Source organism: Pseudomaricurvus alkylphenolicus, from assembly GCF_011683955.1.
Classification (GTDB): Bacteria; Pseudomonadota; Gammaproteobacteria; order Pseudomonadales; family Cellvibrionaceae; genus Pseudomaricurvus; species Pseudomaricurvus alkylphenolicus.
In genome coordinates this window covers 115,343-173,013 of the sequence record NZ_JAAQPI010000011.1, presented here as the reverse complement: position 1 = coordinate 173,013, position 57,671 = coordinate 115,343, and the positions used below count along the sequence as shown (strand labels likewise).

The 57,671-nt window shown below is 55.6% G+C and carries 54 protein-coding genes and 1 pseudogene (2 of these 55 running past the window's edge); 12 read left to right on the top strand and 43 right to left on the bottom strand.

Translation table 11 applies throughout. The features are described 5' to 3' along the window. The 23 genes and pseudogenes from HBA55_RS24760 to HBA55_RS24650 all read right to left on the bottom strand — a co-directional run. Window positions 1-219, bottom strand: partial view of a hypothetical protein gene (locus HBA55_RS24760; RefSeq protein WP_166996941.1) — the 5' portion only. 48 nt of this gene lie to the left of the window's left edge; 219 of the gene's 267 nt are visible here — the first part of the coding sequence; it begins with the start codon at window positions 217-219; the stop codon falls past the left edge of the window. A gap of 42 nt (window positions 220-261) precedes the next feature. After that, window positions 262-624: a nuclear transport factor 2 family protein gene (locus HBA55_RS24755; RefSeq protein ID WP_166996939.1), complete on the bottom strand. Its 363-nt coding sequence runs from the start codon at window positions 622-624 to the stop codon at window positions 262-264. 349 nt (window positions 625-973) lie between these two features. Continuing rightward, complete coding sequence (locus HBA55_RS24750) at window positions 974-1,210, bottom strand: hypothetical protein (protein ID WP_166996937.1); 237 nt, start codon at window positions 1,208-1,210, stop codon at window positions 974-976. Window positions 1,211-1,397: 187 nt separating this feature from the next. Continuing rightward, on the bottom strand, window positions 1,398-1,583 hold the full coding sequence (locus tag HBA55_RS24745; RefSeq protein ID WP_166996935.1) for a hypothetical protein: 186 nt from the start codon (window positions 1,581-1,583) through the stop codon (window positions 1,398-1,400). Between the two features lie 98 nt (window positions 1,584-1,681). Continuing rightward, a complete protein-coding gene (ureG, locus tag HBA55_RS24740; RefSeq protein WP_166996933.1) occupies window positions 1,682-2,335 on the bottom strand; it encodes an urease accessory protein UreG in 654 nt (217 codons plus the stop codon). Window positions 2,336-2,360: 25 nt separating this feature from the next. Beyond that, window positions 2,361-3,029: an urease accessory protein UreF gene (locus tag HBA55_RS24735; RefSeq protein WP_166996931.1), complete on the bottom strand. Its 669-nt coding sequence runs from the start codon at window positions 3,027-3,029 to the stop codon at window positions 2,361-2,363. Beyond that, window positions 3,010-3,450: an urease accessory protein UreE gene (gene ureE / locus HBA55_RS24730; RefSeq protein ID WP_166996930.1), complete on the bottom strand. Its 441-nt coding sequence runs from the start codon at window positions 3,448-3,450 to the stop codon at window positions 3,010-3,012. Before ureE ends, HBA55_RS24735 begins: the two co-directional genes overlap by 20 nt. Window positions 3,451-3,477: 27 nt before the next feature. Then, a complete protein-coding gene (ureC, locus tag HBA55_RS24725; protein ID WP_166996928.1) occupies window positions 3,478-5,190 on the bottom strand; it encodes an urease subunit alpha in 1,713 nt (570 codons plus the stop codon). After that, window positions 5,187-5,510, bottom strand: coding sequence for an urease subunit beta (locus HBA55_RS24720; protein WP_166996925.1), 324 nt, complete (start codon window positions 5,508-5,510; stop codon window positions 5,187-5,189). Before HBA55_RS24720 ends, ureC begins: the two co-directional genes overlap by 4 nt. Window positions 5,511-5,522: 12 nt before the next feature. Then, the gene (locus tag HBA55_RS24715; protein ID WP_166996912.1) at window positions 5,523-5,825 is read right to left on the bottom strand and encodes an urease subunit gamma; all 303 of its coding nucleotides are present in this window, start codon (window positions 5,823-5,825) and stop codon (window positions 5,523-5,525) included. 27 nt (window positions 5,826-5,852) lie between these two features. Beyond that, on the bottom strand, window positions 5,853-6,770 hold the full coding sequence (locus HBA55_RS24710) for an urease accessory protein UreD (protein WP_206019959.1): 918 nt from the start codon (window positions 6,768-6,770) through the stop codon (window positions 5,853-5,855). A 2-nt stretch (window positions 6,771-6,772) separates the two neighbouring features. Next, a complete protein-coding gene (gene urtE, locus HBA55_RS24705; RefSeq protein WP_166996910.1) occupies window positions 6,773-7,468 on the bottom strand; it encodes an urea ABC transporter ATP-binding subunit UrtE in 696 nt (231 codons plus the stop codon). Continuing rightward, window positions 7,465-8,238 carry an urea ABC transporter ATP-binding protein UrtD gene (urtD, locus tag HBA55_RS24700; protein WP_206019966.1) on the bottom strand — a complete coding sequence of 258 codons (774 nt, stop codon included), beginning with the start codon at window positions 8,236-8,238 and terminating at the stop codon, window positions 7,465-7,467. Before urtD ends, urtE begins: the two co-directional genes overlap by 4 nt. Window positions 8,239-8,294: 56 nt before the next feature. After that, the gene (urtC, locus tag HBA55_RS24695; RefSeq protein ID WP_166996906.1) at window positions 8,295-9,455 is read right to left on the bottom strand and encodes an urea ABC transporter permease subunit UrtC; all 1,161 of its coding nucleotides are present in this window, start codon (window positions 9,453-9,455) and stop codon (window positions 8,295-8,297) included. Further along, on the bottom strand, window positions 9,452-11,095 hold the full coding sequence (urtB, locus tag HBA55_RS24690) for an urea ABC transporter permease subunit UrtB (protein ID WP_338109454.1): 1,644 nt from the start codon (window positions 11,093-11,095) through the stop codon (window positions 9,452-9,454). Before urtB ends, urtC begins: the two co-directional genes overlap by 4 nt. Before the next feature lie 96 nt (window positions 11,096-11,191). Beyond that, window positions 11,192-12,451, bottom strand: a pseudogene (gene urtA, locus HBA55_RS24685) (urea ABC transporter substrate-binding protein). A 49-nt stretch (window positions 12,452-12,500) separates the two neighbouring features. After that, the gene (locus HBA55_RS24680; RefSeq protein ID WP_166996903.1) at window positions 12,501-13,667 is read right to left on the bottom strand and encodes a porin; all 1,167 of its coding nucleotides are present in this window, start codon (window positions 13,665-13,667) and stop codon (window positions 12,501-12,503) included. Between the two features lie 178 nt (window positions 13,668-13,845). Next, entirely contained in the window at window positions 13,846-14,187 is a 342-nt protein-coding gene (locus HBA55_RS24675; protein WP_166996901.1) for a hypothetical protein, read from the bottom strand. A gap of 195 nt (window positions 14,188-14,382) precedes the next feature. Next, window positions 14,383-15,369, bottom strand: coding sequence for an AraC-like ligand-binding domain-containing protein (locus tag HBA55_RS24670; RefSeq protein ID WP_166996900.1), 987 nt, complete (start codon window positions 15,367-15,369; stop codon window positions 14,383-14,385). Between the two features lie 200 nt (window positions 15,370-15,569). Continuing rightward, window positions 15,570-16,583 (bottom strand): phenylacetaldoxime dehydratase family protein, encoded by a 1,014-nt coding sequence (locus HBA55_RS24665; protein ID WP_166996897.1) that lies wholly within the window; start codon window positions 16,581-16,583, stop codon window positions 15,570-15,572. Between the two features lie 52 nt (window positions 16,584-16,635). Then, a complete protein-coding gene (locus HBA55_RS24660; protein ID WP_166996895.1) occupies window positions 16,636-17,664 on the bottom strand; it encodes a carbon-nitrogen hydrolase family protein in 1,029 nt (342 codons plus the stop codon). Between the two features lie 125 nt (window positions 17,665-17,789). Beyond that, window positions 17,790-18,329, bottom strand: coding sequence for a hypothetical protein (locus tag HBA55_RS24655; RefSeq protein WP_166996893.1), 540 nt, complete (start codon window positions 18,327-18,329; stop codon window positions 17,790-17,792). After that, window positions 18,307-19,707: an aminotransferase family protein gene (locus HBA55_RS24650; RefSeq protein ID WP_277345698.1), complete on the bottom strand. Its 1,401-nt coding sequence runs from the start codon at window positions 19,705-19,707 to the stop codon at window positions 18,307-18,309. Before HBA55_RS24650 ends, HBA55_RS24655 begins: the two co-directional genes overlap by 23 nt. Window positions 19,708-19,878: 171 nt before the next feature. Here HBA55_RS24650 and argE point away from each other — a divergent pair, with 171 nt between their 5' ends. The 5 genes from argE to HBA55_RS24625 all read left to right on the top strand — a co-directional run bounded on the left by argE (window position 19,879) and on the right by HBA55_RS24625 (window position 26,525). Next, window positions 19,879-21,027, top strand: a complete 1,149-nt coding sequence (argE, locus tag HBA55_RS24645; RefSeq protein WP_166996891.1) for an acetylornithine deacetylase — start codon at window positions 19,879-19,881, stop codon at window positions 21,025-21,027. A 53-nt stretch (window positions 21,028-21,080) separates the two neighbouring features. Then, complete coding sequence (gene argA / locus HBA55_RS24640) at window positions 21,081-22,454, top strand: amino-acid N-acetyltransferase (protein ID WP_338109452.1); 1,374 nt, start codon at window positions 21,081-21,083, stop codon at window positions 22,452-22,454. A 167-nt stretch (window positions 22,455-22,621) separates the two neighbouring features. Then, complete coding sequence (locus tag HBA55_RS24635; RefSeq protein WP_166996889.1) at window positions 22,622-23,659, top strand: AraC family transcriptional regulator; 1,038 nt, start codon at window positions 22,622-22,624, stop codon at window positions 23,657-23,659. Between the two features lie 61 nt (window positions 23,660-23,720). Further along, window positions 23,721-25,556 (top strand): dihydroxy-acid dehydratase, encoded by a 1,836-nt coding sequence (gene ilvD / locus HBA55_RS24630; protein ID WP_166996887.1) that lies wholly within the window; start codon window positions 23,721-23,723, stop codon window positions 25,554-25,556. Between the two features lie 225 nt (window positions 25,557-25,781). Continuing rightward, the gene (locus HBA55_RS24625; protein ID WP_166996885.1) at window positions 25,782-26,525 is read left to right on the top strand and encodes a Crp/Fnr family transcriptional regulator; all 744 of its coding nucleotides are present in this window, start codon (window positions 25,782-25,784) and stop codon (window positions 26,523-26,525) included. Between the two features lie 162 nt (window positions 26,526-26,687). Here HBA55_RS24625 and HBA55_RS24620 read toward each other — a convergent pair whose 3' ends face one another. The 10 genes from HBA55_RS24620 to HBA55_RS24575 form a co-directional block, all read right to left on the bottom strand. Further along, window positions 26,688-28,031: a tetratricopeptide repeat protein gene (locus HBA55_RS24620; protein ID WP_240946272.1), complete on the bottom strand. Its 1,344-nt coding sequence runs from the start codon at window positions 28,029-28,031 to the stop codon at window positions 26,688-26,690. Window positions 28,032-28,046: 15 nt separating this feature from the next. After that, complete coding sequence (locus HBA55_RS24615; protein ID WP_166996881.1) at window positions 28,047-28,655, bottom strand: energy transducer TonB; 609 nt, start codon at window positions 28,653-28,655, stop codon at window positions 28,047-28,049. Window positions 28,656-28,661: 6 nt separating this feature from the next. After that, window positions 28,662-29,066 carry an ExbD/TolR family protein gene (locus HBA55_RS24610; protein WP_166996879.1) on the bottom strand — a complete coding sequence of 135 codons (405 nt, stop codon included), beginning with the start codon at window positions 29,064-29,066 and terminating at the stop codon, window positions 28,662-28,664. Window positions 29,067-29,106: 40 nt separating this feature from the next. Further along, on the bottom strand, window positions 29,107-29,634 hold the full coding sequence (locus tag HBA55_RS24605) for a MotA/TolQ/ExbB proton channel family protein (protein ID WP_166996877.1): 528 nt from the start codon (window positions 29,632-29,634) through the stop codon (window positions 29,107-29,109). Between the two features lie 11 nt (window positions 29,635-29,645). After that, a complete protein-coding gene (locus HBA55_RS24600) occupies window positions 29,646-31,022 on the bottom strand; it encodes a MotA/TolQ/ExbB proton channel family protein (protein ID WP_166996875.1) in 1,377 nt (458 codons plus the stop codon). Beyond that, window positions 31,019-31,804: a DUF3450 domain-containing protein gene (locus HBA55_RS24595; RefSeq protein ID WP_166996873.1), complete on the bottom strand. Its 786-nt coding sequence runs from the start codon at window positions 31,802-31,804 to the stop codon at window positions 31,019-31,021. Before HBA55_RS24595 ends, HBA55_RS24600 begins: the two co-directional genes overlap by 4 nt. Window positions 31,805-32,256: 452 nt before the next feature. Continuing rightward, window positions 32,257-32,784, bottom strand: coding sequence for a dihydrofolate reductase (locus tag HBA55_RS24590; protein ID WP_166996867.1), 528 nt, complete (start codon window positions 32,782-32,784; stop codon window positions 32,257-32,259). A 57-nt stretch (window positions 32,785-32,841) separates the two neighbouring features. Next, window positions 32,842-33,693, bottom strand: a complete 852-nt coding sequence (locus HBA55_RS24585; protein ID WP_166996865.1) for a thymidylate synthase — start codon at window positions 33,691-33,693, stop codon at window positions 32,842-32,844. An 88-nt stretch (window positions 33,694-33,781) separates the two neighbouring features. Next, the gene (gene lgt, locus HBA55_RS24580; protein ID WP_166997230.1) at window positions 33,782-34,699 is read right to left on the bottom strand and encodes a prolipoprotein diacylglyceryl transferase; all 918 of its coding nucleotides are present in this window, start codon (window positions 34,697-34,699) and stop codon (window positions 33,782-33,784) included. A gap of 25 nt (window positions 34,700-34,724) precedes the next feature. Beyond that, on the bottom strand, window positions 34,725-35,531 hold the full coding sequence (locus HBA55_RS24575) for a sulfite exporter TauE/SafE family protein (protein WP_166996863.1): 807 nt from the start codon (window positions 35,529-35,531) through the stop codon (window positions 34,725-34,727). Window positions 35,532-35,628: 97 nt separating this feature from the next. Between HBA55_RS24575 and HBA55_RS24570 the strand changes: the two genes are divergently transcribed. Next, window positions 35,629-36,423 carry an NRDE family protein gene (locus HBA55_RS24570; protein ID WP_166996861.1) on the top strand — a complete coding sequence of 265 codons (795 nt, stop codon included), beginning with the start codon at window positions 35,629-35,631 and terminating at the stop codon, window positions 36,421-36,423. On the opposite strand, the gene ptsP is transcribed toward HBA55_RS24570, so the two are convergent. Both ptsP and rppH read right to left on the bottom strand, forming a co-directional pair. Then, window positions 36,420-38,696 (bottom strand): phosphoenolpyruvate--protein phosphotransferase, encoded by a 2,277-nt coding sequence (gene ptsP / locus HBA55_RS24565; RefSeq protein ID WP_166996859.1) that lies wholly within the window; start codon window positions 38,694-38,696, stop codon window positions 36,420-36,422. The two genes, HBA55_RS24570 and ptsP, sit on opposite strands and share 4 nt — an antisense overlap. A 9-nt stretch (window positions 38,697-38,705) precedes the next feature. After that, window positions 38,706-39,254, bottom strand: a complete 549-nt coding sequence (gene rppH, locus HBA55_RS24560; protein ID WP_166996857.1) for an RNA pyrophosphohydrolase — start codon at window positions 39,252-39,254, stop codon at window positions 38,706-38,708. A 241-nt stretch (window positions 39,255-39,495) separates the two neighbouring features. Here rppH and HBA55_RS24555 point away from each other — a divergent pair, with 241 nt between their 5' ends. Beyond that, on the top strand, window positions 39,496-40,164 hold the full coding sequence (locus HBA55_RS24555; RefSeq protein ID WP_166996855.1) for a histidinol-phosphatase: 669 nt from the start codon (window positions 39,496-39,498) through the stop codon (window positions 40,162-40,164). Between the two features lie 45 nt (window positions 40,165-40,209). Beyond that, complete coding sequence (locus HBA55_RS24550) at window positions 40,210-41,235, top strand: imelysin family protein (RefSeq protein ID WP_166996853.1); 1,026 nt, start codon at window positions 40,210-40,212, stop codon at window positions 41,233-41,235. A 305-nt stretch (window positions 41,236-41,540) separates the two neighbouring features. Here the strand turns inward: HBA55_RS24550 and HBA55_RS24545 are convergent, their stop codons facing one another. Next, window positions 41,541-42,746 carry a class I SAM-dependent rRNA methyltransferase gene (locus HBA55_RS24545; RefSeq protein ID WP_166996851.1) on the bottom strand — a complete coding sequence of 402 codons (1,206 nt, stop codon included), beginning with the start codon at window positions 42,744-42,746 and terminating at the stop codon, window positions 41,541-41,543. Between the two features lie 192 nt (window positions 42,747-42,938). Here HBA55_RS24545 and HBA55_RS24540 point away from each other — a divergent pair, with 192 nt between their 5' ends. After that, window positions 42,939-43,811, top strand: coding sequence for an HDOD domain-containing protein (locus tag HBA55_RS24540; RefSeq protein WP_206019957.1), 873 nt, complete (start codon window positions 42,939-42,941; stop codon window positions 43,809-43,811). Between the two features lie 37 nt (window positions 43,812-43,848). Here HBA55_RS24540 and HBA55_RS24535 read toward each other — a convergent pair whose 3' ends face one another. The 6 genes from HBA55_RS24535 to HBA55_RS24510 all read right to left on the bottom strand — a co-directional run bounded on the left by HBA55_RS24535 (window position 43,849) and on the right by HBA55_RS24510 (window position 50,379). Further along, a complete protein-coding gene (locus tag HBA55_RS24535; RefSeq protein WP_166996849.1) occupies window positions 43,849-44,478 on the bottom strand; it encodes an ACP phosphodiesterase in 630 nt (209 codons plus the stop codon). Window positions 44,479-44,487: 9 nt separating this feature from the next. Next, window positions 44,488-46,074, bottom strand: coding sequence for a glutamate--cysteine ligase (gene gshA, locus HBA55_RS24530; protein WP_166996847.1), 1,587 nt, complete (start codon window positions 46,072-46,074; stop codon window positions 44,488-44,490). Between the two features lie 107 nt (window positions 46,075-46,181). Next, entirely contained in the window at window positions 46,182-46,562 is a 381-nt protein-coding gene (locus HBA55_RS24525) for a hypothetical protein (protein WP_166996845.1), read from the bottom strand. An 86-nt stretch (window positions 46,563-46,648) separates the two neighbouring features. Continuing rightward, complete coding sequence (gene pdxR / locus HBA55_RS24520) at window positions 46,649-48,130, bottom strand: MocR-like pyridoxine biosynthesis transcription factor PdxR (protein WP_166996843.1); 1,482 nt, start codon at window positions 48,128-48,130, stop codon at window positions 46,649-46,651. A 103-nt stretch (window positions 48,131-48,233) separates the two neighbouring features. Next, window positions 48,234-49,598 carry a sulfoacetaldehyde dehydrogenase SafD gene (safD, locus tag HBA55_RS24515; RefSeq protein ID WP_166996841.1) on the bottom strand — a complete coding sequence of 455 codons (1,365 nt, stop codon included), beginning with the start codon at window positions 49,596-49,598 and terminating at the stop codon, window positions 48,234-48,236. Between the two features lie 31 nt (window positions 49,599-49,629). Next, window positions 49,630-50,379 (bottom strand): sulfite exporter TauE/SafE family protein, encoded by a 750-nt coding sequence (locus tag HBA55_RS24510; RefSeq protein WP_166996839.1) that lies wholly within the window; start codon window positions 50,377-50,379, stop codon window positions 49,630-49,632. Between the two features lie 160 nt (window positions 50,380-50,539). Between HBA55_RS24510 and HBA55_RS24505 the strand changes: the two genes are divergently transcribed. Continuing rightward, window positions 50,540-52,099: an alanine/glycine:cation symporter family protein gene (locus HBA55_RS24505; RefSeq protein ID WP_240946271.1), complete on the top strand. Its 1,560-nt coding sequence runs from the start codon at window positions 50,540-50,542 to the stop codon at window positions 52,097-52,099. 26 nt (window positions 52,100-52,125) lie between these two features. Here HBA55_RS24505 and HBA55_RS24500 read toward each other — a convergent pair whose 3' ends face one another. After that, on the bottom strand, window positions 52,126-54,519 hold the full coding sequence (locus HBA55_RS24500; protein WP_166996837.1) for a Tex family protein: 2,394 nt from the start codon (window positions 54,517-54,519) through the stop codon (window positions 52,126-52,128). A gap of 318 nt (window positions 54,520-54,837) precedes the next feature. Here HBA55_RS24500 and HBA55_RS24495 point away from each other — a divergent pair, with 318 nt between their 5' ends. Both HBA55_RS24495 and HBA55_RS24490 read left to right on the top strand, forming a co-directional pair. Then, on the top strand, window positions 54,838-56,022 hold the full coding sequence (locus HBA55_RS24495) for an efflux RND transporter periplasmic adaptor subunit (RefSeq protein WP_166996835.1): 1,185 nt from the start codon (window positions 54,838-54,840) through the stop codon (window positions 56,020-56,022). Then, on the top strand, window positions 56,019-57,671 hold the 5' portion of the coding sequence (locus HBA55_RS24490; protein ID WP_166996833.1) for an efflux RND transporter permease subunit. 1,467 nt of this gene lie beyond the right edge of the window; 1,653 of the gene's 3,120 nt are visible here — the first part of the coding sequence; it begins with the start codon at window positions 56,019-56,021; the stop codon falls past the right edge of the window. The genes HBA55_RS24495 and HBA55_RS24490 overlap by 4 nt, the downstream gene beginning before the upstream one ends.

Below are 57,671 nucleotides of genomic sequence, written 5' to 3'. Positions count from 1 at the left end.
GCTGTGATAGGTAATCTCTCCCACATACTCTGCCTCACCAATATCAACCTCTTCCTGATCGGCATAGTGGATGCAATGGAGCTGCCAGTTGTCCTGCGCTTGATCCCGGCTGGAAATGCAGTGAACCAGACGATCTGACTTCGGATATTGGTTTTCCGCACAACGATGCTCTTTGTCATACTCGCAGTCTGTGTTTTCTCCTAGCTCTTGAAGATTCATGATTTTGCAATACCTTACGAAACTCTGAGCCTTTGACGGCTGTTACACACGGTTCTTGATATATGACCGCTTCGACTTAATCTTTCCCCGCTCAAAAGTAAACAGATCACAGCCATCGATCTCAATTTTTGTGCCATCTTGCCTTGTCCCGATAAAAGTCCACTCCGAACAACCATGGTCATCCTGCACAAAATGCAAACCGTTGACGAACTGAACATCCGGTATTTCAGTCCAAACTTCGATAAATCGTTCGCGGACAAGGTCCTGGCCGACGAAACGGGTTCCGTATCTTTCCGTTCCGCCACCTGTTTCAAAAATACAGTCGTCCGTCATAAAACTCATGATCTTATCGATGTCATGTGAGTTCCATGCTTCGGAATACTCTTCCAGATCTTTAACCTTCATATGTGGCCTGCTCGCGTCTACTGGTGGACGCCAATGTTTGAGAGATGTCAATTTACAACGAGCCGACTGGTAGTATAAAGGTATTTTCCGCTACCAGCTTGGAGTTGATGATTCAGTAGTCTGCAACTCTTTGCCCACCGTCTGAATCAACTCCTGCTGCAAATCCAGGACCTCGCACTCCGCCGAAGCCACTGCCTCCATCATCGAAAGCAAGCTCTACACTTGATCCGAACGGTAAGAAGACCTGGAAGGCGCCAGGATATTGCGCACCTCGGAGGGCAAGTGACCAGCCTCGCTCAACATATGTGAGGAAGCCTATTAAAATATGCATATGATTTGCCCTTAGGTACTAAGCGTATCCCTGGTCACGCTTTAAACGGCTAATGGCATTACTGAGGGCCCTAACCCGCCCGGTATGAGGCCTGCGGCGATATTCATGTGCCACCAGGCTGTTGGCAACATCCTGATTGCCACCGCACATGCGGCACAGCTCAGACTCCAGCTTGGAACGGTCTTGAGAGGGATAAAAGCGGGCATAAGAGACCACCAGAATGGCCAGGAGAATACTAAAGATAAACAGATGCATAGCGGATTCCTTTCCGACAAATTATCGCAAGTCAGACTGACAATACTACAGCTACAGTCTTATTTAGCAAGTGGTCTTAAAAGGCCAGGCTCACACTCGCCATGTTAGTTGGCATTTACTACACGCGACTAGCGAGGAAAGGTCGCGGCATTTGACTGACTGACGATATCCTTCAATGGAAGACTAGTTAACGTGTTTTCTTCCGCATCATAGCCACACCAGCGGCCACCACCACACCCACCGCCGCCAGACTCCAAAGCATATGCTCCAAATCATGTCCGATACCGGCATCACCACCATGGCCGCCATGAGCCAGAACCGTGGATGACACTGCCAGGAGCAGGAAAGTTGTTGTTGCTTTTTTGATAGACATTACTGTGTTCCTATTACGATACTGTTGTCTTGACGATCAAGTCGAAGTCCTTAAATAGAACGTCCTTGAGCAAAGAATTGGAAATTAGGGGTTGGCACTTAAACAACCGCCTTGGCCGGCGGCAGCTCTTTGGGTGGCAGCATGCCGGCGTCGATAATAAAGTTGATGATGTCATCGATACCCTGACCCGCCTTCAGATTCGAAAATACAAACGGACGCTCACCACGCATCTTCTTGGCGTCGCGATCCATTACCTCCAAAGAAGCACCCACCAAAGGCGCCAGATCCGTTTTATTGATGATCAACAAATCCGACTTGGTGATACCGGGACCACCCTTGCGGGGAATCTTGTCGCCCGCAGAAACGTCGATAACGTAAATGGTCAGATCGGAGAGCTCCGGGCTGAAGGTCGCACTCAGGTTATCGCCGCCGCTCTCCACAAACACCACATCCAACTCTCCGTGGCGCTTTAGCAACTCGTCAATGGCTGCCAGATTCATCGACGCATCCTCTCGAATCGCCGTATGCGGGCAGCCCCCGGTTTCTACACCGATAATCCGATCCGCATCCAGCACATTATGGCGCGTCAGAAACTGCGAATCCTCCTGGGTATAAATATCGTTGGTCACCACCGCGATATTGTAATAATCCCGCATGGCCGAACAAAGCGTTCGCAGCAACGCCGTTTTGCCGGAACCTACCGGACCACCCACGCCCACGCGCAGGGTTTGTTTGGGTCGAGTTGTTGTCATGGTAATGTCCTCCATGAAAAAGTTATCAGGATCTAAACAATCGTGTGTATTGAGTTTCGTGTTGGGCACTGGCAATAGCCAGCGCCGGCAGGCATGCGCCTATGTCTTCTTCCTCCAGCGTCTTTGCCTGCTCCAGTGCCGGCGGCAAAGCCAACTGTAAATCACTGAGCAACTGCTGCGCCTGGGTCTGCCCCAAAGGCACCAGTTTCGTGGCCGCTGCCACCTGGTTTTCCAGCCATGCCCAAGCGTAACCGAGCAAGGCAGCATCCTGGCAGACGTTCCACTGTTTAGCCACCCTTGCAAAGGCCACCACAAAGCTGTGTTCCGGTGCCGGCGGCAATAAGTCGTCAACGCCCAGATTCGGCAATAGTCGCAATATTGCCTCGGCCATCGCCGTATCGGTTAAACGCAACTCACGGGTTTCCCGGCAGGCCAACGCCAACTGATCACAGTAAAACACCTCACTCTCATCAACGGCGTTATAGGCGCGGAACAATATCGGCAGATCCACTCTCGCCAGCGCATCCTGCAATTGCTGCTGCAGCCACTCACGGGAAGAGTCCAAAGAATGCACCCAACCCACCTCGACGGCGTATTCCAGCCCCTGTGAAAAAGCATATCCGCCAACCGGCAGGCTGACACTGCTGAGCTGCAATAAGCGCAGCAAGCCGGTATCAGTGATGGTGATGGCCATGGCTATAAGCTCCGGACTCGGGCACAAACACAGCGCGGCGGCGGGACACCGTGAGGCCCAAGCCTTCCAACATTTCCTCCAATACATGGTCGGGTGTCATTTGCAGCCAGCGCTCTCCCACCTGCAATTTCACATGGCGATTGCCCAAGTGGTAACAGGCTCTGGCAAAGGTATGCCAATCATCACACTCCGCATAAGTGACTTCTTCTTCCGCGCCTTCAATCAGAATTTGTTTTCCGCAATCACTTTGCAGCAGTTCGCCCACTTGCAGTGGCTTGCCCCGCTCCAAAAAAATGCGGACCTCTGCGCCGCTTTTTGCCTCGGCCTTAAGCCGGCCTTTGTCCCGCTGCTCCTGTGTCAATACAATGACATCGTCAAACGACGTTGCGGTTTGTACGCCCAGTCTCTGATATACGTCCAAAAAGCTTCTCCTGTTAGAACCGGATGTTTAAAACAGCGTATAACGCTGCGCCAACGGCAGCTCGGTCGCCGGTTCACACGTCAGTAAAACACCGTCAGCCCGCACCTCGTAGGTTTGCGGATCCACCTCGACGTGGGGCATCCAGTTGTTAAGAATCATGTCGGCTTTGGTAAGCGTACGGGTATTGGTGCAGGCCAGCAATTGGCGTTGTAAGCCCAGCTTTGTCCCCACGTCGGCATCCAGGGCCGCCTGAGAGGTAAACGTAAACGACGTCTTTGCCGCCGCCAGTCCATGGGCGCCGAACATGGGTCTGTAATGCACGGGTTGTGGCGTTGGAATGGATGCATTGGGGTCGCCCATAGGCGCTGCGGCAATCATGCCGCCTTTGATAATCAGTGACGGTTTGATGCCAAAGAACGCCGGTTTCCACAACACCAGATCAGCGAGCTTACCCGCCTCGACGGAGCCGACATGCTCGGACACACCGTGGGTGATGGCCGGATTAATGGTGTACTTGGCGACATAGCGACGGGCGCGAAAGTTATCGGCAAGATTATCGCTTTCGGATTCGCCCGCCAGGTGCCCCCGCTGAACTTTCATTTTGTGCGCGGTCTGCCAGGTACGGGTAATCACCTCCCCCACCCGGCCCATGGCCTGGGAATCCGACGAGATCATACTGAAGGCACCCAGGTCATGAAAAATGTCTTCGGCAGCGATGGTTTCCTTGCGAATACGAGAGTCCGCAAAGGCCACGTCTTCCGGAATGCCGGGGTCCAAGTGATGGCAGACCATCAACATATCCAGATGCTCGTCGATGGTGTTGATGGTATAGGGGCGAGTCGGGTTGGTGGACGAGGGTAAGACGTTAGGTGACGCACAAGCCTTGATAATATCCGGGGCGTGACCACCACCGGCGCCTTCGGTGTGGTAGGTGTGAATCACCCGGTTTTTAAACGCGCCGAGCGTATCATCGACAAAACCGGACTCATTGAGTGTGTCGGTGTGAATCGCCACCTGTACATCATATTTTTCCGCCACCGTCAGGCAGCAATCAATAGAGGCGGGAGTCGTACCCCAATCTTCGTGCAACTTCAGTCCGCAGGCACCGGCTTCCAGCTGTTCTTCCAAAGCGATGGGTAGACTGGCGTTACCCTTACCGAGAAACCCCAGGTTCATGGGTAGGGAATCGGTCGCCTGCAGCATCTTGCCGATATTCCAGGGGCCTGGCGTACAGGTCGTGGCATTGGTGCCAGTCGCCGGGCCGGTGCCGCCGCCAATCATGGTGGTAATGCCGGACATCAATGCTTCTTCCACCTGCTGTGGGCAGATAAAGTGAATATGGGCGTCGATGGCACCGGCGGTCAGTATAGAACCCTCGCCGGCAATCACCTCTGTGCCCGGGCCTATAACAATGTCCACACCATCCTGTACGTCCGGGTTACCGGCCTTGCCGATGGTGACGATGCGGCCGTCGTTAATACCGACATCCGCCTTAACAATGCCCCAGTGATCCAGGATCAACGCATTGGTGATCACCAGATCCACCGTGTCGCCACAAGCGCGCTGACTCTGTCCCATGCCGTCGCGAATGACTTTGCCACCACCGAACTTAACTTCGTCGCCGTAAGTGGTGTAGTCCTTTTCCACCTCGATCCAAAGTTCAGTGTCACCCAGGCGGACTTTGTCGCCCACCGTGGGGCCAAACATATGGGCGTAAGCATGCCTGTCCATTTTGCTCATGATGCCGCTCCTTTTGGAAGGTCGCCCATGACATCACCCCGGAAGCCAAAGATTTTTCGGTCACCGGCAAACGCCACCAATTCCACTTCGCGCCCCTGACCGGGTTCAAAACGCACCGCTGTGCCCGAAGCAATATTCAGATGAAACCCCAGGGCTTTGTCGCGATCAAATTTCAGTGCTGGATTCACCTCGAAAAAGTGGTAGTGGGAACCCACCTGCACCGGGCGGTCTCCGATATTTTCTACTCGTAATGTGCGAGTTTCACGGCCAACATTGAGCTCGATCTCGCCACTGCCGGTTTGTATTTCTCCGGGAATCATTGGGCGCTCCTTTCAGTTAATCGGATCGTGAACGGTAACCAGCTTGGTACCGTCGGGGAACGTGGCTTCCACCTGTACTTCGTGAATCATTTCGGCCACTCCGTCCATCACCTGATCGGCGCTGAGGATTTCCTTGCCGTAGCTCATCAGCTCGGCCACCGTTTTGCCGTCACGGGCGCCCTCGATAATTTCCATGGTGATCAGCGCCACCGCTTCGGGGTAGTTAAGCTTAAGGCCACGATTAAGACGACGTTCGGCCAACAGTGCCGCGGTAAACACCAGCAGCTTGTCTTTCTCTCTAGGCAGCAGTTCCATAGCAGTTTCTCGTTATCGAAAAAGTTCTCAGGTAAACCAGATGCGCGGGCGACAGGCCTCGCGCTGCAACAACACGGGGCGCAGTTGTTGCCACCAGTATTCAAACACCAGGCGGGCCTGTTCGGAGCAGGAGCCCAGGTAACGTCCCAGCGCAAATTCACCGGTCAGGCTGATACCCGCGATATAATCCCGTCCATTGGGCTCTGGCAATTGGCGAAGTGCCTCCATCTGATTTTCTTGGAGGTCAGAAGCGGCGAAGGGCCCGGCAACAAATAACCCGTTGATCGGTTGTGAACGCATTCCTGCCGCCGATTGATAGAGCTTGCGATGCTGATCGTCCAGGCGCAGTTGCTCCAGCACCATCGGAATGCCATCGCGGTGAACAGAAAAACGCTGGCTCAGCTCACCGCGATCAAAATGCTGTTCACAGGCCGGCAGTCCCAGCGAGGTCACCTCCCAACCGATAAAGCGCGCGTCGCCCTGCAACTCAACCCGGGTTTCCAGACGGGTACGGGCATCGGGGAAGACAATGGTCTCAAGGGGCAGCCATTCCAGGCTGGCACCGGCATCAATACGGAGAACATTGATCTGATGTTGCAGGGCGCGGTCTGGCCGGGCCCGGTAGACCCTGCCCGCGCCAGGCGTGGTCAACAATGCCCGGGCATTAGCCTCCATCTGCACCTTAACCTGCAATCGATCTCCCGAAACAATGCCGCCCGGAGGGTGAAGCAGATAGGCATGGGGTAGATCAGGGCCCTCCGGGTAGAAAGGCCTTTGAACGTAGAGCGGGCCCTGATGGCGATTGCGCACCAGCCGCGTGCCTCTGGCACCCCGGGCAAATTGCAGCTCAAGATTGGCGGGCCAGTGGCCAATATGACTGACACTGGCCGGGGTGGTGGCCTGTTCAGCTTGCCGTACCGCGTTATTGGTGGAAGAATTTGCCACGCCTATACCGCCAGATGCTGCTTGATCAGGTCATCGTTAAGGTTATCCATGCGATCACTGGCCACTACCCTGCCCTTTTCCATCAACCGAAATTCCTGGCCAATGCGCCGGGCGAACCCCAGTTTTTGCTCCACCAGGATCACCGTCAGCCCATCTTCCTCGTTTAACTTTAGAAGAACATCGCCAATTTGCTTAACAATGTTGGGTTGAATGCCCTCATTGGGCTCGTCGAGAATCAACACCTGAGGGTCCGTCACCAGGGCCCGACCGATGGCCAACTGCTGTTGCTGCCCCCCGGACAGGTCACCGCCCAGGCGGTGGGTCATGTCTTTCAGTACCGGGAACAGCTGGTAAATTTTGTCGGGGATGGTCTTAAGGCCATCTTGACGACAGGGCAGTCCAATGCGCAGGTTTTCCTCCACCGTCAGCAGCGGGAAAATGTCCCGCCCCTGGGGCACGTAGCCTATGCCCATGGGTGCGCGGGACTCCGGGGTTTTATCGTGAATGGGCTGGCCCTGGTAGCGAATCTCGCCACTGTTGATCGGCAATAACCCCATCAGGCATTTCAACAGGGTGGTTTTGCCCACACCATTACGACCCATAATGCAGGTACGGCTGCCTTGCTGTATATCCAGATCCAGGTCCCAGAGGATTTGCGTGCCACCATACTTCTGGTTAACCTTATTAATGGAGATCATGCTTCTTCCCCCAGGTACACCTCGATGACGTCACGGTTGTTCTGCACATCGTCCATAGTGCCTTCGGCGAGGACAGAACCTTGATGCAAGACGGTCACAGTGCGGGCAATACTGCGCACAAATTCCATATCGTGTTCAACCACCACCACCGTGCGATCACCCGCCAGGGAGGTCAGCAGCTCAGCGGTGCGTTCGGTTTCCTGCGCCGTCATACCGGCAACGGGTTCGTCGATCAATAACAGTCTGGGTTGAGAGGCCAATAGCATACCGATTTCCAACCACTGTTTTTGTCCGTGCGAGAGGGCTCCCGCCAACTGCTTGCTTTGTGTCTGCAGACCGATGGTATCGAGTATGCCCAGCATCAGATCCTGTTCGCTGGCGGACAAACTGGCCCGCAGGTTGTACCAGATGCCCTTGCTCGCCTTGAGAGCCAGCTCCAGGTTTTCCCAAACGGTTTGAGCCTCAAACACTGTCGGCTTCTGGAATTTGCGCCCGATGCCCAGCTGAGCGATTTCCGCCTCACTGTGTTTCAGCAGGTTAATGGTCTGACCAAAATACACCGTGCCGGTATCACAGGCAGTCTTGCCGGTAATCACATCCATCAGAGTGGTTTTACCGGCGCCGTTGGCGCCAATCAGACAGCGCAGCTCACCGTCATTGATGTACAGATTAAGGTCGTTAAGGGCTTTAAAGCCATCGAAGCTGACACTCAAACCTTCCACATAGAGGATGACTTGTTTGGACACGTCAACCTTAACATCGTCGTCCATCAGCACCGGCCAAACCTGATCCCGGCGCCAAAACTCACGGGTGGATTCCAACATGGTCATGAGCTTGCCTCCTCAACCAAGTCCGAAGCTGAAGAGCCTGTTTTCGATGAGGATTTGAAACGCGCCAGCTGTTTTTCCACAAAACCTGCGAGCCCCTGAGGCAGGAACAGGGTCACCCAGACAAACAGAGCCCCCAGGGCAAACAACCAGCCATCAGGCATGATCGCGGTAAAACGGGTCTTGGCGTAATTCACCAGCAGAGCGCCTGCGATAGCGCCGTACAAGGTGCCGCGACCACCGACGGCTACCCACACCACCACCTCAATGGAGTTGATGGGAGAGAACTCACCGGGATTGATAATGCCCACCTGGGGTACATAGAGGGCGCCGGCAATGGCCGCCAGTGCTGCGGAATAAACGAACAACCAGACCTTATAATGATCCGTGCGGTAACCCACAAAGCGCGTACGCGGTTCGGCATCGCGAATGGCAACAATGACGCGACCAAAGCGCGAGTCCATGATAAATCGGCTTGCCAAAAACGCCAGCGCCAGCAGCATGGCCGTTACCGCAAACAATGCCACCCTGGTGGTATCCGCCTGCAAATCAAAACCCAGCAACTCTTTGAAATCAGTGAGGCCGTTGTTGCCACCAAAACCCATTTCATTGCGGAAGAATGCCAACATCAAGGCATAGGTGAGCGCCTGGGTCATAATCGACAGATACACACCGGTCACCCGAGAGCGGAATGCCAGCCAGCCAAATACGAATGCCAGCAGACCAGGCACTGCCACCGCCATCAGCATGGCGAACCAGAACTGATCCATACCGTACCAATACCAGGGCAGAGTATCCCAGTTCAGAAACACCATAAAATCCGGTAATTCCGGGTTACCGTAGACACCACGATCACCGATCTGGCGCATCAGGTACATGCCCATGCCGTATCCGCCCAGAGCAAAAAAAGCACCGTGGCCGAGACTGAGTACACCGCAGTAGCCCCAAACCACATCCACCGACAAAGCCAGCAATGCAAAGCATAGATACTTGCCCAGCAAGGTAATGGTATAAGTGCTGACGTAGAACATGGACTCGGGTGGCAGCAGCAGGTTACACACCGAGGCGTAGAGGGTAACCGCAAACAGCAACCCCACCACCCAGGTGGTGCTCTGGCGACCAAAGCGGCCGGCATTTAATGCACGCTGCAGAAAACTCATTCGGCTGCCCTCCCCTTTTGGGGAAACAGCCCTTTGGGCCGCTTCTGGATAAACAGAATAATAAACACCAAAACCAGAATATTGGCGAGTACGGCACCCGTGACCGGCTCCAGGAACTTATTGGTGACACCCAGCGAGAAAGCTCCCACCAGTGTTCCCAACAAGTTACCCACACCGCCAAACACCACCACCATAAACGAGTCGATGATATAGGATTGCCCCAGGTTGGGTCCCACATTGGTTAACTGGCTCAGCGCCACACCCGCGACGCCCGCGACACCGGAGCCCAGCCCAAAGGTCATGGCGTCGACCCATTGGGTTTTAACACCCATGGCTTTGGCCATGGCACGGTTTTGCGATACCGCACGAACGTTTAAGCCCAAATTGGTTTTCTTGAAGATATACATCAGGATCCCGAACACCAGCAGCGAAAATGCCAGGATGTAAAGTCGGTTATAGGTCAGGGATAACACCGGATTGAGCTCCAAGGCACCGCTCATCCACTCCGGTGAGGCCACTTGACGGTTTAGGGGGGTAAAGATGGTTCTGACCAGCTGCTGCAAAATCAGGCTAATACCAAAAGTCGCCAGTAATGTCTCCAGCGGCCGGCCGTGCAGAAAGCGAATCACGCCCTGTTCAATGGCCACACCCACCAAACCGGACACCACAAACGCGGCGGGAATCGCCACCAGAATAGAATACTCCAGGTGATTGGGCATCAACAGCTGTACCACATAAGTGGTGTAGGCACCGAGCATGATCATTTCGCCGTGGGCCATATTGATCACCCCCATCACCCCAAAAGTGATGGCCAGACCGATGGCTGCCAACAGGAACACTGAACCCAGACTGAGACCAAAGAACAGCTTTTCCACCAGCCCATAGAATTCAATGCGGTCTTCGATTTTGCGCAGGGTGTTACTCAGGGCAAGGCTGAGTCTGGAGTCTGCTTCCGCGCTTTCAAGCGCGTTGTTCAGTGCAGATCTAACAGCGGGCTCAAGACGCTCCTGCAGTTGCGGCAGTGCCGACAGCTGTTGTTCAGGTGTACCGTCTATCAACAAATGAAGCGCCAGCGCCACCTGCATCAGTTCGCGAACTTCGCCGGATTTTTCGTTTTCCAGCGCCGCTTCAATCAGCTGTGCAGAGTCCGAATTAATGGTCGCCAGCATCGCATTAACGGCCTGTAAGCGCTCGGATTCACTGCCGTTAACCAGCGTGGTACGGGCGATCGCCTCACGCAGTGCTTTGCGCAGCTTGTTGTTTGTGCGTACTTTCTTCAGTAATTTTTTATCGATGGACTGGGTGGGGACCAAAGAAATATCCGCCCTTAACAGTCGAGCAATGTCGAACTTGCCCTCGGCATTCTTACTGACTCTGTAGATTTGTTGACGACTGGCCTTGTCGTAATAGAGTTCACTGGCCAACCACATTTCCATGATGGGTACGGCGTCATTGCCGGAAAGCTTTTGCAGGCCCTTCAGCACCTGGTTTTTTGTTTTAAAACTGGCTTTGGGGAGCTGTAAAAGCAATTCGTAAACGGGGTGTGTCTCCACGACTGCATCAAAGTCTTCGGCTGCCAACCTGCCGGCATTCAAACAAAGCAATAGAGACAGAATCCAGATGGGTATCGATCGAACCACGGTCTATCCTCACTGGTCTTCAAAAAACGGCCGGAACGGCGTCTGCCATTCCGGCTTAAATCACTTAGAAAGTGAAACGAAAGAACTTAAGAGCGATCAGTAATTCTGACCGGAACACTTTTTGGTCTTGGTATTGTAGTTACCGCAGTTAATGCTCGGATCTTGCCAATTGGAAATAATCTTGGAACTCTCTGGCAGATGGTCGGTCCAGGCATCACCGGGTACTTCCGTCGTTTGGGAAACGATTTCAAACTGACCGTCTTCCTGAATTTCACCAATCAGCACCGGCTTGGTAAAGTGGTGGTTGGGCAGTACTTCAGCCACGCCACCAGTCAGGTTTTTCACCTTGATGCCGTAGAGCGCGTTACGCACTTTATCCACGTCCACAGTACCAGCTTTCTTCACTGCCTTGGCCCAGGCTTTAAAGCCAACGTAAGTGGCTTCCATAGGGTCGTTGGTTACGCGCTTTTCGTCCTTGATAAAGCCTTTCCATTTGGCGATAAACTCTTCGTTCGCATCAGATTCCGCAGACTGGAAATAATTCCAGGCCGCCAGGTGGCCCACCAGTGGGGCGGTATCAAACCCGGAAAGTTCTTCTTCACCGACAGAGAAAGCCACCACGGGGATATCTTCTGCACTGATTCCCTGGTTACCCAGTTCTTTGTAGAAAGGCACATTGGCATCACCGTTAATCGTGGAGACCACGGCGGTAGGCTTGCCGGCACTGCCGAACTTCTTGATGCTGGATACAATGCCCTGCCAGTCGGAGTGACCGAACGGCGTGTAGTTGATCAAGATGTCCTTGTCTTTAACGCCTTTGGACTTCAGGTAAGCTTCCAGAATTTTGTTGGTGGTACGAGGATAAACATAGTCGGTACCCGCCAACACCCAGCGTTTGATACCGGCCTCTTCCATCAGATAGTCCACCGCAGGAATGGCCTGCTAGTTGGGTGCGGCGCCGGTATAAAAAACATTCTTGGAGGACTCTTCGCCCTCGTACTGTACCGGGTAGAACATCAGCCCGTTCAGTTCTTCGATCACGGGTAAAACAGATTTACGGGATACGGAGGTCCAGCAGCCGAAGATTACGTCCACCTCTTCCTGGTCCAACAGTTCGCGGGTTTTCTCCGCAAACAAAGGCCAGTTGGAAGCGGGGTCTACAACTACCGCTTCGAGTTTCTTGCCGAGCAGACCGCCCTTTTTGTTCTGATCTTCGATCATCATCAGAACGGTATCTTTGAGCGTAGTTTCACTGATCGCCATGGTGCCGGACAGAGAGTGCAACACCCCGACTTTAATGGTGTCCGCGGCCAGTGCGCCCAGGGAGAACATGGAGGCGCTGATACTGAGCGCCATGGTGGTAGCCAGTTTTTTCAGTTTCATAATGTTATTCCTTGAATTCGATTTAGAGTTGAACCTGCACACCTACGGTGAAGCTGTTGACGTCAGCACCCGCGTAACCGCTGGCGTTGGCATCACCATCGACGAAGTTGATATTGAGGCGGGCGTTGTGGCCGGAGATTACGTAGTTGAGACCAAACTCAGTGGCGTCGCTGGAGTCGGCGTCCGATGGATTGTTTTCCACAAACCGCACGTATGGCTGGAACTTGCCGGGGCCCACCTCAGCAGGGAACAGATAGGCGGCAGTGGCGAACCAGGAATCGCCGTCAAACAGGCAGAAACAATCACCGGATGTGGGTGTGGTGGCCAGTGTGTAATCCGCATCGAAGTCCTTGTATTCCGCTTCCACGGTTACCACACCGCCACCGTCCAGTACGGTTTCCGACAGCAAATCCAGGGTGTAACCGGTAAAGTCACCGGCCTCGCCTTCGCTACCCACACCGTCGCTCTGGCTCTGGAAGGACGCACCCAGGGTGAAGATATTGCCGAGGCTGCCGTAGTAGGTGGAGCTGGTGTAGTAGCCCGGATTGTCTTCCTTATTGAGAAAGTTGTAGGCGAAACGACCGGCGTAGAGCAGTTCGTCCGACTGGTTGGCACCACCTTCGAGGCCGTCAAAAGCGCCAATAGCGTACTGGAATTTACCCATGGAACCCCACAGGGTAATACCTTCGTCACGACCGATGCGGCCGGCCTCGCCGCCCTGGTCGGAGGCGTACAGCGGCTGGCGGTACTGGTTCCAGCTCAGTGCATAAAAGGGGCCGCTCATTTCGATACGATCCGCCGGGGTCAGCATGCGGCCAACCCAGATGTTAAAGGCGGGGCTCAGCTCAAACTGGGCAACCGCGTCCAGAACCTCGATGTCTTCGCCGTCGAGCTTTTCGGTGTTGAAGGTGAACTTGATCATCTCATGCAGCTGACCGGAGAGGTACAAGCGCATGTTGCTCATGGTGAATTCATTACTGCGGTCTTCGCCGCCGTTGGCGCCGTCTTCAACTGAATCGTACTGGGCGCGGAAGCCGGCCCCGACACTCAGCCATTTGGTATCGTCAATGGCAACCTTGCCACCCGCTAATACCGGAGCAGACAGCCCACCCATAGCCAGCGCTGCGGCCGCTACGGCCAGTCGAATTGGATTTTTGGATCGAATGATCCCGTTTTCTTGCTTGCTCATAACCTTCCCCAGTCTGTGATGATGTTTCTGATACCGCCTTTTTTCGAAGCTTATTATTCACAGGGGGGAGGGAGGTCACTATTGGGCAATTGGCCCAGTGGGGTACGTCAAATGACGTATAGCGTTGAAACTGGCGGCATCGGAATCGCCGCCAGTGAGTCGTTCGAGCAGCAGAAAATCAGCCCAGCTGGTCCACCATCACGGCGTTGCTGTACACCAGGCTGCCATCTGCAGCACGGTGACCGACCAGATGAAAATGACCGCGGAGATCGTCTTTATGCAGATAGACCCTGAGCTGGCAGTCCGAGAGTAATCCGATTTCCCGGGGGGTTTGCATTTCCATCTGACGAGGATCCACTTCCAGCATCAAGTCATCATGCGGATGGGTCTTCAGCTCTTCCTCGGCTTTTTCCAATTCCAGATGTGTGCTCTCACTGACGCGAAAGCTGATCATCCCTACGGGTGTGGATTGTGTTGCACCGGCTTCTTTGTGCCAGCAGTCGAGTTCGATCGTGTTCATTAAGGCTACCTCTTTTCGATGGACCAAGCGTACACGCTGTCTCTGAAATTATAGTCAATGACGGGAGATAACCCGGGCAGATAACTGGGTATAATTACCGGTCATAAGCGACCCGAGGCTCATTACCCCTGAGACTATTGCGGGAGAGAAGAAGGGAATCTGAAGAGCTGTTAGAAAAGCTTCAGGTTTGCGAGACTAGTGCGTGGCTTTGCCAAAATGGCGATTTCGATAGGCCCTGGGTGATAACCCGGTAAATTGCTTAAATACCTTGCTGAAGTGCGGTGAGCTGTTAAAGCCCCAGCGAAAGGCAATTTGCTCGATTCGTTGGCCGGCAAAACGCGGATCTAACAGATGCTGGCGACACTGTTCCAGGCGTCGCTGAAGAATAAAGCGCGCTACGGGCATTTCTTCCAGTTCAAACAGCTTGTGCAAATAACGCTTGGATATATTGAACGCATCGGCCACAAACTGCGGCGACAAACGCTCATCGTGCAGATTGTTTTCGATAAATACTTTTATTTTCTCCAGCTGTGCCACCATAACCGAAGAGCGGCTATCCACCGCCTGTAACTCCTTGGCGCTGCCAAGACTCATGCACAGCAGACTAAAGATATTGTCTTCAATCTGGGGCCTGACCTGATCAAGTTCCCGCGTACGCCCGGCCACCGAGGAAAGAAACTGAGAAACCAGAGAACCGGCGCCGCTCTGCCCCGAGATGGCGATAGCGGTGCAGTCTTCCGCCGACTTCAGGTAGTTTGAGAGAACCTCATGGGGAATTTGCAACACCAGTTGCTGGAAGGGTTGGTGGAAGTCCAGCGTATAGGGCCTGGCGCTGTCGTAAATAGCAAAATCCCCGGGCTGCAGTACGGCTTCTCTGCCGCCCTGGCGGACGACACCGGTCGAACTGATCTGGAGGCTCAGTAGAAACTCACGTTCGCTGGAGCGGGAGATCTGACGATTGGAGCGCACCACGTGCTGCGGGTCGGAGGAGACCTCTGAAAGCTGGATCCGGTCCAACTTGTCGCTGCGGATTTCGCCACTGAAGGCACCCCGATCAGCGCGTTCACAGTCCAGCTGCACAAACTCATCACATACCAGCTCACGCCAGTATTCGAACTGGTCCCGGGGTTTAAGCCCCGCCGTGGTAAATGAATGATCAGCATGAAGAAGGTGAGTGGGCATTTCGTCAACCGCAGCACAAACCGGAGTGGGTACCCGGTTAATGTACGGCTTGGGCGATGATGCTGTCAATTCCGCAGCGGGCCGGGGGTGCCAGGGAATCCGCCTGGCTTTTATGGCTGCGGGTCTAACCACGGTCCCAAGCCGCAATTTGGCCTCCGAAGGCGCCGCTGGCTCTAAAAGCTTTCGCTTATATAAACCCATCAAATTGATACTGAATCAAAATAAGGCAGCAAGCCAGTCGCCGAATGGCAGTTCACGTATTCGAAGTGGGCGTGCTGCGCCTCCACCACAACCCCTTCATGCCATAGCTGCAGGGCCGTCTGAAAGTTAAACCGCTCCACCATCGCCATAAATTCACCATAGATGGCCAAATGAGTGGGATGGGTCTTGGCCCAGGTTTCCAGGTGCTCCAGGCTGAGAAACCAGACCATACCGAAGCTTTTGTCCTGGACCTCACCTGCGACGCTGGTTTCGTCCATAAAACGACAGCTGCAACAGCCGGATTCTTCAGGGTTTTCCACCAGATAGCGCATACCCTGCTGCAGTACCGGATGCACCTTTTGGGTATAGACCTCACGTTCCTCGCCCTGGCAGGCACTCCAGTTCTGCGCCGAACGCAGCAGGCAGAGGTTGTGTGGCGGCCGAATCTGCAATCGTTGTCCGTGACTGTCAACGACCTTGCCCGACAAGCTTTCCACTTCCGTTGCAAGATCGTCGCTGGCGCTGGCGGCCAGTCGATCACGGGCGCCCCCCCAATACCCGTGCTCTCGAATGGGCCCCTCAATAGTGGGGGCAGCTGCAGAAACGCCATCCTGGCTTTCAGAAGAGGCCAGGGTTTCCAGTCGTTCAACCGGCACACGAAGAATCTCGCACCAGTAACCCTGCGTTTCCGTCTTCCGTTCTGCGGCGTCCCACCAATTGCGAAATATATCGCTGCTGCGCCAGCGCTCGAATGCACCTTCATCGGTCCAGTAAGCAATAAACACATCGTTGTAACAGTCTTGATTGTCGGTGAAATTGCCTCGTTCCACCCGCTCAGGTGCACCAGACTGTTGCAGACATTGATGGAACCAGTGATGAAATCCAATGGTTTGCGACTGCCGCTGCTGAACGGCAAAGTAGCCGATGACAACATGGGTGACGCGCTTGTCGAATCTGGCGCTCCAGGCGGGAGCCGGTGGTTCCCAATCTTTAGGCATATTGGCTTGTGGCATGGCAACTCAACGCTGTGTGTTTGAATAGAGAGGATGCTGCTGACGAGCGCAGCTAGTCAACCACGATGGCGCTCTCGGTCAATTCCGGCTCTTCCAGCACTTCCAGATCCGGTGCAATGGCAGTGGGCACATACAACTCCTGCACCGGTGGGGCCGGTTTTTTGTTGAGCAATAAGCGAGTGACGTCGGGTCGGGAATAGTGCCCGACGGGATCAGCAAAGGACTTGGCGACGGCGATAGCGCCAAGGTCAATGTCGGCGATCAGCATGCCTTCCTGTTGCGGATCAATGGGTTCACACAGCGGCTTGCCGTCCGGACCATAGATCATGGCGCTACCACCGCCGCCGCCAAAGAGTTCCTGCTGATCGGGAGAATCAATCAGTACATCCAGCATGCCCTGAGACACCACTGCGGTGGGCGCCAGGAAGTAACACTGTCCCTCCAGCGAATACACTGAAGACACGGCCATATTCATTTCCGCACTCAGGCTGTAGGCCTGGGGATAGCAGGTAAACGAGGGCCAGGCACCGATATGCACCTGCTCGTGCATGGAGAACATTGCGTACTTGGTCAATGGCTGCAGATGTTCCCAACAACACAGGTTACCGATCCGTCCCAATGGTGTGTCATGCACCTCCAGACTGCTGCCGTCACCATCGCCAAATACCGTGCGTTCTGCATGGGTGGGCTTAAGCTTGCGGCGCGCGTGAATCAGGTTGCCGTCAGCTCCAATCAAAAATTGCGCCAGATACAGTGAACCGTGATCACGCTCGCTGGCTCCGAGAGATACCATGATGCTGTTGGCACGGGCAGCTTCTCGTATTTGATCCATTTCCGGGCTGTCTTTTACCAGGCTGTTTTGGTGGTAAGCCTGGACGAATTTAAGCCCCCAGGCAGGTGATCCCAGCCAGATCCACCAGGGGTAACCCGGAATCCATGCCTCGGGAAAGGCGACCACTGAAGCACCCTGGTTTGCGGCTTGTTCAATCAGTGTGATGGTCTTGTCCACGCTCGCGGCTAGATCCAGAAACCCTGGTGCGGCTTGGACCACGGCGGCTTTGTACTGCTGCGCTTGAGTCATTGAGGTGTGCTCCTATAAAACGGTAGCGGGCCGTTATCGTTTTGACAGAGCTATAGTAGTCAAGGTGGGCTTTGGCGACTTAATCAGAAAGGTATTAAAAGTTGTCTATCCGCGCAGAGGAGGCCTTATTTTAACCAACCGGCCCCCTGCTTGATGATGTTGCGGATTCGAGCTTTCACAGACGCGGCTTCATCCCGGAGGGCCATTTGCAGAAATTGTTGTGCTTCTTCGCGGTATTCCGGGAACTGATCCGCCAGCAAATAGAAACCATTGTAGGACCAGGTTCGCACAAACTTGTTTTCGGAACCCAGACAGCCTCTCAGAAAACGCTCAACTTTCTTTTTCTGGCGAGCGGGAAATGTCACATAGGGGAGACACTGCAACAGATGCAGCTGACTTTGCCAATCATCCATCGGCAGCAACTGTTTAATCAGCTCAGCCCGTTGTTGAACCTCTAGCGAACCACCGTTTTCCAGGTGATGCTTGAGCAACCAGCTGGAGCCCTTTGATGTTTCCGGTATTGCCATTAAACTCAGCAACCCGTCCACGAGCTCCGCAGACGGGTTATGCTTCAGGTAGAGCTTTTCGATATCAGCGGAAGACTTTCCATCCCAGCCGGCGATGTCAGTTCGAAGTGTTTGGTCAGCTCGTAATACTTGGCTCAATTCCCTCTTCCCCAATTCGCAACAGCGCTTGGTCGATGGCATCGATAATAACATCAATGTCTTCACGTGTTGCAATCAGCGCCGGGGCCAGGCAGATGGTGTTGTTATAGTCGCGGAAGGAGCGATTGGTTCGCCCGATAATCACTCCTTGTTGCATGCAAAGCCCTACAACTTTGGCGGATACACTTTCATCCACAGGCTCCTTGCTGACTCGATCTTTCACCAACTCGAATCCTGCGAATAGACCTTTGCCGCGCACATCTCCCATCAATGGGTGTTTCTCCATCAAGCGTTGCAATTGTTCCTGTAAATAGACGCCCTGGATCTGAACATTTTCCAACAGGTTTTCCCGTTCCAGGATTTCCAGGTTGGCCAGTGCAGCAGCGGGTCCCGCTGTGCAACCACCAAAGGTGGAGATATCGCGAAAATAGTCCATACGTCCATCGCCATCATCATCCTGCACCAGGTTGAATACTTTGTCGTTGGTAACCGTACATGAGATGGCGGCGTAACCGGACGCCAATCCTTTCGCCATGGTGACAATGTCTGGCTCGATGCCATAGTGCTGGTAGCCAAACCAGGTGCCGGTTCGCCCCATACCGCAAACCACTTCATCGATATGCAGCAGAATGTCGTATTGCTTGCAGATCTCCTGCACTCGGGGCCAATAACCTGCCGGTGGCTCGATCACACCGCCTCCGGCCGTAATAGGTTCTAAACACAGCGCACCAATGGTCTCGGGTCCCTGCTCCAGAATGACCCGTTCGATTTCGTTGGCCGCACGAATACCATAGTCATCCACCTCTCCCCATTGGGAGCGATATTCGCAGCAGTGAGGCACCTCCACAAACTCCGGCACAAACGGACCATACTGATTTTTTCGCTCAAACTGTCCCGTCGCACTGAGGCACGCAATAGTGGTACCGTGGTAATCCCTTTCGCGAAACAGTATTTTGCGCTTATTGCCACCATACTTCTTCTCGGCAATCTGGCGCACCATCTTGAACGCCTTTTCATTGGCTTCAGAACCGGAGTTGGAATAATACACACGGCTCATGCCCGGCATTTTTCCCAGCAGTCGCTCGGCGAATTGCGCAGCCGGTACATTGCCGGCCGACTGCGCGAAGTAGTTCATGCACACCAATTGATCGCGAACGGCATCGGCTATCTCGGTACGCCCATAACCCACATTAACCGTCCATACCGCTCCGGATACCGCATCCAGATATTCATTGTCCCAGGCATCCCAAACACGCATACCCTCACCCCGGACCACCACCATGGGATCGGTGTGCTCCAGCGTTTTGTGCTGAGTCAGATGGTGCCAGACGTGCTGGCGATCCTGATTGATGACTTCGGCGGCATTGAGATCAGACATGGCTACCTCCACTGACAGATCGGTGTTTGTTGCAGCGTCTATAGTAGAGAACACCATCCCCCCGCCAGTAGAACCAGCAGCCGGGCTTCCATCAGTCCAGCCTGGCCTGTCATCACTGCCAAACTCTGTTACATTAGGCTTGAACTCCGTTTAAACCCAAGGCTGACTGTTATGCCCCTGCCCAATTTGTTTGACCAACTCCAGGAACTGGTGGCAACGCCGTCCGTCAGTAGCTATACGCCATCCTGGGATATGGGCAACCGCGCTGTGGTCGAACTGCTGGCTACCTGGCTGAGGGACTTGGGCTTCAACTGTGAGATCCTCGATGTCCCCGGCGGCAATGGCAAAAAGTGCAATCTGATTGCCACCCTCGGCAGTGGTCCGGGTGGGCTGGTACTGTCGGGGCACACCGATACGGTGCCCTACGATGACGGCAAATGGCAGAGTGATCCTTTTAAGCTTCAGGAACGGGATAACCGCTGGTACGGCCTCGGTTCCACTGATATGAAGGGCTTTTTCCCGGTGGCTATCGAAGCCGCTCGGGCATTCTCGGAGACTCCCCTACAACAGCCATTAATCATCCTCGCCACCGCAGACGAAGAGAGCTCCATGAGCGGTGCCCGCGCACTCGCCCAGATGGGTCGGCCCAAGGCCCGCTACGCGGTGATTGGTGAACCCACGGGCCTGCAACCGATCCGCATGCACAAGGGCATTATGATGGAATCGGTACAAATTGAAGGTTTGTCCGGGCACTCTTCCGACCCGAGTCTCGGCAACAATGCGCTGGAGTCCATGCATCAGGTGATCAGTGAGCTGATAACCTATCGCCAACAGTTGCAACAACGCTACCAGCACCCGGGCTTTGCCATTCCCGTACCCACCCTCAATCTCGGCTGTATTCACGGTGGCGATAATCCCAACCGGATTTGCGGCCATTGCGAATTGCAATTCGACCTGAGGGCCGTGCCCGGTATGGACAACGATGCGTTGCGAGGAGAAATTGACCTGCGCCTGTCAGAAATTGCTGAACGCAGCGGCAGTCGCATACAGCGGCAAACCCTGTTTGGCGGCGTACCGGCCTACGAAGAGCCGGCAAATTCGGAGCTGGTGAAAGCGGTTGAGAGCCACACCGGACACCATGCCGCCAGTGTCGCCTTTGCCACCGAGGCCCCCTATTTGCAGCAGCTGGGTATGGAAACTATCGTGATGGGTCCCGGCAGTATCGACCAGGCCCACCAGCCCAACGAATTCATTCCCACAGAGCAGATCAAACCCGCCGTCGAGACCTTAAAAGCCTTGATCCGCCAATTCTGCTTATAATGATGCTTTCCCTCTTCGGGGGAACCGGCAATTTCACACACCAAGGAACCAAAGTGACCAGCAACACCCCAGGCCAGCCACAGAAACACGACTCGGTAAACAGCGATCTCGATGATTACGTGAAGTGGTTTCGCCAGTCCTCGCCCTATATCAATGCGCACCGAGGTAAGACCTTTGTACTGATGCTGCCCGGTGCGGCTATGGCAGAGGAAAACTTCTCCAATATTGTGCACGACATCGCTCTGCTCAACAGCCTGGGGGTAAGACTGGTGCTGGTGCACGGAGCACGCCCGCAGATTGATGCCCGCCTGGCAGTACAAAATCTGCCTTCCCGGTTCCACCGCCAGTGGCGGGTAACCGGGCATGACCAGATCGGCGCAGTAGCGCAGGCGGTGGGCGAGGTTCGTTTTGGCATTGAGGCGGCATTGTCTACGGGGTTACCCAACTCTCCAATGCACGGTGCGGACATCCGCGTGGTGGGCGGCAACTATGTGACGGCACGCCCCATAGGTGTTATTGATGGCGTTGATCTGCAACACACCGGCAAGGTGCGCCGGGTGGATGCTGAAGCACTCAATCGAGCTCTGGATAACAATGCGATTGTGGTTGTCTCCTCACTGGGATATTCACCCACCGGTGAGATGTTCAACCTGTGTTATGCAGAAGTGGCGACAAGCGTGTCGATTGCGCTGCAGGCCGATAAGCTGGTGGCGTTTTCCTCCCGGGACGGCTGCCGCACACCGGAGGGAGAGCTGCTGCGCCAGTTAAGTCTGAAAGAGTGCGAACAACAGCTCCAGGAGCTGGCAACCCGCGATCAGCCGTCTCAATCCCTGCAGGCCTGCTTTGATGCCTGCCAGGGCGGTGTGCCACGCAGCCAAATGATCAGCTACAGCCGCGACGGCGCCCTGCTGCAGGAACTGTTCACCCGCGACGGCAGCGGCACTTTGGTACACCGGGACAACTACGAATCCGTGCGCCAGGCGAACATCGACGACGTCGGTGGCCTGCTGGAAATCATCGAACCCCTGGAGCGACAAGGTGCTCTGGTGCGGCGTTCGCGCGAGCGTCTGGAAGCGGAGATCGAGCGTTTTACCGTGCTGGAAAAAGACGGGGCCATTATCGCCTGTGCCGCGCTGTACCCGTTCGAGGACAATCCCGGCGGGGCCAATGCCGACATGGCAGAGCTCGCCTGTGTTGCCACCCACCCCGACTACCAAAAAGGCGGGCGCGCGGCGACAGTATTGGAAGCGATAGAATCCCGGGCCCGACAGGATGGTATCGGCGAGCTGTTTGTGCTCACCACACAGACCGCTCACTGGTTTATGGAAAAGGGGTTCGCCGCAGCCTCTCTGGAGCGACTGCCGTCGCAAAAGCAGGATCTGTACAATCTGCAGCGCAACTCCAAGGTGTTTATTAAGTCGCTTTAGCTTCGCTTAACCCGCTTTCTCCGGTTTTAAGGGACGAAGCCTTCATAGTTTGAGGCATATCGCTCTCCGCCTGATTGGATTCAGCGAATATTGGTACCCTTACCTCTGAGCGCCCCCAGTGTTAAGCTTGCCAACAGGGTGTCATTTAATGCCAAGTGTCACCGAATTTGAAAAACACTCCTCCGGACACTATGCCTCGAATTTCCACACTCTTTGCTCGCTTGATTGCCCGCGAATTATCTCCACTAGGTGACCCCTGGCCCGCCCTGCTCAAAGGCCTGCAATTGGAGGCCAACCAAATCCTGCAACAACCCCAGATGCCGCTGCAGGATTTCAATCGCCTGCTGGAAAATGCCCTGGAAGCCAGCAACGACCCTGGATTGGGGCTGCGTTTTGGTCGACACCCCAACCTGATGATGAGCGGTGAGGCCATGTTCGCCGCGATTGCAGCGCCCAACCTGATGGAGGTCATGCAGGCGATTGGCGACTTCAGTCGCTTGCAGGCGGAATACATTGAGATGGAGGTCTGGGTTGGATTGAAAAAGCTTCGCCTGCGAGCCCGGGAAACAAGTTCGCTGGATAGCACTCGGCGAACTCAGCACGAAGTTATGATTCTCAGCCTCCAGAATGCCATTGAACTGGTACTGGGACGCCCCTTCACCGAGGGCCGTTATTGGTTTTCCTTCCCAGAGCCCGAATACTCAAAACGCTACGAGGAGGCTTTCCATTGTCCCTGCGAATTTGACGCCGACTCCAGCGGTATCGACATTCCCCGAAGCCTGACGCAAGCCCCTTCGCCCTATTTTAACCAGGCGCTTTGGGAGCGCGGCCGAAATAACTCACTGGCCCTGATGACCGAACTCAACAGCCGCGACCGTCAGCTATACAGCCAGCATATCCTCAGCCTGCTGCGGGGCAAACGCCCACCACTGCCCGACCTCAACGAAGTCGCCAGACACCTGGCATTATCGGAGCGCACCCTGCTTCGGCGGCTGCATGAGGAACAACAGAGCTATCGTGACCTGCGCCTGCAAGTAGTGATGGAGTGGGCCGATCACTATCTGTGTGATACTGACACCAGCGTTGAGGCTATTGCCGCCCTCCTGGGGTACCAGGATGCGGGCAACTTTCGCCGCGCTTTCCGCCGGCACTTTCAGTGCACGCCCAACGAGTACCGAGACCAACAAATCCAGACAGGTAAATAGAGAAAAGTCTGCTAAAATGCCGGGCCTGATTGATTAGTCCTGACTTTGCCGAGGTGACTCCATGCCCGCCTATCGCTCCAAAACATCCACCGCCGGTCGCAACATGGCCGGCGCCCGCGCCCTGTGGCGCGCCACCGGGATGAAAGACGAGGATTTCCACAAGCCGATTATCGCCGTTTCCAACTCCTTTACCCAGTTCGTGCCCGGGCACGTTCACCTGAAGGACATGGGTCAACTGGTGGCCCGGGAAATCGAAAAAGCGGGTGGTGTCGCCAAGGAGTTTAATACCATCGCTGTAGACGACGGCATCGCCATGGGTCACGACGGCATGCTCTACAGCCTGCCATCGCGAGACATCATTGCCGACAGCGTCGAATACATGGTCAACGCCCACTGCGCCGACGCCCTGGTGTGTATCTCCAATTGCGACAAAATCACCCCGGGCATGCTGATGGCCTCCATGCGCCTGAACATCCCTGTGATCTTCGTCACCGGTGGCCCCATGGAAGCCGGCAAGACCAAACTCGCCGATCACAAACTCGACCTGGTTGACGCCATGGTGGTTGCGGCGGACGATAATGTCTCAGACGAGACGGTAGATGCGATTGAGCGCAGCGCCTGCCCGACCTGTGGTTCCTGCTCCGGTATGTTCACTGCAAACTCCATGAACTGCCTTGCAGAAGCCCTCGGATTGGCATTACCAGGCAACGGCACCGTTGTAGCAACCCACGCCGACCGCGAGCAGTTGTTCCTGCGAGCAGGCCGCACCATTGTCGACATGGCCAAACGCTACTATGAAAATGACGACGAGAGTGTTCTGCCCCGCTCCATCGGCACCTTCGAAGCCTTCGAGAATTGTGTTGCCCTCGACATCGCCATGGGTGGCTCCACCAACACCATTCTGCACCTGCTGGCCATCGCCCAAGAGGCCGAGGTCGACTTCACCATGGACGACATCAATCGTCTGTCACTGAAAATTCCGCAGTTGTGCAAGGTCGCCCCCAACACCCAGAAATACCACATCGAAGACGTTCACCGCGCCGGTGGTATCATGGCTATCCTCGGTGAACTCGATCGTGCCGGCCTGCTGCACTCCGAGCTGCCCACCGTTCACAGCGCCACCATGAAGGACGCCCTGGACCAGTGGGATATCATGCGCAGTCCGAGCCCCGAAGTGATGGAGTTCTACAAAGCCGGCCCGGCGGGCATTCCCACCCAGGTTGCCTTTAGCCAGTCCACCCGCTGGCCCAGCCTCGACGCCGACCGCGCCAATGGCTGCATCCGCTCCCTGGAAAACGCCTTTAGCCTGGAGGGTGGCCTTGCGGTCCTCAAAGGTAACATCGCCCTCGATGGCTGCGTGGTAAAAACCGCCGGTGTTGACGAATCCATCCTCGTGTTCGAGGGCAGCGCTTACGTGACCGAATCCCAGGACGAAGCCGTGCGCGACATTCTCGACGACAAGGTCAAAGCCGGCGACATCGTCATCGTCCGCTACGAAGGCCCCCGCGGAGGCCCGGGCATGCAGGAAATGCTCTACCCCACCTCCTACATCAAATCCAAAGGCCTGGGCAAAGAATGTGCTCTGCTGACCGACGGCCGTTTCTCCGGCGGAACCTCCGGCCTCTCCATTGGCCACGTTTCCCCGGAAGCCGCCGCCGGCGGTGCCATCGGTCTGGTGCGCAACGGTGATCGCATCAAAATTGACATTCCCAACCGCAGCATCGACGTACTGATCAGCGACGAAGAACTGGCCCAACGCCGAGCCGAACAAGACAAACTGGGTTGGAAACCTGTCAAGGAACGCCCGCGTAAAGTCAGTGCCGCGCTTAAGGCCTACGCTAAGCTGGCGACCAGTGCGGACAAAGGTGCAGTCAGAGATCTGAGTCAGTTAGACTAAGAGAGTAATTCGGAAACACTACCATGTTCGTAGGGTGGATTAGCCGAGAAGCGGCGTAATCCACCAAAGCTCCGGTCAACAACGGTGGATTACGCTGCTGCGCGGCTAATCCACCCTACGACTACAAAGGAGCGGCGTTCGGCGTTTGCTGAGGCGACCGTCTGCCGCCAGGGATGGCGGCAGCAGAGCGACACATGGATGTGCTTGAGCGTGTCGCAGCAGCAAATGCCGAACGCTGCTCTGGCACCATGCCTGGACGTCCCCCAGATGCAGCCAGAACTCAAAAACTACCCATTAAAATCAACGCAACAATGGCTCTACGGGCTAAGAGAAGACCTGCAGCAAAAGGTCCTGGACACCATGACCACCCGCCAGTACAAACGCCAGGACCAAATCTACGCCCTCCACTCCCAAATCGTTGAAATCTACACCCTTATCGAAGGCACGGTGATCATCACCAACACCACCGAGTCCGGGAAAGACGTCGCCATCACCACACTCCCGCACGGCAGCAGCTTCGGCGATCTCAGCTTCGTCGACCAACAGCCCAGGCAGAACTTTGCCATCGCCAGCACCGACTGCACCGTCGCCGTACTGAACCGGCGGGACTATGACGCATTAACGCGCGAACACCCCGAAATCACCGAATCCATGCTGCAATACTTCGCCCGCCGCATGCGTATCCTTATCAACATGCACCAGGATGCCCACAGCCTGGAGCTGCGCCAACAACTCGCTCGCCGATTACTGTTTGTCAGCGAGAGCCAACAACAGCTGCAGGAATCTGCGCTCACCATCAGTGTCTCCCAGGAAGAGCTCGCCGCCTCCCTGGGCGTCAGTCGGCAGCACATCAACAAAGCGGTCAAACAATGGCAGTCCGAAGGCTTGATCGACTTGGGTTACCGCAAGATCGAACTGTTGGACCTGGAAGGATTGAAACAGGTAGCCGCCGATCGCGACGAAGACTGAAAAGAGAAGAAACGATAGAAGAGCAACGGTTGATGTGGCCTCGTGAGCCACATCGGTGCCCCCGCCCGCGGATCGCACCGGCGGGAACAAAGAAATGCTTGAGTAACCTGTCAGCCCAATGCAGAGACTGAAACCGACAGGTACTCTCGTAAGCAGTTGGGTTTAGATACCCAGAGACTGCTTACGCTTGAGCTCGCCCTTGGCAAACTCGATCCACTGCCTGGCGAATTTGCGGCTGCGCTTGTCTTTGGCGGCCTTTTCAAATTCTTTAATAGCAGTTTTGTACTTACCAAGGTTGGCGTTGGCCATACCCAGAACAATCTGGAGCTGGTCAGGACGCTTGATACCCTTGCGCTTGTACGCCTTGGCACCGGCTTCCAGAGCCTTCTCGTTTTGATCGTTATCCAGGTAAATACCTGCCAGACGTGCATACAGATCGCCCTTGTCGGACTTCTGCGCCGCCTTTTCCATCTCTGGAATAGACTTTTTCACGTTCTGGGCCAGGCGCCATGCGGTCGCCAGTACTTCCAGGTTCTTGGAGGTTTCCTCAATAATGCCGGCCTTCATACCTTTTTCGATAATCCGGGCTGCTTTATAAGGCACATCCTCACCCATAAACAGGTAAGCCAGGTTCAGCAATTCCTTCTCTTTGCCCAGCTCACCCATCAGGTAAACCACTTCCAGAGAGTGAAGCTGGTTCTTTTCCTGCCCCTCGGCACCGTACATACCGGACAACTGCTTCCAGTAAGTGGGCTTCGGATAGTGGCGCAGCAACTTGTGGAGAATTTCGATAACTTTCTTGTTATCGCCCTTCTCAAAGTAAACCGCACGCTGCAGGGTGTACCAGTTTTCCTTGGGAACCTTGCCTTTGCTTTCGAAACGCTCAACCGCTGTGTTGATGTTTGTCAGCGCGTTGTTCATGTCGTTGAGCTGGTAATAGCCCTGCGCCAGGAGTACAAACGCATCCGCACCAACAATAGGCTGGATCTCCATCCACTGCTTCAGCTTTTCGATGGCACCGCGATAGTCCTCTTGTACGAACATGAGCTGTGCCATGGTGTACAGAGTGCCTATCTTCAGAGCGTCAGAAAGCTGCTCTTCAGCGATAACCTTGCCGTAGTAGCGAAGGGCCTCGGGGTAATTCTCCAGGGAGTAATACACCCAACCGTAATAATTCCACAGATTCGCCTTTTCAAAGCTGGTGTACTTTTCGCTTTTCTTGCGGATGTCGTTAAGGACCTCCAGCGCACCAGGCCAATCATTGGCGTCGGTCTTTTCCTGAACCTTTGCGAAATCTTTAAATACGGGCTGACGCAGAGAGTATGATTTTTTCGTCTTGTATTTCGGTTTCTGCTTCTCGCCTTCCTGAGCGAAGACACTGCCGGCAGACAGCGCTTCCATACCCAGAGACTGCAGTACAACACTCGAGGCCGCTGGCGCCAAAGCAATTGGCGCCGCCAGGAGAGTTTGTCTGACGAGCTTCGAAACCCTAGCCGTCATCTTCATAGTCTTTCCCATTGTTTACTTGGCAATAGCAAAGGTGATCTTGTTGCGTACACCAGGCACTTCCACCGGCTCACCGTCAATAACACGGGGCTTGTACTTAAACTTCAGCGCGGCCTTCATAGCGGCACGGTTGAAGATATTGGGTGGATCTGCCTCAACCACAACGGGATCGCGAACGGAGCCGTTGGTGGTCACTGTGAATTCAACAATAACGTAACCTTCGATACCACGTGACAGGGCGCGGCGCGGATACTGCGGCTGTACCTTCACAATTGGCAGGTACTCACCGTCAGAGCCAAACCCACCCACACCTTTAACGTTCAGGTTCGGGTTGATCTTAGGTGCCGACATGCTCAGGGCGTCAGGGTTCACATCGGGCTGATCGAACTCTGGCTCAGGCATATCGGGCGGCGGCTCTTCCGGGTCTTCCGGCTTATCCGGCTTCTCGGTTTCGTACTGCGTTTCGATCTGACGCTCAGGCATATGAATGTCGGCTACCTTACGCTCCTCGACTTCCTCGGGGGGCTTATTGTTAGCCGCAATCAATGCGTGCATCAAAAACAGTAGGCCAAAGGTTGTGGCTGCCGCCAACACCCCCGCCAATAACAATCTTGCAACATTCATAGCGGTCTATTTCTTCTCCGTAGATACAGAAACATCCAATACGCCAGCCTCTCGGGCCGCCTGGGCGACCTTGGTGAGAGTTTCGATATTAGACTCATCGTCCGCCTGGATCACCACGGCCCCTTTCGGGTTTTCCGCGTGCAAACGCTCGATACTGCCTTTGACAGCACGAATGTCTACGCGGGCCTTGTCGATCCAAACTTCATTATTTGAGCTGACAGCTACAAGAATGTTGGCGTTCTTTTTCAGCACTGCTGTTGTCGCCTCAGGGCGATTAATCTCAATGCCGGTTTCTTTAATGAATGAAGCAGTTACGATAAAGAAGATCAACATGATAAACACGACGTCGAGCATCGGCGTCAAGTCGATCGCGTTTTGATCTTCTTCAGCTGCACTATTTCTTCTGCCCATGATAACTCTCTTAGTAACCGGTTAATGCTTTGATCAAGCCTTAATGGTCCATCGTCAAGTGGTCTTCAAGCAGCTGATTTTCACGCTCTGCGGTACGGGTGATGTAGGTGTTGCCAAATACGCCCGACAGTGCCGCAACCATACCCGCCATTGTCGGGATAGTAGCTTTGGATACACCGCCAGCCATAGATTTCGCGTCACCACCACCGGTAATCGCCAGTACGGTAAACACTTCGATCATCCCGGTAACTGTACCGAGCAGGCCAAACAACGGGGCCAGGGCTACCAGAGTGGCAACCATGTCCATATTGGTTGAAACCTTCTCGGATACGCGAGAGATCAGTGCATAACGAATCTGGTGAGCATTCCAGGATTTACGCTCGGGGCGCGCTTCCCAGGTGTCCAGGGCATTCTGAACGTCTTTCTTCAGAGACCCGTGGAAATACCAGACACGTTCGAAAATCAGAGTCCACATGACGAAGGTCAAGGCGGCGATCAGATACAGAACAAAACCGCCTTGATCCACAAAGGCTTTAATGGCTGCAAGTGCGTCCATCAATGCCAACATGCGACTTCTCCTTACTTGCCTTCAGCGTTTTCGGCGATGATACCAGCAGTCTGCTCTTCCAGGATGTGGAGAACACGCTTGGCACGGCCGTTAACGAGGGTGTGCATCAGTACTGTAGGAATGGCTACAACCAGACCCAGTACGGTGGTTACCAGAGCACCGGAGATACCGCCCGCCATGGCTTTAGGATCACCGGCACCGAAGATGGTGATCGCCTGGAAGGTGATGATCATACCGGTAACAGTACCCAGCAGACCCAGCAGCGGAGCTACCATGGAGATGATCTTCAACAGGTTGAGGCCGGATTCGATAGCGGGACGCTCTTTCAGCACAGCTTCTTCCAGCTTCAGCTCCAGAGACTCGCCGTCCAGACCCTTGTTGTCTTCTGCAATCTTCAGCACGCGACCCAGTGGGTTGTTGGTGTTGGCAGAAGAGGCCTTCAGCTGAGAGCTAACCTTGGCGGAGATACCAGCCAGGACGACAAAGCGCCACAGAGCCAGCAGCATAGCGAATGCACCGACGCCAGAGATGATGTAGCCAACCAGGCCACCCTGGTGCCAACGCTCAACAATAGAAGGGCTGTTGATCAAAGCCGCCAGGTAGGAACCGCCGGAAGGTCCGGTGGGGTCGATGCCTACGCGGGTGAAACCGCTAGTGGAACCCTGCAGGGTCGCAGCAGCTGTTTGCAGATCGCCGGCAGGCTGACGGGTCAGCTCGGCCATTTTCTCGCCCTGCTGCAGGAATTCCAGGTAAGCGCCGTCAGACAGCAGCTGGAAGTTACCTACACGAACAACGTCCTGAGTGGCCTGCTCGCCATTAGGCTTGATAACGGTACCAGTGAACTTGACAGTCTTGCTGCCTTCAATGGTTTCACGCTGGATTTCGTACCACAGACGCTCGATCTCTTCGATGGTGGGCAGCTGGGTAGCGCTGTTCATCTTCTCGATCAGCTCATCCAGGAAGGCCGCACGGCCAGGGATCTGAGCAGATACGATAGAGGTGGCGAGGTTGGTACGCAGGTCGCCCGCGGTAGAGGTCAGGTGACCGAACAGTTCCTTCAGAGAACCCAGACGCTCTTGCAGCTGCTTGCGCTTGGCCGCTACGTCCAGTTCCTGCTGCTCGTACTGCTTTTCCAGACGGGCAGAACGGTTTTCTTCGTTCTTTTTGGTGGTTTTGGCCTGGTTCAGCAGGTTCTGCTGATTGGCCTTCTGGCGACGGAACTCGGCTTCACGCTTTTTGTGCTCGGCACTTTCGGAAACCTTGCTGTCTTTAACCATGTTCAACAGTTGATCAAGAGACTGGGCCTTCTCTTGAGCCATAACGGCGCTGGCGCTCAACATACCAGCGGCTGCCACGGCGAGGCAGCGTTTAGCAAAACTCATTTTCATTGCGCAGCCTCCGGAGCCAGGATAGGCAGTTTCAGCACATCAATAGAAGCTTGTTTCTTGGCGATACGAATGCCCTTGAGGATGGCACTGCGGTATTCACCGGAGTCCAGCTCAGTCCAGGCCTGCGCGCGCTGATCCCAGGCACCGGACAACTCAGTGTCGGTAGTCTGGTACATAAGGGCGATACGGCCAACGCGCAGTACGTTAACTTCGCGCTCCTGACCACCAACGGTCAGAGTATCCTTATAAGTGTCGATCTTACGACCGTACTCAGATTCAATCTTGTAGGCTTCCAGAACCTGACGGAATTTCTCAGCTACGGAGATATCCGCGCGCTCCTGGTTGTTGCGCAACATTTCGAGGCGCTCTTCACGCTCGGCCTTGTGGAAAGGCACGTCCAGGGCAACGAACTGCTCCAGACCGTCCAGCATCTTCAGAATCAGCGGTTGGATCTGACGCTCCATCACGGTGACGTTCTCGATCGACTCTTCCAGCTGACCGATCACCTTCAGCTGGTTGGCAATTTGCTTTTCCAGCTGCGCGTTGTAAACACGCAGTCCTTCGATCTGTTTGTTTACAACCTTGAAGTCATTCAACAGGCTGGCGGTCTGATCAGCGATCTTATCGATCTTTTGCTGAGAGGCCTGAGCGAGCTTAGTTTTTTGCTCACCAACTTGCAGAATGGAATTCAACGTCTGGTCCGCCTGCGCGACGCTTCCAACAAGCGCGCCGGCAGAAAGCACAGTGGACAGAGCCACGGCTTTTAATCGCTGCTTCTTCATAAATCCCCCAGTGTGGGTACGTACAATCAACTCTAATTTGCGACAAAACGCCGCTCTTTTTCTTTGGGACACCACTTTTAAACACGACTCACCAGCGATGGCTGCGTCAGACCCGCACGTTGCAATGGGTGTACTCTCCATACACGTCACTGCTGAAATGCGGCGCTTCCCTGCCGTCGTCCGGAAAAGTCACGATCTCCAGAGGTACCCTCGAATAACCACCAAATTCGGCGGCAATTTGAAGCTCGCCATTTAATACCAGCGGCAATAAACATTCAATGGTTATTCCGAAAGTCCGTTAATATGTGTAAATAAGTATCAAGGAGGGTAACAACCCGAATTTTACCTGCGGGGTAATGAGTAACAAAGGTGACTATAAGCGGCCACTAACAAAGCGCCTAACGATAGTGAGCACTAACAAACAAGGCCAGGTATCACCTTTTTCACCAGTGTTAACGATTTGTAACACGATCGAGAGTAACAAACGTGCAGACAGGCTCTGACGCCTCACTTCGCACACTGGCCACTTCGCACCAATCACCTTCAGAAAGCCGGGGAAATTGAGCGTCACCCTCAAATGCCTGATGGATTTGGGTCAGATAAATCCGCTCAGCCCTTTCCAGGCTCTGGGCGTAAATCTGAGCGCCTCCGATCACCATGATCTCATCCACCGGTTCGCCCGCAGCTGATTTCTCACGGGCAGCTTGGACCGCCAGATCCAGTGCTTGTTCCAGCGTGGAGGCTACTTTGACCCCATCTGACTGCCAATCCCCCTGACGGGTGATGACAATATTGGTTCTACCCGGCAGTGGCCGACCGATGGAATCGAACGTCTTGCGTCCCATGACCACCGGCTTACCCATCGTCACACGCTTAAAGTGTTTGAGGTCTTCCGGCAAATGCCATGGCATCTGGTTTTCGCTGCCAATGACCCGATTTTCTGCCTGGGCGACGATGAGTGCGATGCGGGGTGTTGTCATACGAACGCTTCTTCTTTCTATATATAGGGAAAACGGTTTATATGCTGTGAACGGCGGTTACACGGAAAACGGATAGTCAATCGGGTCATGATGCTGGTAGCCCACCACCTCGAAGTCATCCATGGTCACCCAGGTTTCCAGATCCTCCAGCGACTTGATGTTTGGATTGATCTCGAGCTGCGGAGATTCATAGGGCTCGCGCTTGATCTGCACATCCCGCATCAAGGCCAGCTGGTCTTCATAGATGTGAGCATTAACGATTTTGTGGTACGCGGTTCCGGCTTTATGGCCGGTGATCTGGGCCACCAGGGCCAGCAGCGTGAAGACTTGAATCTGATTGAAATTCAATCCCAGGGGCACATCGCAGGATCGCTGATAGGAGGTCAGATAAAGTGTGTCCCCCAACAGGGAAAAGTTATGGGTGTGCATGCACGGACGCAGGCAGCCCAAATGAAACTCACCCGGGTTATAAAAAGAAAGAATTTCACCCCGGTCGTCCAACCCCTTACTGAGGTTGTCCACCAATTTGCGCAATTGGTCCACGTGGCCACCATCCGGCTTGGCCCAGCTGCGGCCCTGTACCCCGTATACCCGCCCCATATCGTCATCGCCTTTGCGGTGAGGGCTCGCCAGCCACATCAGATTGTCGTTGGCATTGGCATCCCAGGTTTTGGTACCGAGCTTGCGGAAGTCCGCTGCATTGTCATAGCCGCGAATGTATCCCAACAGCTCCGCGATAGCCGCCTTCCAGTAACTCTTGCGAGTCGTAATAAGGGGGAACTTGTTAGCGGCCACATCGTAGGACAGATCGGCATTGATGATTGTCAGGCAGCGTTTGCCGGTACGCTCGTTTTCTACCCAGATGCCTTCATCAATAATGCGCTGACACAAATCCAGATATTGTTTCATCTTACTGTTCCTATTTTTGTCCTCTGAAGAAGCCAAACCGGGTTCAGCCACTTGTCAGCTCAATCCGATGCATTAGCCGTACAGATCACTAGGCCTGTACTTCCTCAGGGTTTTTCTTGCTCTTATTGCGCTTTTGGCTTTTCTTTGAGTGCCCTTTGTTACTGCTGCCTGCCATTGCCAACTGGTCCGGCTCTGCGGCTCGAGTGTACGCCACTGCGACTAACACCAGCCCCAATACCACCATGGGTATGGTCAGCAACTGTCCCCGGGTCATCCAGCCCAGCAGGTCAAAGCCAATATGGCTGTCGGGCTCTCGCACAAATTCCACCAGGAAGCGGAAACAGCCATACAGCACCAGAAACAGACCACTCACGGCCATTCTTGGGCGCGGCTTGGCGGAAAACCAAAGCAACACCAGAAACAGCACCAAGCCTTCAAGAGCAGCCTGATACAACTGCGACGGATGCCGGGCCAATGCTTCCGGATCCTTGGGAAACACCATGCCCCAGGCGCTGTCGGTGGGTCTCCCCCAGAGTTCTTGCCCGATAAAGTTACCGAGGCGACCAAAGCCCAAACCCAGAGGCACCAGGGGAGCGACAAAGTCCATAAGATCGAAAAAACGCACGTTGATGCGGCGCGCATAGATCACCATCGCCAGAGTGACCCCGATCAGACCTCCGTGGAAAGACATGCCACCTTCCCATACCCGCAACAGCCAAATGGGGTCAGTCAGAAAACGCTCAAAGTGATAGAACAGGACATAGCCACAACGGCCACCCAATACCACCCCCAGGGCACCATAAACGATCAAGTCTTCCACATGCGGACGTTTGATTGCCGCCTCAGGCTTACCAGCCCGGTACATGGCCAGCCCCCAGGCACCGGCAAATGCCAGCAAATACATGATGCCGTACCAGTGAATCTCAATAGGGCCAATCGTCCAGTCCCCAATTTCAAAGGTTCCCAGCGAAAGCGCAACTGCATCAATATCGGGGTAGTTCAATATGGAATCCATCTGTTGAGGGGTCACTTTAAGAGGAGGCCATCATACCACTTACCAGCAGTTCAGCAGCAATCAGCAATAAAACTATGGCAAAGGCCTGTTGCAATCGATCAGCGGGCAGACGATGAGCCAGCTTCGCTCCAATCCGCGACGCCGGCGCGCTGCAGACAACCATGCCCGCAAATGCCGGCAGATAGACAAAACCCAGAGACCAGTCCGGTAATTTGTCTTGCCCCCACCCCTGAGTCACATAGGAAACCGCACCGGACAGGGCAATGGGCAAACCCAGCGCCGCGGAAGTGGCTACCGCCCTGACCATAGGCACCGCACACAGTCTCAGGTAGGGCACGGTCATGGAACCGCCCCCGACGCCAAACAAAGAGGACAGGCCGCCGATCAATACTGCGCTTGAACCCAGGCCGAAACGACCGGGCAAAGAAAATTTATCTTTCGCTACCGAGGCCAGCATGGTGACAGAAACAAAAATCAGGAACAGGGCGAACACGAACTGCAACTCAAGGCCCTCAAGCAGCGAGGCCACCACACCACCAAACCAGGCGCCGACAATCACCCCAGGAACCAAATGTTTGAGTAATTGGGAATCGATGGCCTTTTTCTGCCAGTGAGTCCAGCTGGAAATACTGGCGGTGACGACAATACAGGCCAGGGATGTACCGATCGCCAGATGGGTAGAGACCGATTCGGGAAAGTTAAGCAGTGAGAAGGTATAGATCATGGCCGGCACCATGACCACGCCCCCGCCAAGGCCGAACAAGCCGGCAATCAGACCGGCGAGCGCCCCAACCAGAGCGAATACAAGCAATAACGTTAACATAGGTCCCCCAAGCAGCAGCGCATTATGGGGGAGTGGCAACTGAATGAGAATAGCTTTTCTGTTAGGGTGTAGGGCGATTTATTGAAGCTTGTTACCTATGTGCCTGATCCTGTTTGCTCTTCACAGCCATCCCGACTTTCCATTGATCGTCGCCGCCAATCGCGATGAATTTTTCCAGCGCCCCACAGATTGCGCCCAACCCTGGGGTGAAGCCGGCGGCATTCTCGCCGGCAGGGATCGCCAGGCGGGTGGCACCTGGATGGGAATCAGTGATACCGGCCGGTTTGCGGCTGTCACCAATGTGCGGGATGGGCGGGTACAGCTCGATCGCCCCCGTTCTCGTGGCGAATTGCCGGTAGGCTATCTGCGAGATAGCACCCTCTCACCATCGGCTTACTTTGACGCCTTGTCCGAGGTAGCCGATCAATACAACGGCTTTAATCTCCTGGTCGGCGGCCCGGACGAACTCCACTATCTCGGCAACCACCCCGACCAGCAGCAACAACTGGAAGCCGGCGTTTATGGCCTCAGCAATGCCTCGTTGGACAGCCCCTGGCCCAAGGTAATGAACGGCAAGGCGGAACTGACTGATATCCTGAAGCGGGATTGGACCGACTTAAAGCAGCGGCAAGAAGATCTGTTTGGTTTGTTGGCCAATCGTGAGCGCGCCCCGGATAATCAACTGCCGGATACGGGCATCAACCGGGAGTGGGAGTCGCTGCTGTCACCCCGATTTATTCACAGCCAAGACTACGGTACCCGCGCCTCAACGCTGGTGTTATACCACCGCAGTGGCGAGATTGAGTTTGTTGAACGAAATTTCGATCGGGAAGGCGAACAAGAGACCCGGCGTTTTAGACGCCAGACCGCCATTGCGGCAGAAGTAATTTAGTGTACGGCTGATTCACCGCCACTGGGCCAGCCGGTAAACCGCAGCATCCCCTCGCGCTCCAGCACACGCTCCAGGCAACGATTCACCGAATCAGCGTCTTCCTGATGCATCACCTCGTCGAGCAAATCTTCGGCCTGCTGCAACGTGATATTGCGGATCACCTTCTTCACTTTGGGCAGGTTAGTGGCATTCATGGACAGCACGTCGTAGCCCATCGCCATCAGCAGCACAGCAGCTGCCGGGTCCCCTGCCAACTCGCCGCATATACCAACACTGGCGCCCTGACTGTGACCGTCTCGAACCACCTGGTGAAGTGCGCGCAATACCGCCGGGTGGTAAGCCTGATAGAGATCGGCCACCTGTGGATTATTGCGATCCACGGCAAGGAGATACTGGGTCAAGTCATTGCTGCCCACCGACAGGAAGTCGGAACGAGCAGCCAGCTCCCGCGCCTGGTATACGGCTGCGGGCACCTCGATCATCACTCCGATAGGCGGCAACTCAATCTGGAAGCCCTCCTCCAGCAATTCATGAAAGGCCCGGTAGATGAGAGATTTGGCGGCCTCCAGCTCACTGACGCTGGCAACCATGGGCAACATAATGCGCATATTGTTGAGGCCTTCGCTGGCCTTCAACATCGCCCGCACCTGTGCAAGAAAGATCTCCGGGTGGTCCAGGGTAACCCGGATGCCCCGCCACCCGAGGAACGGGTTCTCTTCTTCGATCGGGAAATAGCTTAGCGACTTGTCCCCGCCCACATCCAGCGTACGCATGGTCACGGTATGAGGGGCGAATGCTTCGAGCTGCTCCCGGTAAATGAGCCGTTGCTCCTCCTCACTGGGGAAGCGGTCGCGCAGCAGGAAAGGGATCTCCGTCCGGTACAGCCCCACCCCTTCGGCGCCACGCTCCAGAGATCGAACCACATCGGCCATCAAACCGGTGTTGACCCACAGCGGGACGCGATGCTTGTCCAGGGTTTCACAGGGCAACTCCTTGAGCGCCTCCAGGCCCCGCACAATCTCCCGCTCTTCATCGCAGATACGCTCGTAGTGCTTGCGCAGCGTGGCGCCGGGATCACTGTAAATGCTGCCACGATAACCGTCGACAATCACCTCACGGCCTTCGATCTGGGTAAATGGTAGATCCACCGCTCCCATTACCGTCGGCAATCCCATAGCGCGGGCGAGAATGGCAACGTGGGAATTACTGGAGCCCTGCACCGAAACAAGACCGGATAAACGCTCCTTGGGCACCTCGCCCAACATGGAGGCGGTGAGCTCCTCGCCCACCAGAATGGTGTTTTCCGGAAACACCCGGCAGTGCTGTGCAGACTCCTGCAGATAGGCCAACACCCGGCGCCCCAAATCCCGCACGTCTGCCGCCCGCTCACGCAGGTAAGCGTCATTCATGCTGCTGAAATTGCGTTCGTGTTCGAGAATCACCTCACTCCAGGCGTAGGCGGCGCTGACCCCCTTACTGATGCGTTCGGTCACCTCACTGCCGAGACTGGCGTCATCCAGCATTGCCAGATAAGCGTCGAAAAGAGCCCGCTCCTGCTGATTCAGCCGGGTTTCCAGCTGCTTGCCCAGATTCTTCACATCCTTGCGCGCCTTCGCCAGGCACTCGTGGAAGAAATCCAGCTCCAGATCGACATTGTCGCAGGTCTGATAAGGCACGCCACGCAAATCAGCGACGGGTGAAATGACCACCGCCTTACCTATTGCTACCCCCGGCGAACCGGCCACACCTTTGAATTTGGCCTCGTGTGCATGCTGCCCCATGCGCTCCAGCACGCCCGTGGCTTCAGCGTGGGCAATCACGCCGGCCAGCTGTGCCGACATGGTGACTAAAAAGGCTTCTTCACCCTCATCGAACCGGCGTCGTTCGGTTTGCTGGATAACCAGCACCCCCAGCACCTCACGGTGGTGGATAATGGGCACCCCCAGGAAGGAGCTGAACTTCTCCTCGCCGGTGGCTTCAAAATACTGGTATTTCGGGTGGGCAGTGGCCAATTCAAGGTTGATCGGCTCCTCGCGCTGGGCCACATGCCCAACCAACCCCTCGCCGGCCGCCAGGCTCACATTGCCCACAGCCGCCGGATTCAGGCCATCGGTGGCCATCAACACATATTGACCGGTGCCATCGCGCAAGTAGGTGGAACACACCTCCGTTTTCATCACTGCCTTCACTCGCCGCACGATAATGCCCAACGCCGAGGACAGATCCCGGGCGGAGTTGACTTCCTGAACAATACTGCGGAGTGAATTCAGCATAGGCAGTGATCAGCTCCCTGGCAGGCCAGTGGGGCTGGTGCGCTCCTCTTGCGCTTGTAATTGGTCGAAATAACGGTTTTCCAGTGCACAATGGGCAGGCGCCAATTCCTTCATGGCCCTGCGATACACATCTCGTTTAAACGATACCACTTGATCCAGAGGATACCAGTAGGAAACCCAACGCCAATGATCAAATTCTGCCGGTCCTCCATTCTGAAGACTGATTTCATCATCATCGGCCAGCATTTGCAGTAAGAACCATTTTTGCTTCTGGCCGATGCACAATGGATTGGAGCCGTGGCGTAACAGCCGCCGCGGCAACCGATAGCGCAACCAGCCACGGGTGCGGGCCAGAATTTTGACGTGCTTGCGCCTTAACCCGACCTCCTCATACAACTCGCGGTAGAGCGCCTGCTCCGGATCTTCTTTATCGTTGATCCCCCCCTGGGGGAACTGCCAGGCATCCTGCCCACCCACGCGGCGGGCCCAGAGCAGTTTGCCTTCACGATTGGCCAGAATAATGCCCACGTTAGGTCTGAAGCCGTCAGCATCTATCACTCAATCTCTCCTTAGCCAATCTCTCAGTGCTGCAAAACCCTCGGAAAAGACTCCGGGGCGAAGGGCTATTGTTCCAAAACAAACAAGATTCATCAATGGAGACAATAACTTAGGAAACATTACCAGAAACAACCTGTCACCGACGAAGGGAATTCATCACCTTTAGTAACACTTGGTGACGCCCCTGGGGTATGCTTGTGCCCCCGGCGCGGGAGCGCCAAATAAGCAGTGAGGAGTACAAGTGAGACTGGCAATATTTGACCTGGATAACACCCTGATTGGTGGTGATAGCGACCACGGCTGGGGCGAGTTTATGGTGACCGAGGGACTGGTGGATGCCGAATACTACCGCCGCACCAACGACCAGTTCTATGCCGACTACGAACGGGGCGAAATGGACCTGCACGCCTACCTCAAATTCTCACTCGAACCCCTGACCCACTACAGCATGGCAGAGCTCAAGCGCCACCACGACAAATTCATGCAAACCGTCATTGAGCCCATGCGCCTGCCAAAGGCCGAGGCCCTGCTGCAACAGCATCGCGACCAGGGTGACTACCTGCTGGTGATCACCTCCACCAACGGCTTTATCACCAAACCCATCGCCGCATCCCTGAGGGTAGACCACATACTCGCCACCGACGCCGAAATCATCGACAACCGCTACACAGGCAACCTGCAGGGCACCCCCTGTTACCAGGACGGCAAAATCACCCGACTGCACGACTGGCTGCAAGAAAGCGCGCAATATGGCTTCGAAGGCGACCTCAAAGACTGCTACTTCTACAGCGACTCCATCAATGACCTGCCCCTGCTGGCCGAAGTCGACAACCCCGTCGCCGTTGATCCGGACGACGCCCTGCGCCAGGAAGCCGAGACACGTGGCTGGCAGATTATGAGCCTCCGTTAAATTACACCTAGCTTTAACAGCACTCCCATAGACGGCACCTGGACCATGACCTCACTGGCTATACGGCTAGGTCTGCTGGCCACAGCGCTCTTACTGCTGGCCTGCGAACCGGAAACCAAACCCGAGACCACAGCCCAACCGGCGACGACCGAACAGACACCGAACGACGCCATGGCAGCCACCACCACACATCTGTGGAGCCTGGCTGCCGTCAAGGCCACCCAGGCCCTCGACGCCGCCAAAACCCTGGAACAAGCCATCAATGACCTGGTGGCCGAGCCCCAGGACACCCAACTTGAAACTGCACGCCAACAATGGCACGCCGCCCACGACAAACTCCTGGCCCTGTCAGCCTACTTTGCCCTGGGCGAGGTCAACCCCGGCCTGTTCCGCCAACTGAGCGACAGCCACTTCCTGCTGGACGCCCATCCCATCGAACCCGGCTACCTCGACTATTTTGATGTCTACCAACACAGCGGCATCGTTAACGACATCGTCTTACCGCTCAACGCTGACACCATTCGACGGCAACACGGCATGACCAGTGACACCGACGTGGTACTCGGACTGCACGCCATCGCCTACCTGCTCTGGGGAGAAAACCAACAACGCCCGGTGAGCGACTTCCAACCCGGCGCACTGACCGAAGCCCAGCGCCGCGACGGCCTTAAAATCATCGACCTGCCCCAACAGCGACGGGCGACCCTGCTCAAACTGATTACCGCCCTCTACCTCGATGACCTCACCAACCTGCAATACAAACTCACCCACAGCGCCAGCGGGCTTAGCAATAGTTACCACTCACTAACTCCGGCAGCCCACATACAACTGTGGAAACAAGTATTGGGACGTCTAAAAGATCAGATTGAGAGTGAATCCACGGCGACCGAGCTGCGCACCCGGTACAGTGGCCAGCCGGAGCGAAGCGAAGAGTCCTTGAGGCTGGCGATCAGCCAACTGCTGTTCAGTGCTGGCCAAAGCAAACCGCTGGTGGCCTGGCTGTTCCCGGATGGCCAACCCAATTCAGAAAAGCCGGTGACAGAACTGCTGGCGGAATTACCGGTAAAGTAATAGGGAGACTTCAGCAGGTGCAGTGCGCACCCAAGGTGGGTTACGGCGCTAGCGCCTAACCCACCCTACGCCAACGCCTGCTGGCAGAACACCCTGTTGATTCAGACCACCCAACGCCGGACACCTCATACTGAAGGCGGCTGGGTTGTTATTTTTGGAGCATCAAAGAGGGAGCTGAAGGAGTGAAAAAGACTGGCGCTTTTTGCCAGGCTTTTTCGGGACTGAGGGCAGCCCGGAGGGCCGACCGACAGCTCCAAAAATAACAACCCAGCCGCCGTTTGTGGCAAGAAATCACAAGCACCCGATCAGGGCAAATAAACCCGGGCAAACACCGCCTTCAAATAATCCGTCTCAGGAATCGCCGGATGCACCGGATGATCGGCGCCCTGGCCCCCCTGATGAATAATCTGCGCATGCCGATCCAAATGCCGCGCCGCCCCCCGCACAATCTCCACCAGCGTCGACCGCTCCAAATGCATCGAACAAGACGCACTCACCAGCAGACCATCACGGGCCAACAGCCGCATCCCCAACTCATTAATATGCCGGTAGGCCGCCTCACCCGACTTCTGATCCTTCTTACGCTTAATAAATGCCGGTGGATCCAACACCACAATATCGAACTGCTCCCCCCGAGCCACCAAATCCTTCAGCACATGCACCGCCTTGCCGTGAATCCCCTGCATGCGCTCCTCGACCCCGTTGATGTGAGCATTCTCGCCCACCCACTGCAGAGCCTGCTCCGAAGCGTCCACACACACCACCTCACTGGCCCCTGCCACCGCCGCCTGCACCCCCCAGCCACCGGCGTACGAAAACACATCCAGCACACGCTTACCCGGCGCCAGACGCTGCAACAAACGGCGATTCTCCCGGTGATCATAAAACCACCCCGTTTTCTGCCCATCCGCGATAGGTGCCAGCAACCGAACACCATTTTCCACCAGCTCAACCGCCTCCGGCACATCCCCAACCGTCTCCACATAAGCGTCCAGCCCTTCCAGCGAACGCGCAGTGTGGTCATTGCGAAGCAAAATGCCGGCGGGCTTCAGCACCTGCTGCAGCGCCTCAACAATCGCCTCCTTTTGAGCCTCCATACCGGCCGTAGCCATCTGCACCACCAGATACTCACCGAACCGATCCACCACCAACCCCGGCAACAAATCACTGTCGCCATACACCAGACGATAGAAATCATCCTCAAAACAGGCCTGCCGCAGCGCCAGCGCCTGCTTAAGACGGTGCACCAACAACGACTTGTCCAACGGATGCGCGGTATCGCGGTTAATCACCCTGGCGCAGATCAAACCACCCGGATTAAGTGTGGCAATAGCCAGAGGCTTGCCGCCCTGAGCACAAACCAGAGCCTGCTCGCCCGGCTGAAAAGCCTTAAGAGGGGACGCCTTAATATCCACCTCATTGGAATAGATCCAGAGATGTCCGCGCTTGAGTCGGCGATCCGCCTGGGACTTAAGTACCAATTTAGGCAATTGAGAGGCATTATCCGCCATGGTGTACTCCGATGGGATTGGGTTAAACTCAGGGGCGCGCATTATAGGGGAAAAAGCGACACACTACCCGAACTGTCAACTAAACTAAGAAGCGGTATCAAAAGGACTGTTGGATACTGGCATATTGAATCAGAGTAACCCTGCTGACTCCTTCGCCGTGACCCTTTCGAAAATCAGTGTAATCCAGACATTATGACCGATTTAACCCAGGAACAGGTTCAACAAATATTGCAGGGGATCTCCATCCCGCCACAGCCGCAGATCATGGTGGATCTGCAGATGGAGCAAATGTCACCAAGCTGCTCCATTGAAAATATTGCCCGTCTGATTGGGCAGGACATTGGCCTTGCGGGCAGTATACTCAAAACGGTGAATTCCCCATTCTATGGGCTCAGCAACAAGATCACCTCCATCAATCAAGCCGTCAACCTGCTGGGCGTGAACTCAGTGATCAACCTTGTCAACGGTCTGTCGATCCGGGGTGAACTCTCAGACGATCAGATCGTCGCCTTGGGAAAATTCTGGGACAGTTCCATGGAAGTGGCCATGGCCTCTGCGGTCATCGCCAAGCAGATTGGCTTCCCCTCTCCCGACGAAGCCTACACCCTGGGCCTGTTCCACAACTGTGGCATTCCGCTGCTGATGATGCGGTTCGACAACTACCCCGAGACCATGGTGAATGCCTATAACCGGGAACAGGAACGCATTATCGATGTGGAAAATGACAGCATCCACACCAACCATGCCGTGGTCGGCTATTACGTGGGCAAGTCCTGGAACCTGCCCGCCTACCTGTGCCAGGCCATTCACGAACACCACAGCATCGAGAAAGTGTTCGCCAACGAAAGCCCGGATCCCAACAAGAAAACCCTGCTGGCTATCCTTAAAATGGCCGAGCATATCTGCGGAACTCACCGCATTCTGGGCAATTGTGACGTCGACCACGAATGGAATCGTATTGAAGAAGCCCTGCTGATCTACGTTGGCATGAGCGAGTACGATTTCTCCAGTCTGGAGCAGCAAATCCAGGAAATGGGCCTCGGCGGCGGCGATTATTATTGTTGAGTCACAGCTCCGATTGAGGCTTGGTCAAGCATCGCTGCTATGCGTTAACCCTTCGCTGCTCAGCAGCAAACGCAAGCAGCACGGGCATTAGTTCGAAAAAAAGTCGCTCAATATTATCGTACTCCGTCATCATCACCTCTCCCGCCTGGACAAGATTGGTGCCGAATCGGAGCCGCTGCTCAATGCGCTCCAACACCCCCATTACCAGCTCGGGTCGGGCATACCCCCGGAACAGATCGTGCTCCGCCGCGCGACTGATAAACAGCTCCGCCCTTTCGGGCAGCCGGTCTCTCTGATCAAGACAAAGCGCGTAAAAATTACGACTGAAAGACTGCAGAGATTGGGGCTCGCTCAATGCCTGGTGCACATACTGGTCCCAATGCCGGGCCAGAAGATGGTCAAACATGACATCCATAGCGATACCGCCCACGCGACGATACTTTGGTCCCAGGCACGCCACGCAGGCCATAAACAATGGCTGCTCATCGATCCATGCATCAATACGGCGATGCAGAGCAATACCGGCGAGCTCCCTGGCCGACCAGGGCTGCCCGGTTCGATCCAGACGATTGCTGTTAAGGGGCCCTTTGACAAAATCTCCAAGGTAGCCCCCCAGTTGCCACTGGGGGTCAGGACCTGATAACAGGATATGGGCCAGGTAGTTCACACTACCTCATCAAGAACAGCAGGTGTACTGCGCGTAGTAGGACTTCAGGTAGTCATCAAAGTCAATTTGAGGCTCCTGATCGAGCTGGGCCTGCCGCTCCAGGGAGGCTTCGGCTGCATGCTCCATGGCACGCAACTGATCCCCCTGCAAGGGACGCGCCGCGTAATAGTCACTGGTCGCCTCAGACAGTTCCATCGCCACTCGGAAGAACGTCTTGTTCTCGGACTTCATGTCCGCCAGCAGCATTGCAGAAGGGGTTAATTCCGGATCGCACAATTTCTTGGCCTGCGAGGCCAGCGCCTGCGAATAAACCTCAGTATCGTAACTGGTATCGAGCACATGCGCGACACGCTCCATATCTTCGATCAGAGCGCTGCCCCATTGGGTCAGGGATTGTTCCCCCGCTGAGCTGAGCAGGCGCATGTCCGGGTCGCGGCCCTGATACACCACCCGGCGCTGGTTCTCGAGAGAACGCAGATACTTTTGATCATCGGTTTCAGGACTTTCTGTCAGCAGGCAATAAAGCAGGAACACATCTATAAAGTGCAGCTGCTCAGCCGATACGCCCAGAGGTTCGTAGGGGTTGAGGTCAATGCAGCGCACCTCAATATATTCGACCCCGCGGCCATGCAATGCTCCCAGGGCCGTTTCCCCGGAGTTTGCAGCCCGCTTGGGACGAATCGTGCTGTAAAACTCATTCTCGATCTGCAACAGGCTGGTATTGAGCTGCTTGTACTGCCCATCCTCGTCACGCAGCCCGGCACTTACATAATCCTGGTGAGGCTGGGTAATCGCCCCACATAGCGTCTTAATGTAACTGTCGAGATTGTTGTAACACACCACCAGGGAATCCTGAGCGCTGCTCTGGTAACCGAGATCTCCCATGCGCAGGGAGGTGGCATGAGGCTGGTGCAGACTGTGCTCATCGTCACCAAAAGTCTGGAGGTTGTGGTCACGCCCCTTGACAAAACTGCGGCAGACGGCCGGCGATGCGCCAAACAGATACAGCAACAACCAGAAATTGCGGCGGAAATTGCGAATCAGATCGAAATAACGACGATTCTTGTAGGCCTGAAGGTCTTCGCCACAACAGCCCTCTCGTTCGTGCCAAAATGCCCAGAATTCATCGCTCAGAGAAAAGTTGTAGTGCACTCCGGCAATGGTCTGCATGGAGCGGCCGTAGCGCTCACCCAGGCCCAGGCGATAAATCGTCTTCATGCGTCCCGGATTGGAACTGCCATATTGCCCCACCGGAATATGCTCATCACCCGCCAACACACAGGGCATACTGGCTACCCACAGCTGTTCACCATCGAGCTGTTGATAGGTATAACGCTGGATCTCATCCAGAGCACCCAGCAGTTCTTCGGTACTCTCTGTGGGCTCGGTAATAAACTCCAGCAGCGCTTCACTGTAATCGGTGGTGATGGCGCCGTGCGTCATGGCCGACCCCAGCCCTTTAGGGTGTGGCGTCTGCGCCAGAGAGCCCTCCGGGGTAATTCGCAGGCTCTCTTTCTCCAGCCCTTTGATCACGCGGGTCACGTGATGATTCTCGGACTGGGTTAATACGGCAAGGCGTTGACTTAAAAGAGACAAAATCGACTCCCTCTATGGCCACGGGGGCTGGTAATCTTGCGGCTTCGCCGACTTACGACGGCAATAGCCGGTGGGCAGGAAATCCCGTTTTGGGGCATCACAGAGCCTTATAGTGGCTCGGTAACACTTGCTCCTGCATCCACCTCTGCGCTCTGGCCTTCATCGGAGACAATCGGCGATTCATCAGCGGTGGGTTCTGCAGAGATGCTGTTATCCTGTTCTGTCGAGGGCACAGCACCAGTGCTCAGTTCTCCTAATGGGGGCAAATCTTCATCCTTCAACAGCGGGCGGCCACGATCATTCACCTGCGCCTCCAAAATACGGATGCGCAGGGTGTAATCCCTGGCGTTGGTCTCGATCATTTGATTGAGGGCTTCATCGCGGTGAACACTGCGGTACAGAAGGTTGGCATCGCGACCATCAACCCATTCGCCGCCCTTGCTGAGGAGGTGCTTGTGTTGATTCTGGAGAAGGTAAACGGTTTTCATGAATACTGCTCGAAACCTGATGAGTTTGAGGCGTTCGAGTGTACTCGGATTTGAGCGGAGGGACCAGAGGCCTTCCTGGCACCCCTCTAGTAGGAGGTCAGCTCAGCGATGATCGCTGCAATTTTCGCCACTCCGGGTTCAATTTTGTCTTCTTCAATGGCCGTAAATCCGAGCCGGAAATAGTGTCGGGGGCCCTCTTCTTCGGCAAAGGCGATATCCCCCAATTCCATCAGTACCCCCTGTTGCTGAGCCCGCTCCCGCAACTCCCGGCAATCCAACCCCTCCGGCCCCCTGACCCAGCACGCGGTGCCACCGTATACCGGCGCGACCCGATTGGAGGGGATATGGCGTTCAATGGCCCGGGTGATCGCGTCCCAGTTACGTTTGTAATTACGCCACAACCGCTTAAGCAACGCATCGTAGTGACCCCGTGACAGAAACAACGCCGTCATGCGCTGGTTGTTCATGGGCGGGTGGCGCATCATCAAGCGCCGCAGTACCCGCGCCTCGGCAATCAGTTCCGGCGCTGCCACCATAAAGCCGATGCGCAGCCCCGGTGCCAGTACCTTGGAAAGGCTGCTCATATAGATTACCCGCCCGTTCTGATCCAGGCTCTTAAGGGCTGGTAAAGGGTCATCAATATAGTTGGTTTCAATTTCGTAGTCGTCCTCCAGAATGACCAAATCGTCAGCCTGGGCCATCTCCAACAACTGCCGACGACGCTCAATCGGCAAAGTGACGGAGGTGGGCCACTGGTGACTTGGTGTGGTATAGACGTAGTCACAACCTGCCAACTGCCGGTCGACCACCAGCCCCTGATCATCCACCGGCTGGGAGACCACTTCGTCAAAGTGGGTGGCAAAAATATTGCGCGCATCAGGGTAACCGGGATTTTCCATGGCCATACGCGCATTGCGACGGGATAAAAGCGTGGACAGCAGGTAGAGGGAATGCTGGGTTCCCACGGTCACCAGTATTTCCTCAGGTTTGGCCCAGATGCCCCGGCGCGGCAGCACTCGCGAGCGAATCTGCTCGATCAGCATGGGGTCATCGGCGTCCATACTGTCACCCGTCCAGTCCCGAACGGCCAGAACACTCAGTGCCTGCTTGGAGCATTCCCGCCATTCAGCGAGGGGAAAGGTCTTGGGGTCAATCTGACCGGTGAGAAAGGGATGTGGATAACGCTGCCAGTCTGCAGGCTTGGTGATATTGCGCTGACGACTGGGCTGAAATGCCAGCTTCTCACTCCAGCCCGGAGCAGACCCGGTCGGCGCAGCGGTCGGTGCGGCAACAGAGCCCGGTTTAACCCGACCCTCCAGGATTTCGGGGTTAACAAAGTAACCGCGTCGCTCCCGAGCCACCAGGTAGCCATCATCCACCAGTTCTTCGTAGGCAAGCATCACCGTCTGGCGTGAAACCTTAAGTGCCTGGGACAATTTGCGGCTGGAGGCGATAGGTTGGTCCGGGGCAATGCGACCTTCGAGAATGGCGACAGCCAGTCCCTTACGGATCTGGTTCTTAAGGTTGTCTTCGCTGTCTTTGTCCAGTTGAATCAGCTGTTCCAGCATAATGACCTATCGATTCCCATTGGATTAATCACTGCTTTGGCAGTTATTCAGATCTTAGACCATGACACCCGACGGTCACGTACCGCCGTCTGGGTTCAGAACATTAGATCACCAATGTTTTGACGACGCTCATTTCCCGCACGGCGTACTTAATCCCCTCACGCCCCACACCACTTTGTTTTACCCCACCGAAAGGGAAGTGCTCGGTGCGAAAGCCGGGGCCATCATTGCAGGCCAGCGTCCCCACATCCAGCTGTTCGAATAAATAGCGAACCAGGCCCAGGTTCTGGGTAAAAATACCGGCCTGCAGACCATAGGCTGTGTTGTTGATCACGGGGATGATGTCCTCCACATCGGTAAACCGGCAGAGAGGCATTACTGGACCAAAAGTTTCCTCCACCATCAGCTCACAATCGGTACTCACGTTTTCCAGAATGGTGGGGTAAACAAAGGCACCTTCATAGCGGTTGCCCAGAGCCACCGTGGCCCCTTTCTCAATGGCATCCTCGATGCGAGAGCGAATTTCTGCGGCCGCCCCGGAATGAATCACGGGGCCAACAAAGGTGTCATCGTCCATAGGATCACCCACCTTCAGCGCGGTGCTCTTTTGCACCAGCAAGTCGCGGAAGCGGTCATAGACATCCCCATGGATAAACAATCGCTTGGCGGCGGTACACCTCTGACCGGCGGTGGCAAAACGCTGATTGATCGCCCCCGCCACAGCGGCTTCCAGGTCGCCGTCAGGCATGACGATCAAAGGGTCATTGCCGCCCAGTTCCAAAAGCAGTTTTTTATAACCCGCTGCCGCAGCAATAGCATTGGCGGCAGCCGTACCGCCGGTAAAGTTCACCGCACTGATATCGTCATGGGCCACCAACCGCGACATATCCTCCAGCGCCGGCACACTCAGCTGCAATACATCTTGCGGGATGCCGGCTTCGTAACAGAGCTTCACCAGCAGTTGGGACGACGCCGTATTCTGGGGGCCCGGTTTGAACAGCACCGTATTACCAGCCGCGATCGCCGGGCCAATTTTGTGCAGCGCAATATTGATGGGAAAGTTAAACGGCGTGATGCACAACACGGTTCCCAGGGGGCGCCAGCAAACCACACCGATTTTCCCGCGCGCGGGTCCATAGGCATCGGAATCCAGGGCTTCGCCACTGAGCTGTCGACACTCCTCGGCACTGGCGATGGCGGCATTGATGGCACGGCCCATTTCCACACGGGAATCTGAAATGGTTTTGCCGGTCTCCCGGGTAATCAATTCCGCCAGCTGCTCCGCATGCTCTTCCATCAGCTCTGACAGACGCCGCAGGATATGCGCCCGTTGAAAAGCCGGAATGTTTTTTAGGGTGCGACGGCCCAGCTTGAGCAGGGCCAGTTTGCGCTCTACCTGCTCCCAGGTATCGTAGCTGTATTGCGCCAGCCGTTCCTGGTTAAAAGGATTGATAACCTGATAGCTCATGGTGTTACCTCGGAGAAAAAGGGGAACCCGTTCAGGCGAGTTCGATTAACTGAAATAGGAGACGAACCGCTGCAATCATCAGTGCGGCCTTCATCAACAAGAAGAAAAAACGGATTTCCATACGCCGCAACACCAGCACACCCAACTTGGCACCCACAACACCAGCGAGCCCCAGCACCAATATCAATGCAGCGTTGTCGATAAACGAAAACCCGAGGAACAGGTAAGCGGGAATCTTGGTCAGGTGTGTGACCATTTGCATCATGGATTTGTTCGACACCACCTCTTCTTTGCTGAGGTCGTCGCGCATAAAAAACACGGCCAACAAGGGGTCCACCACACCGATGATGATGCCCATGGTGCCGGTGGCGATGCCAACCCAGAAAAACTGGCCATCGCGCAGACGAATCTGCGGCAGACGCCTGGGTTTAAACAGGGTGTAGAACACCAGACCGGTCAGAATCAACAGCGGAAAGAACTCCCCCACCACCTCGGCCAGAAACAGCGTGGTCAAGACCGCGCCGATCACCGCCCCCAGGCTAAAGGGTATACACATTTGCCAGCGTACATCACCCCGCAGAAACCAGGTGCGCGCAGCGTTGTTCATCACCTGCACAGCACCGTGAATAGCCACCAGCGGGCGCAGCGGCAGGAAAACGTTCATAGCCGCAAACATCAACAGGCCACCGGCCATACCGGTAATCGACGTAATCATCGACGCCAGGACAATGGCCACGGCCATGATAGCGATGGCAAAAGTAGAGAGCTCAGTAATTTCCATAGAGGCTGACTGTAGTGCCTGCCAAGTGATTTGACCTAGATCCAGCCAGGCACATTCGGGCAGACCAGGTGCTGGTCTGCAAGAAAAGCCGCAACTGGTCTTCTGCCGCAAACGGGCTTGGGGTACGGTTAAACAAAGCATAGCCAAAGGACACCCGAGCATGAGCATCCCCAGGCCCAGTGCAGTGACACTGACGCTGATTATGTTTCTGCAGGCCCTGCCCGCCAAAGCCGCCGGTATCGACGATACCTTTGACCGCTGGGTACAGCCTCTGGCGTCCGCCTTATCTGCGGTTGTGTTCTACCCGCTCACACTGTTTGGCCAGGAAGTACCGATCATCGTACTGTGGCTGGCGACGGCGGCGCTGTTTTTCACTCTCTATCTGGGTTTTATCAATTTGCGGGGATTTGGTCTGGCCCTGCGCCTGGTCCGAGGGGATTATCACAACCCGGACCACCCCGGCGAAATCACCCATTTCCAGGCCGTAGCGACGGCGGTGTCAGGGACCGTTGGGATTGGCAATATCGGCGGTGTTGCCGTCGCTATCGGTCTGGGCGGACCGGGCGCTGCGTTTTGGCTGATCGTGGCTGGATTTTTGGGCATGTCCGCCAAGCTGGTGGAGTGTACGCTCGGGGTTAAATATCGACGCCAAAACCCGGATGGTTCAGTGTCCGGTGGCCCTATGTATTATCTGGAGGCATTTCTGGCCAGACGCAGAATGCCCCGGCTGGGCAAGACGTTAGGTGGCTTTTACGCCCTGGCACTGGTCATCGGCTGCCTTGGCATCGGCAATATGTTCCAGTCCAACCAGGCCTATTCACAGCTGGTAACCATTACCGGCAACGAGAACAGTTTTTTTGCCGATAAGGGCTGGTTGTTCGGTTTGGCCCTGGCATTGGTGGTGGCCGCCGTCATCCTCGGCGGCATACGTTCTATTGCCAAAGTGGCCGCCAAGGTCGTTCCATTTATGGCCGTGTTGTACCTGATGTCCGCTCTGGTGATTATTGGCATGAGTGCAGAACACCTTCCGGCCGCCGTCGGCATGATTGTAGCGGGCGCCTTTACCGCAGAAGGCGCGGCCGGTGGTATGGTGGGTGCGATGATTGTGGGATTCCAGCGAGCAGTATTCTCCAACGAAGCCGGCATTGGCTCCGCCTCCATCGCACACTCGGCGGTGCAAACCGACGAACCGGCATCGGAGGGAATCGTGGCGCTGTTGGAGCCTTTTATCGACACCGTTGTCATTTGCACCATTACCGCTCTGGTGATCGTTACCACAGCTTATCCCAACGGATTGATGGACTCCGGCCTGGAAGGTATCGCGCTGACATCCGCCACCTTTGCCCACCACATCAGCTGGGCACCCTACCCGCTGGCCATCGCCGCACTGTTGTTTGCCTTTTCGACCTCGGTTTCCTGGTCTTACTATGGACTTAAGGGCTGGACTTACCTTTTTGGAGAAGCACCCCTGACACAGAATCTGTTCAAGGGCGTGTTTTGCCTGTTTATCATGTTCGGATGCATGGCCAACCTGACGTCGGTATTGGAATTCTCGGACGCCATTGTGTTTTTGATTGCCGTACCCAACGTGCTGGGCATGTACCTGTTTGCCCCGGAGGTAAAACGGGAAGTTAACCGTTATCTGCAACGCATCCGCAGTGGCGACATTGTGAACTATCGAGAGAGGCAGCGGGCTGAAGTATCCGGGGCGGCATCGTAAAGCTCCACCCCGGCTCGCAACCCGGCTTAGAAACGGCCTTTTTTGTTCTTGTTGGACTTTTTACTGGCTTGAGCAAACAGGGCCGCCATGGTGCCTTCGGCAGGCTTGCCACCACCGCTGCCGCCACGGTTTTTGTCACCGAAGCTGCGCTGCCCGCCACCCTGGTTACCACGGCGACCGCCACGGCGCTCACCACCGCCACCCAAGGAAGTCTTTTCACCCGGGGTGTCGTCCAGGCGCATGGACAGACCGATACGCTTGCGCGGCACATCCACTTCCATCACCTTGACCTTGACGATGTCGCCGGCCTTGACCACATCGCGAGGGTCTTTAACAAAGGTGTTGGACAACGCCGAGATGTGAACCAGACCATCCTGGTGTACACCGACATCCACAAAGGCACCAAAATTGGTGACGTTGGTGACGGTGCCCTCAAGAATCATGCCTTCCACCAGATCAGAGATTTTCTCAACGCCTTCCTGGAACTGAGCCGTCTTGAACTCTGGGCGGGGGTCTCGGCCCGGTTTATCCAGTTCGCTGATAATGTCGGTGACCGTCGGTACACCAAACTTCTCATCGGTGTAGTCGGCAGGCTTAAGAGCGCGCAGAAAGCCGGAGTCACCCATCAGGTTACTGATGGGGCGATCGTTTTTGGCGGCGATTTTCTCCACCACCGAATAGGATTCCGGGTGCACCGCAGAAGCATCCAACGGATTGTCTCCACCGGCCACCCGCAGGAACCCCGCCGCCTGTTCAAAGGTTTTGGCGCCCAGGCGGGTAACCTGCTTGAGCTGGTCGCGATTTTTGAAAGCGCCGTTCTGGTCGCGAAAATCAACGATATTGTTGGCGATGGTCTGGTTAAGACCGGACACGGCCGCCAGCAGTGGCGCTGAAGCTGTATTGAGCTCCACCCCCACCGCGTTTACACAGTCTTCCACCACCGCGTCCAATGAGCGTGCCAATTGAGTCTGGGAAACGTCGTGCTGATACTGACCCACCCCGATGGATTTGGGATCGATCTTAACCAGTTCGGCCAAGGGATCCTGGAGGCGGCGAGCAATGGAGATCGCCCCCCGGATGGTCACGTCCAGGTCCGGAAATTCACGCGCCGCAAACTCGGACGCCGAATACACGGAAGCCCCGGCTTCGTTCACCATGACCTTTTGGGCTTTGATATCTTTGTGGTCCTTAAGTACATCACCGACAAACTTGTCGGTCTCGCGCGAGGCGGTACCGTTGCCAATAGCGATTAAACCCACATCGTGCTTCTTGCACATCGCCGCCAGTACCATTTCCGCCTCACGCACTTTGTTCTGGGGCGGATTCGGGAAAATGGCACCGTGGTCCAACACCTTGCCAGTGGCATCCACAACCGCCACCTTAACACCGGTACGCAAACCAGGATCGAGCCCGATGGTGGCTTTCTGGCCAGCGGGTGCCGCCAACAGCAGATCTTTGAGATTGCTGGCGAAGACCTTGATAGCCTCTTCTTCAGCGCGCTCACGAATTTCACCCAGCAGGTCGGTTTCCAAATGCGTCAGCAGTTTTACCCGCCAGGTCCAGCGCACCACTTCACCCAGCCATTTATCCGCGGCCCGGCCCTGGTCCTTACACTCCCAGTGATCCGCAATCATCGCTTCGCAAGGGTGACCGGTCTGCTGTTCGTCCTCATCACCGACAGTGATGGACACACTCAGGAAGCCTTCATTGCGGCCCCGGAAAATGGCCAGTGCACGGTGGGAGGGAATACCGGCCAGGGGTTCATCGTGCTCAAAATAATCCTGGAATTTGGCCGCCTCGTCTTGCTTGCCTTCCATGACCCGCGCCGAAACCACGCCCTCGTTTTTCAGGAAATCGCGCAGACGGCCCAGCAGTTCAGCGTTCTCACTGAATCGCTCCATCAGAATGTACTTGGCGCCATCCAGAGCGGCTTTGATGTCGGTGATTTTGTTGGCTTCTTCGCTGCCATCGTTTAACTCACCGCCCACAATGTATTTGATCGCTTCCGCTTCCGGTGCCAAGTCGTGGTCCGCCAGGAGCGCATCGGCCAGAGGCTCCAGACCCGCCTCTTTGGCGATCTGGCCTTTGGTACGGCGCTTGGGTTTGTAGGGCAGATACAAGTCTTCCAGACGATTTTTGGTATCGGCGCTGTTGATATCCGCTTCCAGTTCCGGGGTCAGTTTGCCTTGCTCTTCGATACTCTTGAGGATCGCGCCGCGGCGATCTTCCAGCTCTCGCAGGTAGCGCAGTCGCTCTTCCAGCGTACGCATTTGGGTGTCATCCAGGCCACCGGTAACTTCTTTACGGTAGCGGGCGATAAATGGAACGGTCGCGCCTTCATCCAGCAGGGTAATTGCGGCGTCGACCTGACGCTCCTGGGCGCTGAGCTCTTCAGCGATACGAGCGGAAATACTCTTCATATAGGACAACTCTTTCGTCGGTGTTATCTCGGCCGGTATGCCCTCCGGGGCAGCGGCAGGTCGCCATTATGCGGAAATCGGACCCGACTCGACAGCCTTGTTTTTGTGTAGGTTTTGTGGCTGCCTGATGGTCGCCCACAGAGTGGCAAAGGCGGGCCTTCAGCGGCGAATTCTCGAATAAGCCCCCTCTCGGGCCAGGCACCTTGGAGCTAGGCTGAGCTGGGAGAAGAAAAGTTCAGTAAAGACCCACGACATGTGTGGGAATCGGCGGCTAAACTGCCTGCAATTGTGCCAAACTGTTGCCAAAAGGATGGACCCGTGAGCGTTGCTTCCCGCCTGCCGAAACCCCTACTCATTCTCGCACTTGGAGGTATACTGATCGCGGCCGTGGCAACACTGAAACCCGCACCCAAACCGGCACCTGTCCCAGCGCCCGCGCCTCCTAAGGTAAACGTAATAATCGCGGCACCAGGCCCTCAGACTCTGACGGTCAGCTCCCAAGGGACGGTCGCCCCGCGGCGGGAAATTGATCTGGTTGCCGAAGTCAGTGGTCGCGTCACGGCCGTAAATGATCGCTTTGTGGATGGCGCCTTTGTGCTCGCTGAAGATCCACTGGTCACCATTGATCCGCGCGATTACAAACTGGCCCTGATCCGCGCTGAAGCACGCGTGGCAGACGCCGAACAATTGCTGGCAACAGAGCGTGGCCGCGCCCGCCAGGCCAAACGCGAATGGCGCGACCTCGGCAATACCGACGCCAACGCCCTGTTTCTACGCAAACCCCAACTGGCGGCAGCCGAAGCCCAGCTGCAATCGGCCCGGGCTGACCGGGACAAAGCCAAGCTCGATCTGGAACGCACCCGTGTCACCATCCCCTTTGATGGCCGTATTCGCGAAACCCTGGTTAATTTGGGCCAGTACGTCACCCCCGGTGCCCGTGTCGCCAGTGTCTATGACACCAGTGTCGCGGAGATCCGCCTGCCACTGACCGACCGCCAGGCGGCGCTGGTGGATCTGCCTTTGGGATTCCAGAGTCAAACCCAAAAAGTCGGCCCGCTTGTCACCATTAGCGGCGTTATCGGTGGCAAACGACACCATTGGCAGGGGCATATCACCCGCACCGATGCCAGTATCGACACCCGCTCCCGGCTTTATTACGCCGTGGCTGAAATCTCCGCCCCTTTCAGCGGTGGCTCTGAGAGTGGTAAACCACCCCTGATCGTCGGTCTGTTTGTAGATGCCCAGATTCGCGGCAAAGAGCTGCAGCAGGTGGTCACTGTGCCCAAAGAAGCCCTGTTTAAACGTAACCATATCTATACGCTCGACAAGCATAACCGGGTGCGGGAAAAACAGATCACCCTGCTGCATACCGAAGGTGGCCAGGCCTGGATCAGCGGTAACATCAAGGCCGGCGAAGCCATCGTCGTGGGTATGCAAAGCTACCTGCACGAGGGGGTTGTAGTCACCCCCACCACGCTTAAAGAAATGGTGGCCGGCTCATGAACCGGCTGGTGCAATGGTTCGTGGAGAACCCCATTGCCGCCAACCTGCTGATGGCGGTCATTCTATTGGGCGGACTGGCTAACCTGGCCAGTCTCAACAAGGAAGTGTTCCCGGGTGTGCAAACCAATTTTATCCAGGTTCAAATGCCCTACCCCGGTGCCGGCCCCAAAGAGGTCGAAGAACAGATCGTCAAACGTATTGAAGAGGCGATCGCTGATCTCGAAGGGATTGAGGAAATCAACTCATCCTCACAACTGGGTTTTGGTCAGGTTACCGTCGAAGCCATTAACGGCTACGACTCCCAACGCCTGCTCAATAACGTTAAGTCGCGCGTGGATGCCATTTCCACCTTTCCCTCGGACGCCGAGCGCCCGGTAATCACAGAGCTGTTATTTGAAAGCCAGGTAATGAGCATTGGCTTATATGGCGATGTGGATGAGGCCGCACTTAAGGCCACCGGCGAACGGGTTCGCGATGAGATTTCGTTATTACCGGGCGTCTCGATTGTGCAACTCAACGCAACCCGCCCGGACGAGATGTCGGTAGAGGTGTCCGAACAGGGGCTGCGCCACTACAACCTCAGCTTTGAGCAGGTGGTCAATGCGGTTCGTCAGTCATCGTTGAATTTGCCCGCTGGCACCATCAAATCCGAAGGCGGCGATATTCAACTGCAGACCCGTGGTCAGGCCTATCAGGCAGTGGACTTTGAACGCATTGTGGTCGACAGCCGTGCCGACGGCGCGCAGCTGTTGCTGGGTGACATTGCCAGTGTTGAAGACCGGTTTGCGGAATACGATATTATTGCCCGGCTTAATGGCAAGCCGGCCGTGTTTCTGGAAGTGAAGAGCACACAAGATCCGGACATTCTTAACACCGCCGCCACGGTTCGTGACTATATCGAAAAAACAAACCCGACACTGCCACCGGGCATAACCATGAGTGTCTGGCAGGACTGGTCGGTATTGTTTGAAGGCCGCATGAATCTGCTGCTGAAGAATTCGCTCTCCGGCCTGGCTCTGGTGTTTGTGGTGCTGATGCTGTTCCTGCGCCCGGCCCTGGCCGCCTGGGTCTGCGTCGGCATTGCCGTCGCTTTTATGGGAGCCCTGTGGATGCTGCCCCTGTTTGGTGTCAGTCTCAACATGATCTCCATGTTTGCCTTCCTGTTGGTGCTCGGCATTGTTGTGGATGACGCCATTATCGTCGGCGAGAGCGTGTATACCCGGCAGCAAGCCGGGTTAAAAGGCCCGGCAGCAGCGGCCAGCGGTGCCAAGCTAGTCAGCAAACCGGTGATGTTCGCCGTCATCAGCACCATGATTTTCTTTGCCCCGATACTGGCGGTGCCCGGCGCTATGGGAGATATCAGTTACGGAATTCCTGTGGTTGTAATTTTGGCACTGGCCTTTTCTTTGATTGAATCACTGCTGATTTTGCCCTCGCACCTCTCGCACCTGAAACCGGAAAAACCGCCCCGCAGTCCGGCCATGATTCGTCTCGCGACATGGCGCCAGAAACTGGCCGATGGCCTTGATCAGTTTGCCGACCAATCCTATCGTCCGAGATTGCTGAGCATGTTGCGTAACAATGGCTCCACCGTTGCGGTTTTTGTGGTGGCATTTGGCTTGTCGGCGGCGGTATTCAGCGGCGGCTGG

Coding starts and splice junctions, on each gene's coding strand:
- HBA55_RS24610 (WP_166996879.1), bottom strand. CDS start 29,066: ATGGGCAGAAGAAATAGTGCAGCTGAAGAAGATCAAAACGCGATCGAC.
- HBA55_RS24510 (WP_166996839.1), bottom strand. CDS start 50,379: ATGGAAATTACTGAGCTCTCTACTTTTGCCATCGCTATCATGGCCGTG.
- HBA55_RS24615 (WP_166996881.1), bottom strand. CDS start 28,655: ATGAATGTTGCAAGATTGTTATTGGCGGGGGTGTTGGCGGCAGCCACA.
- HBA55_RS24625 (WP_166996885.1), top strand. CDS start 25,782: ATGCCGAACGCTGCTCTGGCACCATGCCTGGACGTCCCCCAGATGCAG.
- HBA55_RS24650 (WP_277345698.1), bottom strand. CDS start 19,707: ATGTCTGATCTCAATGCCGCCGAAGTCATCAATCAGGATCGCCAGCAC.
- HBA55_RS24715 (WP_166996912.1), bottom strand. CDS start 5,825: ATGGAACTGCTGCCTAGAGAGAAAGACAAGCTGCTGGTGTTTACCGCG.
- HBA55_RS24590 (WP_166996867.1), bottom strand. CDS start 32,784: ATGACAACACCCCGCATCGCACTCATCGTCGCCCAGGCAGAAAATCGG.
- HBA55_RS24585 (WP_166996865.1), bottom strand. CDS start 33,693: ATGAAACAATATCTGGATTTGTGTCAGCGCATTATTGATGAAGGCATC.
- urtC (WP_166996906.1), bottom strand. CDS start 9,455: ATGAGTTTTCTGCAGCGTGCATTAAATGCCGGCCGCTTTGGTCGCCAG.
- HBA55_RS24675 (WP_166996901.1), bottom strand. CDS start 14,187: ATGAACACGATCGAACTCGACTGCTGGCACAAAGAAGCCGGTGCAACA.
- ilvD (WP_166996887.1), top strand. CDS start 23,721: ATGCCCGCCTATCGCTCCAAAACATCCACCGCCGGTCGCAACATGGCC.
- HBA55_RS24720 (WP_166996925.1), bottom strand. CDS start 5,510: ATGATTCCCGGAGAAATACAAACCGGCAGTGGCGAGATCGAGCTCAAT.
- HBA55_RS24755 (WP_166996939.1), bottom strand. CDS start 624: ATGAAGGTTAAAGATCTGGAAGAGTATTCCGAAGCATGGAACTCACAT.
- HBA55_RS24605 (WP_166996877.1), bottom strand. CDS start 29,634: ATGTTGGCATTGATGGACGCACTTGCAGCCATTAAAGCCTTTGTGGAT.
- pdxR (WP_166996843.1), bottom strand. CDS start 48,130: ATGCTGGAACAGCTGATTCAACTGGACAAAGACAGCGAAGACAACCTT.
- HBA55_RS24545 (WP_166996851.1), bottom strand. CDS start 42,746: ATGGCGGATAATGCCTCTCAATTGCCTAAATTGGTACTTAAGTCCCAG.
- HBA55_RS24540 (WP_206019957.1), top strand. CDS start 42,939: ATGACCGATTTAACCCAGGAACAGGTTCAACAAATATTGCAGGGGATC.
- HBA55_RS24500 (WP_166996837.1), bottom strand. CDS start 54,519: ATGAAGAGTATTTCCGCTCGTATCGCTGAAGAGCTCAGCGCCCAGGAG.
- HBA55_RS24575 (WP_166996863.1), bottom strand. CDS start 35,531: ATGTTAACGTTATTGCTTGTATTCGCTCTGGTTGGGGCGCTCGCCGGT.
- HBA55_RS24525 (WP_166996845.1), bottom strand. CDS start 46,562: ATGAAAACCGTTTACCTTCTCCAGAATCAACACAAGCACCTCCTCAGC.
- HBA55_RS24670 (WP_166996900.1), bottom strand. CDS start 15,369: ATGCCCACTCACCTTCTTCATGCTGATCATTCATTTACCACGGCGGGG.
- HBA55_RS24600 (WP_166996875.1), bottom strand. CDS start 31,022: ATGAAAATGAGTTTTGCTAAACGCTGCCTCGCCGTGGCAGCCGCTGGT.
- HBA55_RS24505 (WP_240946271.1), top strand. CDS start 50,540: ATGAGCATCCCCAGGCCCAGTGCAGTGACACTGACGCTGATTATGTTT.
- safD (WP_166996841.1), bottom strand. CDS start 49,598: ATGAGCTATCAGGTTATCAATCCTTTTAACCAGGAACGGCTGGCGCAA.
- HBA55_RS24735 (WP_166996931.1), bottom strand. CDS start 3,029: ATGGCCATCACCATCACTGATACCGGCTTGCTGCGCTTATTGCAGCTC.
- HBA55_RS24745 (WP_166996935.1), bottom strand. CDS start 1,583: ATGTCTATCAAAAAAGCAACAACAACTTTCCTGCTCCTGGCAGTGTCA.
- HBA55_RS24660 (WP_166996895.1), bottom strand. CDS start 17,664: ATGACTCAAGCGCAGCAGTACAAAGCCGCCGTGGTCCAAGCCGCACCA.
- HBA55_RS24750 (WP_166996937.1), bottom strand. CDS start 1,210: ATGCATCTGTTTATCTTTAGTATTCTCCTGGCCATTCTGGTGGTCTCT.
- urtD (WP_206019966.1), bottom strand. CDS start 8,238: ATGGACGACGATGTTAAGGTTGACGTGTCCAAACAAGTCATCCTCTAT.
- ureG (WP_166996933.1), bottom strand. CDS start 2,335: ATGACAACAACTCGACCCAAACAAACCCTGCGCGTGGGCGTGGGTGGT.
- HBA55_RS24620 (WP_240946272.1), bottom strand. CDS start 28,031: ATGAAGATGACGGCTAGGGTTTCGAAGCTCGTCAGACAAACTCTCCTG.
- HBA55_RS24665 (WP_166996897.1), bottom strand. CDS start 16,583: ATGCCACAAGCCAATATGCCTAAAGATTGGGAACCACCGGCTCCCGCC.
- HBA55_RS24570 (WP_166996861.1), top strand. CDS start 35,629: ATGTGCCTGATCCTGTTTGCTCTTCACAGCCATCCCGACTTTCCATTG.
- HBA55_RS24550 (WP_166996853.1), top strand. CDS start 40,210: ATGACCTCACTGGCTATACGGCTAGGTCTGCTGGCCACAGCGCTCTTA.
- urtE (WP_166996910.1), bottom strand. CDS start 7,468: ATGATCTCCATTAATAAGGTTAACCAGAAGTATGGTGGCACGCAAATC.
- argE (WP_166996891.1), top strand. CDS start 19,879: ATGCCCCTGCCCAATTTGTTTGACCAACTCCAGGAACTGGTGGCAACG.
- HBA55_RS24595 (WP_166996873.1), bottom strand. CDS start 31,804: ATGAAGAAGCAGCGATTAAAAGCCGTGGCTCTGTCCACTGTGCTTTCT.
- ptsP (WP_166996859.1), bottom strand. CDS start 38,696: ATGCTGAATTCACTCCGCAGTATTGTTCAGGAAGTCAACTCCGCCCGG.
- ureC (WP_166996928.1), bottom strand. CDS start 5,190: ATGAGCAAAATGGACAGGCATGCTTACGCCCATATGTTTGGCCCCACG.
- HBA55_RS24680 (WP_166996903.1), bottom strand. CDS start 13,667: ATGAGCAAGCAAGAAAACGGGATCATTCGATCCAAAAATCCAATTCGA.